Raw genomic sequence first — 57,671 nt, forward strand, 5'->3', positions numbered from 1 at the left:
TTGTACGCACGCGCGCCGGGTGCGACCGGCGTTCCCCGGAACGACGTTACTTCTTCTTCGGACCGGAGTTCGATCGGGATCTCGCCGCCGGTGGAGACCGATCGGTCGAACGTCGAGCGCGGCGCGGCGACGTAGAACGGCACCCCGTGATACGCCGCGGCGACGGCCAGTCCGTAAGTGCCGATCTTATTCGCGGTGTCACCGTTGCGCGCGATCCGGTCGGCGCCGACGATCGCGAGATCGATCCGTTCGCGCTGCATAACGAACGCGGCCGCACCGTCGACGATCACGCGGACGTCGACGCCGGCCGTTTTCAACTCCAAATAGTTGAGACGAACGCCTTGCAGCAGCGGACGCGTTTCATCGACGTACACGCGCGGGCGCTTTCCGGCGCGGTGAGCGGCAAGAATTACTTCCAGCGCGGTACCGCGGCCGCCGGTTGCAAGTGCTCCGGTATTGCAATGCGTGATGATGCCGGCGCCGTCGGGAACGAGCGGCAACCCGCTCAGACCGATGCGTTCGTCGGTACGCGCCTGATCTTCGGCGATCGCAGTCGCCTCGGCCAGCGCGTCGGGAGCGGCCATCACGCGGTCGACGGCCCACGCAAGGTTGATCGCCGTCGGTCGAGCCGCGCGAACGCGCGCCGCAGCCTCGACGAAGCGGTCGTGCGACAGGGACGCTTTGAGCATCGCGATACCGTAACCGGCAAAGACTCCGATGCAGGGAGCCCCCCGAACCGACAGCGTTGCAATTGCTTCGACCACATCGTCGACCGAACGCGCTTGGCGGTAGACGATCTCGCCGGGTAGGGCGCGCTGGTCGAGGTATTCGACCGCATCGCCCAACCAGCGGACTGGTACGAGTTCGCTCACGAACGACCTCATGCGACCCGGCGCGCGCCGTTCCTTTGGAGGTGGGCGGCGGCAGAATTGGGTAGGCCTTGCTCATGGAACGACAGAGCGACCGGTTTGCGCGCGACCGTGACGGCGAAATCTTTCAGAGCGACTTAACCGAAGAGGATCTGCCCGATCCGGCCGAGCGCGAAGAAGCCGATCACGACCTCAAGAGCGATCCCGACACCGACTCCCAAGCGGGTGATGAATTTATGCACGAGCGACTGTTTCCGCCGAAAGCGTAGCCGCCAAAGCGACGAGCGTCGCCGCGGCGATGGCCGCGTGATAGCCCTTATCACCACGTGAAGGGTCGGCGCGCTCCTCGGCTTGCAGATACGAGTCGGTCGTAAGGATTCCAAAGCCGATCGGCAAGCCGTGCGCGAGCGAGACGTCCATCACCCCACGCGAACATTCGCCGGCAACGAAGTCGAAGTGCGGCGTCTCGCCGCGGACCACGGCCCCCAGCGCGACCGCGCCGGCATATTCGCCGGTTGCCAGTATCGTGTCGCACGCGAGCGGAATCTCGAAGCATCCCGGGACGTCGAACGTGCGAATGTCCTCAGACGAAACACCACAGTCGACAAGTGCACGACGCGCACCGTCGACCATCGACGTTGCGAGCTCGTCGTAAAATCGCGCGACCACCAGCGCAAAGCGTTTGCCGCGACAGTCGGGAAGCGTTTCGACAGCGGCGTCGCGCTTCACGAAGCCGCCTGCGGGGCGTCGAACATGTGACCGAGCTTGTCGCGCTTGGTATCGATGTAGCGCTCGTTAAACGGCGTCGGTTCCGTTTGCATCGGCGCGCGACCGACAATTTTCAAGCCGTAACCTTCGAGCCCGAAGATTTTTTTGGGGTTGTTCGTGATCAAGCGCATCTCTTTCACGCCCAAGTCCACTAAGATCTGCGAGCCGATTCCGTAGTCGCGCTTGTCGACCGGCAATCCCAACGCTTCGTTCGCTTCGACCGTATCGGCGCCTCGGTCTTGTAATTCGTATGCGCGCAGCTTGTTAGCGAGGCCGATGCCACGCCCTTCCTGTCGCAAGTAGAGAAACACGCCGCGCCCTTCGCGCGCGATTAGCTCCATCGCACCGTCACGCTGCGCGGCGCAATCGCAACGGATCGAGTGCAACGCGTCACCGGTCAGACATTCAGAGTGAACGCGAACCAGCAGATCCTTGCCGTCGCCGACGTCGCCCATCACCAGCGCAACGTGCGTACCGCCATCGATGGTCGTTTCGTACGCGACGCCGTTCCATTGGCCGGCCGCGGTCGGAAGCTTGAACTGCGCGATGCGCTTCACGAGCTTTTCGTTGCGCATTCGATACGCGATCAAATCTTTGACGCTTACCAGCTTGAGGCCGTGGCGGTCTGCGAAGGCACGCAAACCGTCGAAGCGTTCCATCGTGCCGTCTTCGGCCATGATTTCGCAGATGACGCCGGCCGGATAAAGTCCGGCCAACCGCGCGAGATCGACCGACGCTTCGGTCTGGCCGGCACGCACGAGCACGCCGCCCTCCCGCGAACGCAACGGAAACGTATGTCCGGGGCGCAAGAAATCTGAGGCTCGCGCGTCGGGATCCAAGAGCTTCTTGATCGTCGCAGCCCGGTCGTGCGCCGAAATCCCCGTAGTTGTAAGGCCTCGCGCCTCGACCGACACGGTGAACGCCGTTTCGTGGACCGCCGTGTTATCGCTCACCATCTGCGGAATTTGCAGTTCGTCGAGCCGGCGGCCAGGCAACGGGACGCAAATCAAACCGCCCGCCTCGCGACGCATGAAGTTGATGGCTTCGGGTGTCACCATCTGGGCGGCCATCACCAGGTCGCCTTCGTTTTCGCGGTCCTCGTCGTCGAGGACGATGACCATCCGTCCCGCACGGATATCCGCGACGGCTTCGTCGACCCGGTCGAAGGGCGTTTCGCGAGCGTCGCCGCCGGACAGACTGGGCAAAACTCCGCTCAACCGCTGCAGCGTGCGATAGGACGGTTCGCGCCGGCCCGACCGAAGCAACGAGATCGCCGCCTCTGTTAATCCCGAGCGTCCAGCCAGTTCGGCGGCAGAAAAGCCGGCTCGGTCCATGGCGGCATTCAGCCGCTCCGCAAAAAGGTCCACATCCTCAGGCTAGGGCACGACTTAACAGTTGTCAACCGCTTCGGTGTCGCACGGCCTTGCCCAAGAAATCGGTTTTGGGGCTGTTTTATGGGCGGCTAGCCTTTTGTGGGCAGCACGCTGATGGGTAGCTGGCGCGGGCTCGGTTTGGCTGGACTCGAAGGACGCTTGCATGGCAGTTCACACTCCACCTAGACCGAGCGGGCCCAGCGTAATTGTCCAGCAGACAGCAGCGCACTCAGCACCTCCTCATTCTGCGGCCGTGCCACTATATGGGGGGATCGTGGGGCTGTTTCTCTTGGCTCTCGTGGCGTACTTGCTGCGGCGTCTCCCGTCGGCGCTTCCCCAAACGGTGACGGCCGTATTATTAGCCGCCTGGGTTTTGGGCGGCTCAATAATCGCATGGCGAATAATTTTTGCTATCGCGCTTGTCATTCTAATATGTTGGATTCTGGCTGCAGAGTACGAGCGCAAAAAAGCCGACAAAACGGAGACTGCGGAACGCTCCTCAGAGGGTGAACGGCGACTAAATGCAGAGGCTGATGCCCGAACCATCGCGAGCGAGCGACGGATAAAGGAGCAACTTGTTTTGATTACGGGGGAGGCCGCTAAGGGTAAGCCCGATCTGGTGGTAGCGGTCATCCGTTTTACGGATGAGTTATGGAATCTGATTTATAAGCGCCACGCCACTGTCGACGGAGCGATAAGGGAAATTGGGAAGATTCCCACTCTTGATAATCTGACTCCAGACGAGGACCGCATTGTTAGAAGAATTGAGCGCGATGCCGATTTGGAGACGCTCTACAAGTTCTCCCAATCTTTCGTGCCTGCGGCGCAGAACTTGGCCGCAAAAATGCGGGACTTTGGTGTCGTTGATGCTCGCTTGGAGCCGCTATTAACAGCAAGTCCGCAAGAGTGGGTTAACATCGAAGATGTCAGCGTTGTTTTTGAGGACATGGCAAAGCGCTTGATTCAGCCGATGGGAGCGATTGATTGACTTTACGCGCTCTTGCTCTGCCAGAACCTCGCTTCGATACCAAGTTCGTAGAACGATTGGACCAGCACACACAGGTTGTGGCAGAGGACTTTGCAGAGCATCTCGTTCACCACGGCGACCGGAATCTTGGAGCGGATACGGCTTCCAAACTTGGATTTAATAATGTGGAACGTCGTTTCGACGTCGCTTCGGTGCTGGTAGTGGCGCAAGAAATCCTCGCGGCGGTACATGTACTAGTAGGGGCATATCAGGATACGCGCCTAGCTTTGGATTATACGCCCAAAAGTCTCTTTACCAGGCAGAGTCTTGATCGCGACGGACTGCCTACTTTCGCGGTTGAAGGAGCTTTTACCAGGGAGGCTTCTCGATATGCTTGAGGCTTGGGCGGCGGCCTATTACCGAATCGGGGATTCGTTTGAGTTTGTAGCGGATGGCTGCAGGGCCCACATGGCTCAGTTTGGCGAGAGCCATCCGTTGCCGGACGATCTGCGAAGAAAGCTAGTCGACGATCTGGCGTATGCCTGCCACTGGGTTGGCGGGATGGAGATGATGACTCCGTACGGATTGATGGAAAATCTGAAGTGGAGGGCCGAGCGTGTGGGGGACCTTGCCTTGGATTGTGGCGAGACTTATCACACGCTGAATTCTATTGGCAACGTACTACGGATGGAGCTAAATGAGCGGTGGCTTCTTTATGTGCCCACCAACTTGGTGGATTTGCACCTTTCGCCGTTAGATAACTGGGGCGAAGTACCGGATAAATTTCCTTCAGCTGCCCCTGAGGTAATTGCGGCATCCGAGTGTTGCGCCCTTCATCAGCCGACGGCGGCGGTCTTTCACTTGATGCGAACACTTGAACGCGGCTTGCGAGCTCTCGCCTCCGATCTCGGGGTTTCAACCGTTAAGCAAGACCTCGGAACCTGGGGCAATCTCCTCGGTGAAATACAGGCGCAGTCAAATACGCGAATTGCGGCGACTCCCAAGGGGCCCGCGCGGAAACTTGAAGAGGAATACTACGCGGAGATTCTTGCCGAGTTCAAGCATTTCAAAGATGCTTGGCGCGATCGCGTTTCCCACTCTAACCGCACCTACGATATTGACGAAGCCAAGAGCGTCCTGTCTCATGTTCGGGCCTTCATGGTTCGACTCGCTTCGAGGCTTACGGAGTGACGGACACGCCATATTTTATGGGCAGAACGAAAATTTATTGGGCAAACGGATGATTCTTAGCAAAGCCGTGTCGCACGATTGATTCAACTGGCGTACTGTTGCGGTACCTACAATACCCACCGCATAGGAGACGCACCATGGCTTTCGATCGAGATATCCCAAATGACGCTCTTGGGTATGTCGAGCCCGACGAAGAGGACGAAATGCCCGGCGACGACGATTCCGATCGACCGCGTAATACTGGCGACGGAGCGGCGGTCGACCCGGCCGATGAGGCCGCGATCTAGTCGACCGCCGGAAAGATCACGACCGGCTTGACGATTCGGGAAGCAGCGAGCGCCCGGTACGCCTCAGGCACGTCCTCGAGCCCGATTTCGGTGACCCCGAGTTTCTTTGCCGTTACGATGCCGTCGGCGATCAGTTCGAGCGAACGGCGTGTGTCTCTAGGCCCGCATGAGTAACTTCCGGTTAGCGTGAGGTCGCGAAAGTACAACTTTTCGGAGTCGACCGTCACGGGCGTGCCGGGTTCGAACGGCGTGAACATGACCACCGTTCCGCCCGGAGCCGCCGCAGCGACGGCCGCGTCGAGTGCGGCCGGTACGCCCGGCCCGCAGATGACGACACGCGCGCCGTTGGGAAGTGCGCTCGACGCGTCGTCCGGATGAAACGCGGTCGCGCCGAGTTGCGTGGCGCGGTCTCGGCGCCCGGCAATGAAGTCGCTGCCGAATACGCGAGCGCCGAGATCTTGCGCGGCTAACACGTGCATCAAGCCCATCACGCCGAGACCGATGACGTACACATCATCACCGGCGGTCACGCCGCCACGTCGCAGCGATTTGACGACGCAGGCCAACGGCTCGACCAGCGAACCGTCGGCAAAACCGACGTGCGGCGGTAACGCCAGAGTATCGCGCAAGTTTGCGACCGGAACCCGGAAATATTCGGCCATCGCGCCCGGGTCGATTCGCGACGCGCGCCAGCCCGCGCACTGTACGTAATCGCCACGCTCGCAAGCACCGCATTCGAAGCACGGAGCGTGGTGGTGTACGAACACCCGATCACCAACGTGAAATGCGTGCGCGTTACCGCCGTCATCGGCAATGGCGGCGACGATACCCGACGGCTCGTGCCCCAGCACGCACGGAGCCTTGCGCCGGATATACCACGGCAGGATGTCGCCGGTGCAAATGCCCGCAGCCATCGTGCGCACCAACATTTCGCCCGGCTGCAACTGCGGAACCGGACGGTGCTCGATGCGGATGTCGTCGACATCGTAGAGCACCACCGCACGCATGGTGTCGGGAAGACTCATGGTTCGATGACCGCTTTCATGCCGTTTCCGGCGTCGAGTGCGGCAAAGACGCTTGCGATATCGTCCAAACCGGCAGTTTGCGAAGTCAACCGCAACAGCGGCAGCGTGCGACTCGCGATCAGATCGTACGCGCGGCGCACGTCCTGGGGCGAAAAGTGAAACGGAGCTACCAGCCGCACCTCGTCATAATGTAAGCGCCCGGCTTCGAACGATACATGCGTGCCGCTTGGGAGTCCGCCAAAAAACGATACCGTCCCACCGCGCCGCACGAGCGAGGGTGCAAGTTCCCAAATTTCTGGGTTCCCGGTGCATTCGACGAGAGCGTCGGCGCCGCGTCCTTCGGTTCGAGCACGGATCGCGTCGAACGCGGGTCCTTGCCGAACGTCGATCGCGTCGACGCCGAGCTCGCGCGCCAAAGCTAAACGTTCGGTGCGCCGCCCGCAGAGTACGACCCGATGGCCATCGCGCGCGAGCAGCAGAGCGTGCAAAATGCCAAAAGCGCCGTCGCCGTACACCGCGACGAACGAATCGGACTCGAGCCCGAGGAATGCGGCCGAATGCACGACGCACGCGAGCGGCTCGAGAAAGGCGGCCTCGACGTACGAAACGCCGTCCGGCTTGCGATAGCAGTTGCGTGCGACGATGCGCGCCGGAATTTCTATGTAGTCGGCGTAGGCGCCGAACACCATCGTCCTCGTCAACGATTCGCACAATTCTTCTTCGTCGCGCAGACACCAGAAGCACTGCCCGCACGGCGCGGAGTGCACGCACGCAACGGCATCGCCGGCGGTCCACTCCGTCACGCCCCTGCCGACGGCGACCACGTCGCCGGAAAATTCGTGTCCAAAACGCGTCGGCATCGGCATCAACGGGTGACCGCGACGATACGTTTTGAGATCGGTTCCGTCGGTGAGCGCCGCCCGTACGCGTAGCAGAAGCGCGCCGTCGGACGGCGTGCGTACCGGTTCTTCACGTAACTCGACCGTGCGCGGTGCTACCAGCATCGCCACACGCCCCGTACGTTCGCTCACGATTCCAGCGCGACGCATGGCAGCAACGCGGCGCGCACCGCGTCGGGAAGCGGACGGCTGCGCAGCGTTTCGGCGTCGATGCAGGCGACCGTGAGCACGAAAGCCGCTCCCGGTTCACCGGTGCGCCGATTGAAGACGACCGTTTTCCAGCGCACGCTCGATCCGCCGACTTTTTCGACGTGCGTGCGTAGCAATAAGTCGTCGTTCATCAGCGCGGGAGCGTGGTACTCGACTTCGCAACGCACCCGCGGAAGCCAAAAACCATACGTTTGAAAGACCGACTCGTACGGAAAACCGAGGTCGCCGAACATGTCCATCTCGGCGCGTTCGGCAAAGCGCCAATACGCTGCGAAATACACGATTCCGGCTGCGTCGACGTCGCCCCATTGGGTGCGCACGTTCGATTCGAACACGCGCGCGCCGGACGGCAGCGTTTCACGATATTTCATGGTCGCGCCGCGTACCGTGCGACGGGGTCGATTTCCAGGTTAACACGACTACCGGGCGCCCGTTCCCCCAACGTCGTTGCGGCCAGCGTCTCGGGTATAAGCGCGATTTCAAACCAGTCCGACGCGGCAGCGGCGATCGTCAGGCTCACGCCGTCGACCGCGACGAACGCTTTATCGACCAACGCAAATGTGAGTTGCTGAGGGCGTTCGATCCGAATAACTTCGCCCTGTCCTTCCCGGCGTCGCTCGAGCACCGCTGCGACCGCGTCGACGTGGCCGTAGACGAAATGTCCGCCCATCCGCTCGCCGAGACGCAACGCGTACTCGACGTTGACTCGATCGCCCAGATGCCGCTCGCCGAGCGTCGTTCGACGTAACGTTTCCGGCACGACGTCGAAATCGATCTCGCTCCCGACGACACGCGTCGCGGTTAGACAGGCGCCGTCGATCGCGATCGATTCCTTTGCCGCGGGAAGTTCGACGCTTACACCGTCGCAGCGCACGCGCAAGGTGAGCGCACCGTCTTCTGCGGGAACGCTCGCAACGATCTCTCCGCGATACCAAATCAGTCCGCTAAACATCCTCGAACGTTCCCGACATCAGCGCATCGCGGCCCAGCAGGCGCGGTCGATCGAATCGCAACGCACGTGGCGCGTCGGAAAGATCGACACCACGTACGGCCGGTACCGACCGGTCGTTGCTCAATAAGCGCGGAGCAACAGACCAATAAAAGCGATCCACAACGCCGGCCCGCAGCATCGCTCCCGCCAACGCCGGCCCACCTTCGCACAGCACGCTGGTCACGCCGGCCGCGCGCAGCGCGCCCATCGCAGACGCGATGTCGAGGTCGTGTGAATCGGTCTTGCCTACCGCAACCACGTCGACGACGCGATCGAGATTGTCGAAGCGCTCGCGACGTCCGGCCGGCACGAGAACGACCGTACGATCGTAATTGTCCACCGGTTCGAAGACGCGGCTCGACTCGTCCAGGGTTTCGGTCCGGCAAGCGACGACGCGAACGAATGGACGCAATCGAAGGTGTGGCGGACGCACTGTCAGCAGCGGATCGTCGACACGTATGGTGTTGCTTCCGACCAGCACGGCATCGTAGGCGACGCGCAAATCGCGCACGAAATGCAGTTCTTCCGCACCGCTCAACGACTCGCGGACGCCGGGCCGTGACGCGACCATTCCGTCGAGCGAGACGGCTAGTTTCAATGCCACGTACGGACGATCGGTACGAAGCGAGCCGGCAAAAATTTGAACCAAATCGTTGGCCACCGGATCGTTCGCTAGTACCACCTCGACGCCGGCCTCGCGTAGCATCGTCGCGCCGAGTCCCGAGTTTGTTGGATTGGGGTCGGTCGTACCGATCACGACTCGAGCGATCCCGGCGTCGCGGACGCGCGGCGCACACGCCGGCACCCGGCCGGGCACGGCGCACGGCTCGAGCGTGACGTAGAGCGTGGCGCCGGTAGCCGCCTCGCCCGCTTGCTCGATAGCGAGGGTTTCGGCATGCTCCTCACCCGCGCGGTGATGGAAACCTTCCCCGGCCGTCCGTCCATCGCGCACGACGACCGCACCGACCGGCGGGTTTGGAGCGGTGTTACCGATACCGCGCGCCGCCAGTTCGCAGGCGCGTGCGAGGTACACCCGATCGATCGGACTTAACAACTGTTCTGATGTTGAAGGCACGCGGCGCCGGTTTTCGCCGCTGCCACGACGACCGCCCCCGAAACGTGCGCTCCGGCGTTCTCGAGCGCCGCGCGACAGTCGCGGAGCGTGGCCCCGGTCGTGCAGACATCATCGATCAAGACGACCGACGGCGGGATATGGACGCCGGAACGGCATGCGAACCGTTCGCGCGTTGCCAGACGCTCTCGCCGGCTCCGGCCGCGCTGCGCGTCCCCGGCCTGTTGGAGCAAGACCGGGTACGATTCGCCGCCGGTCAACTTGGCCGCGATGGTTGCGATCTCGGCGACGCCGTCGAGACCACGCACTCGCCCTCGGGCCGCGGTCGTCGGAACCGGCACCAGAGCGGCGTTCGGTTCGAGCAGCGTCGCGAGCCTTCGAGCCAACGCTTCGGCGACGTCGCGGCGACCGTCTTTGAGTGCCAGGATCGCTCGACGCAAGGCACCGTCGTACGCGCCGAATGCGCATACCGGTATACCGGCGTCCGCGTCGGCGTTCAACGCGTGGCAGATCTCGGGAACGCATGCCGCGCATAAGCCGGCGCCTATGGCATCGCAACCCGCGCATTGCGCGGGAAATAGGAGATCGATCGCAGCTCGTATCCACACATGCGACGCTCACGACGAGCGCGCGCGGCAACAAGCTTATGCGGTTGCGGGTTCGGCTTCGTTTGCGACGATCGCCCCGTCGAGCGAAACGCCCGGATCGACTCGATATCCCTTGCCGACGATCGCGTCGCGTAGCGTCGCGCCGTCGCCGACTGTGGCGCCTTCCCACAGAATACTCCCGTCGACTCGCGCACCGGCGCCGATCGTAACGTGGTCGCCGATGACCGATGGTCCGGTTACCGTCGCGCCCGCCTCGATACGAGCGCTCGAACCAATCCAAATGGGTCCTTCGATACGCGCTTCCGATGCAATCGACGCACTCGGGTCGGCGCCCGAAGCGCGCGATCCGGGAATTAAAACGTTTCCGAGAACGACGTCGCGACTGGCGCGCCGGTACTCGGCCGGCGTTCCGATATCGCTCCAATACGCTCCGCGCGCATGATAGCCGTAAAACGCCGCTCGCGCTAATTGCAGATCGGGGAATACTTGTTTGCCGAAATCGTAAAACGTTTCGGCCGGAATTTTGTTGAAGATTTCCGGCGAGAACACGTAAATGCCGGTGTTGGCCAAGCGACTGCGTTCCGTTCCCTTCGCAGGTTTTTCTTGAAAACCGACGATCTTGCCGCGATCGTCAAGCACTACGACGCCGTATTGATCCACTTCGTCGCACTCGACCAAACCGATCGTAGCGATCGCATCGCGCTCGTGATGGAAATCCACCAAACGGTCGAGCGGCAGATCCGTCAAGTCATCACACCCGACGACGACGAACGTCCCGTCGCTGAAAAATGATTCGAGCTTTTTCACTCCGCCCGCGCTGCCGAGCAGTTCGTGTTCGTGCGAATACTCCAGTCGAACGCCGAAGCGCGAACCGTCACCCAATCGATCGACGATCGCATCGGCCAAATAGTGAACGTTGATCGCAATTTCGTCGAAACCGTGCGCCGCAAGATAGTGGATCACGTGTTCTGCGTTGGGAATTCCCGCGACCGGTACGAGCGGCTTGGGCACTTGTTTGGTAAGCGGATAGAGCCGCGTCGATAAGCCGCCGGCGAGAATCATTGCTTTCACGAGCGCACCAGTCCGTTCTTCTGCAGTAAGCCGAGGCGTTCGAGCGTGACGAGCCCGACGAATTTCGGCAAGGCGAGTTGGCGGCGCCAGCGCCGCGGTTCACGAATAAGGCGATACAACCACTCGAGGCCCAAACGCTGAAACGCCTGCGGTGCGCGCTCGACGCGACCGGCAAAGACATCGAACGAACCGCCGACACCAATCGCGGCTCCGCAACCGGTCGCAGGCAGATAACTGGCCAGCCACAGCTCCTGTCGAGGCGATCCAAGACCGGCGAACAGCAAGCGCGCGCCGCTCGAACGAATCGCCTCGACCACTTCGTCGTTGCGATCTTCGGTGAAATAGCCGTCGTGCGTTCCGGCGACGCGCAATCCAGGAAAACGCGCTTCAAGCACGGCGGCCGCATCGGCTGCCACGCCGGCCGCACCGCCAAGGAAAAATACCGGCACGCCGGTGCGAGCCGCAAGATCGCATAACCGTTCGATCAGTCCGATACCGGTGACGCGTTCTCGCAGCGTCGAACCGCGCCGTCGCGCAACGTACAGCAAACCCACGGTATCGCATAACGACAACGCCGAAGCGTTGACGACGGCTCGGAACGCTTCGTCACGTCGCGCGTGTACGACCATTTCCGTGCCAAGGGTAACGATCTGCGCGCCCTCGCCGTTCGCAACGAGATGCATAATTTGGGTTGCGGCTTGGTCGGCGTCGATCAGATCGAGCCGGCAACCGAGGATATATTGCGCGTCCAACAGAGGCCTTACGCGAGGACCGCCGTCATGTCGGGGTCCGCAAAATCGGCAACGACCGGACGCAGCACAGATTCGAGGTTTGCGGGCAGTTCGTCGAGCGGCGAGCGGCAGACGCCGGCTCGGAAGCCCAGTTGATTCATCGCCCACTTCACCGGGATCGGATTGGTGACGCGATACAGCACGTCCAGCAGCGGTAGCAACGAGGCGTGGATCGTTGCCGCCTCGGCAACGCGTCCTTCGGTAAAGGCCTCGTACATCTGGCGAAACTCGCGAGAGCAAAGATGCGAAGCGACGCCGATCAATCCATCGGCTCCCAGCGCTAGACACGGCAAGAACAGATGGTCGTCTCCGCACCATACGCGAAAACCGCGGGCGCGTTCGCGCAGAATCGTGGCGATCTGCTTGAGATCGCCGCTCGACTCTTTGACGCCGACGACGTTGCGATGTTCGCGAGCGAGTTGTAACAGCGTCTCGGGCAACATGTTCGCTACGGTGCGCGACGGAATGTTATAGACGATTTGCGGAAGCGGCACCGCATCGGCAATCGCACCGAAATGGCGCAGCATGCCGGTTTGCGTCGGTTTGATGTAATACGGCACGACGATTAATAATGCGTCGGCACCGGCATCCTGCGCCCGACGCCCAGATTCGATCGACTCGCGGGTCGCACTCATGCCGGCATTGGCGATGACGGTCGCGCCGTCTCCAACGGCAGCCTTTACCGCTGTCACGAGCTCGTAACGCTCGGCGTCGTTTAGGGTTTGACCCTCGCCCGTGGAGCCGGCGACAACTAATGCGTCGTTGCCGCGTCCAACCAGCCAGCGCGCGATGCGAGCCGCTTCAGCGGTATCGACAGCCCCGCGCTCGTCGAACGGCGTTATCATCGCCGTCACGATCGTCCCGAGGTTCATGACGCAGCCTCTCCTTCATCCAATCCGAATTGCTTGTGAATCGCCGATTCGGCACTCGTCGCGTCGGCCGCCGGAATGAGCACCGAGATCGTGACGTTGCTGTCGGTGAAATGGATGATTTCGACGTTGGCGCGCGAGAGCGCTTCCACGACATCGCGCACGACTCCGGGCGTACCGCGCATGCCGTTTCCCACCACCGACAGCTTGGAACAGGCCTCCCGCACCCGGACGGCCAGATTGAGGTCGCCCAGCATACGTCGCAATTCCCCGCCCAAGTCGCCGTCGACCACGAAGGCGACCCCGGCTTGGTTGATCGACACCTGATCGATCGAAATGCCGGCGTCGGCCAGGCGGATAAACATTTCGAGTTCGGTTTGCATCCGGCGCGACGGCGTCTCAATATCGCCGCGGATGATCCGGACCCACGTCAGCCGCCCGGAACAGGTGACGCCCGTGACGGGGCGCTCGTGAAATGCGTTTTCATCGACGACGGTGCCACGGTCGGTATCGACGCCCTTGATCGCGTAGCGCGTACCGGTGCGGCGCGCAAAATCCGCTGCTTTATGATGCATCACTTTCGCACCGTGCGCGGCCAACTCAGTCATTTCGTCGAGCGATGCCCGCTCGATCGTCCGCGCGTCGGCCAGACGCCGGGGATCGGCCGTCATAGCGCCGCTGACGTCGGTATAGATATCGATTCGTTCGGCATTCAACGCGTGCCCCAACGCAATGGCGGAAAGATCCGTACCTCCCCGGCCAAGGGTGGTCGTCACTCCCGACGCAGTCGCGCCTTGATAGCCCGCGACGACCGGCACCGTTCCGCGATCGATCGCATCTAAGACGGGCTGCGGTTCGACAGCCAGAATGCGCGCGTCGCCAAACCGATCGTCGGTAAGAATTCCGGCTTGCGCGCCGGACAGCGCGACGGCAGGTATTCCCGCGACATTGAGTTCGTCGGCGAACACTCCGGCGCAGATCAACTCGCCGGCGGCCAGGACCATATCGCTCTGCGCCGTTCCGATGCGATGACCGACCAGATTCAGTAACGTATCTGTGGCATACGGATCGGGCGGACGTCCCATTGCCGAGACCACGGCGACCGTTGCGAAACCGGCGTCGCACGCATCGGCGATGCGCCGCGCAGCCACCTCCCGACGCTCGCGCGTGGCAACCGAGGTGCCGCCGAACTTCAGCACCGCGATACCGGCGCTCACTCGGAGAACCGTCCCGCCGCTACGAGCAGCTCCAGAATCTCGACCGCCGTCGTTGCGGCGCCTTTGCGCAGTTGGTCGCCCGCGCACCAAAATGCGAACTGGGTATTATCGCGTTCGTGCCGTAATCGAGCGACGTGCACGCGATCGGTACCCTCGACGTCGCGCGGCGTGACGATGCCGTCGTCATGATAGACCAGCGACGGAGTTGCGGCGAACGCGCGCGCTAACATTGCACGCTCGACCGGGCGTTCGGTCTCGACGAACACGGCTTCGGCGTGCGCGGTGCGCACCGGCACTCGGACCGCCGTAACGCTGACGAACAGGTCGGCCAATCCGAGTATCTTGCGCGCTTCGTCGCGCACTTTGCGTTCCTCACCGCTGTAACCCGAAGCGTCGAACGAGCCCACTTGTGGAACGACGTTCCGCGCCAACGAACGCGGAAAGACGCTGGGTGCCGGCTCGGCATCGCCGGTGACCGCTGCCCGTTCGCCCGCCAAAAGCTCGTTCAGACCGGCCCGGCCCGCGCCGCTCGCAGCTTGGTAGGTAGCAACCCGCACCGTTCGTAAACCGGCCGCATCGCGGATCGGCGCCAGTGCGCTACACAAAATAATCGCGGTGCAGTTGCCGACCGGAAATAATCCATCGCCTGGGGCGATCGCCTGAGGATTGACATCGGGAACGATCAGCGGAACGCCGTCGCGTAAACGGAACGCTGCGCTGTTGTCGATCACGACGCGTCCGCTTCGAACCAATGCGGGCGCGTACGTATCGCTGAGTTCGTCTCCGCCGGCAAAAAACACCACGTCGAACTCCGCCAGCGCGCCGGCATCGATAGCGCGGACGTCGAGCGCCCGCCCGTCGAAACGAACGGCACCTTCGCGCGAACGCGAAGCGAACGGACCGAGCGTATCGATCGGCAAGCGGCGTTCTTCGAGCACGCGCAGGATCGTCTCGCCAACGGCCCCCGTCGCACCGACGACCGCTACGTCGAAGCCAGTTCGTCCCATCGATCCAATACCGTATCGAGACCGATCGTCAGACCGGTCGAGCGCATGACCGCGCGAATTGCAGCGATCATTCCCGGAACGAACGATTGCCTTGACAGTGTGTCGTGCCGGATCGTAAGCAGCTCGCCGTCGGCGGCGAACAGCATTTCTTGATGTGCGACCAACCCAGGTAATCGCACGCTGTGAATTTGCGGATCGACGGCCCCGTTCTCGATCATTCTGCGCGCCGTTTCCAGCGCGGTACCCGACGGTTTGTCTTTCTTTTCCGCGCGGTGCATTTCTACGATTTCAGCGTTATGAAAGTATCGCGCTGCTTGCCCCGCTAACCGCATGGCGACGGTAGCACCGAGCGAGAAGTTCGGCACGATCATCGCCCCCAACGAGCACTGCGCGGCGAAGACCGAAAGCCGCTCGCGATCGGCATCGCTCCAGCCGCTGGCGCCAACCACCGGACGCACGCCGTGCTCCAACGCCGCCATCGCGACGTCGACCGATATCGGCTGGGTTGTGAAGTCGAGAACGACGTCGAGGGGCTTGGAAAAGAGTTCGTCGAGCGAGGCGACGATCGCGTTAGCGGGGTCGGCGTCGCGCGCGAACCCGCCGCCGTAGACGATGCCGGGCGTCGACGAACACGCCGACACCGCGATCGATCCCATCGTACCGCGCGCTCCCGCGACTGCCACACGAATCACTCAGGCGGCTCCTTAACCTCAAAACCGGATAAAGCGTGCGGCTAGATTTTTTCGAGGGGGGCGTATTTTAGCATGAGCATTTTCTGGCCCACGTTCGGAAAATCGATGGTGACCAAACCATCGCCGCCGGCACCGACGATGTTGCTGATCGCACCTTCGCCCCACTTCGGATGACGCACGTGGTCGCCGATGGCCAATCCGAGATGGATGCCCGCGCCGGCCGATTCGTGAATCGCGACTTCGCGCCAACGGCCACCAGCGGGACGCGCCAATGCCACGCTATCGGCTTCCAGAAACTCCAAGCCCGGGATCTCGTCGAGGAACCGCGATTTCGGGTAGGCATAGGTGTTGCCATACAGTGCGCGACGGAACGCGAACGTGAAGAACAACCGCTGCATCGCGCGCGTCACTCCGACGTACGCCAGGCGGCGCTCTTCTTCCAGTTCGTCAACATCGCTGAGCGCGCGAGTGTGCGGGAATACACCCTCCTCGAGACCCGTCATGAAGACGCTATCGAATTCGAGGCCCTTGGCCGAATGCAGCGTCATCAACGTCACGTAGGACGCGTCCTCGTCGAGGGTATCGAGGTCGCTAACGAGCGCGACGTTCGACAGAAAACCTGCCAGCGTCGGCTCGGCGTCGTTCGCTTCGTACTCGCGCGCGACCGTAACCAGCTCTTGCAAGTTTTCGAGGCGTGCTCGCGCGTCGTGCGTCTCCTCGGATTGCAGTTCGCGAACGTATCCAGATTCTTCCATAACGCCGGCGATGAGATCGACGACGCTCGACGATTCGGTGCGCTTACGAAACTCCGCGATGAGTTCTCCAAACCGCTCGAGTTCGCGTAGCTTCTTCGGGACGGCAAGGCGCAAAAGTTCGGGCGAGAGCACCGCTTCGCCGACCGAAACGTTGGCTTGATTTGCGTGGTGCACCAGAGCCGACAACGTCTGTTGCCCGATGCCGCGGCGCGGTACGTTGACGATCCGCTTGAACGCCAACGCATCGGATGGATTCAAAATATAGCGAAGATATGCGATGACATCCTTGATTTCGGTACGCTCGTAGAACCCGACGCCCCCGACGACGCGGTATGGAATGCCGTCGGCCAGGAAGGCCTCTTCGAACACGCGCGATTGTGCGTTCGTACGATACAAGACTAAGAAGTCGCGGTAGGCAGATCCGTCGCGAACCAGCTCCTTCACTTTTTCGACCACGTAACGCGCTTCGTCGCGCTCGGTCTGGGCCGGATACACGCTGATGGCGTCGCCACCCGTCCGGCGGGTGAACAGCTTTTTCGCCGCGCGCGTCTTGTTGTTATGTACTAGCGCGTTCGCGGCGTCCAGGATGCGTTGCGTGCTGCGGTAATTTTCCTCGAGCTTGAAAATCTTGGCGCCCGCAAAGTCGTCTTCGAATCGAAGGATCATCCGGTAATCGCTGCCACGCCAAGAATAGATCGACTGATCGTCGTCGCCGACGACGGTGATGTTGCCGTGGTGCGAGGCAATCAACGCTACGAATCGATACTGTGCGGCATTGATGTCTTGGTATTCGTCGACCAGTACGTACTGGAAGCGTCGCTGATACTTCTCACGCGTCGCGCGATCGTGCTCGAGGAGCTCGATCGTCCGCAAAATCAGATCGTCGAAGTCGAGCGCATTCGATGCCGCGAGGCGGCGACGATATTCGGTGTAGACGTTGGCAATGCGTTCGGCGGAAAACGACGTCGCACGTTCGGCGAACTGTTCCGGCGAGACGAGCGCATTTTTTGCCTTGTCGATTTCGGCTAAACACGCGCCAACGGTCAGCTGGCGGTCGTCGTAGCCGAGATCGTCGAGAATCTCCTTAATCTGCTGGCGGCGGTCGGTTTCGTCGATGATCGCAAAACGCGGACCGATACCGATCTTCGAACCGTCGGCGCGCAGAATGCGGACGCACATCGAGTGGAACGTTCCAACCCACAAGTCTCGCGCGTCGTCGGCGATCAGCTTTGCGAGGCGCGATTTCATCTCGCCGGCGGCTTTATTGGTGAACGTTACGGCGAGAATGCTCCATGGAGCGACACCAAGTTCACGTACGAGATGCGCGATACGATGCGTGAGAACGCGCGTCTTTCCGCTGCCGGCTCCCGCAAAAATAAGAACCGGGCCATCCGTATGTCGGATAGCAGCGGCTTGAACGTCGCTAAGGATTTCGGTTTCGAGGAGCATTATTAAACATTCGACGGCGACGCGAAGCAAGCCTGTAGGCGAAAACTACGTGATTCCAGCCGTTTTATTGCCGAATTAGCGGGTTACGGCTCGCAGCGTGCGCGTTTGACGCTCGGCCATCGCGTATGCCCCGGAAAGTAACGCCAGCGTCGATTCGGCGCCCATATTGCGGTTCACGGCACGTTCTTCCAGACCGTCGTAGCAGCCGCCGCCGTGCGCCATGATTTCGGAGCGCGAGTTTTTGCCGTAGAACCAAGCGAGTCCGAGTTCTGCGTGGGCGACGTGCGCGGGATCTGCGGTGGCGTCGTATGCGGCCAATTCTGCGTCGATCATCGAACACGCATCCAAGGGTTGCTGGCCATACATGGTGCGCGAACCGCCGCGCCGGTACCAGCCGTTGTTGCCGACTGGAACGAAGACCCCATCTAGGATAGTGACGCCTTCATAGAAGGCCAAGGTGTCGAGACCGGCTTGCAGGTAGCGCGCTTCACCCAGAACGTGACCGGCTCGGATCATCGCTTCCGGTAGCCGCGCATTGTCGTACGTCATCATGTCCGTATACCAGTTCCACCCCGGCGCGCGCTGCTTTTCGTACGCCGCCAGCAAGGTATCGGCTACATGCCGGATGGCTTTGACATACGACGGGTCCTGCAACGCGGTGTACGCGTGACACAAGCCGAGCATCGCGTACGCGCGAGGGTGGAGAAAGTCGAACGTGTCGATCGTAGCGATCGCCCGGTCGAACATATGGCGGCACAACCGGCGCCACGCCGGCGTTGGAGCGTAACCCATGCCGAAACCAAGCGCCCACATCGCGCGGCCGCAGCTGTCTTGCGTGCCGACATCGTCGAGCCAGTCGCGTTGGTAACTCATGAAATTATGAAACCGGCCGTCTTCTAACTGCGCGTCTTGCAAGAACGACAAGTAGGTGGAGGCCAGGCGCGTCGCGAGTTCGTCGCCCGGCAGAGATCGCAAGCGCGTCAGCGCTACGACGAACGCACGCGCGACGTCGTCCGTGCAGTAACCGGTCGAGCGGTTTGGGACGGACTCGATCGCATGTTGTACGACGCCCGTGTCGTCGGATAGCGTCGCCAGATGATCCAGCGACGGCAAAAGTGGTCGAGGGTTCATGCCGACGAAACCAACGTCATCGGCTCGGGCGGGGCCAGCTCGAGGAACACGTTGGCATATTCGCCGGCCACGTGCGGCCAGGTCATCTGCCGGCCGAATCGATACGCGCGCCGTTCTGTGGCGCGGCGCAATTCGGGATCGTCGAGCAACATGTTTAAGCGTTTTGCGATCGACGGCGAGTCGCGGAATTCGCACAGGAAGCCGCGATTATGCGCCAACAGTTCTTGCGCGTACAGGTACGGCGTGGAAACGATGGCTTTGCCGCAACCGACGGCGTAGGCTAAGGTTCCGCTAACGATCTGGTCCGGGTTCAAATACGGCGTAAGATAGATATCGGTCGCGGACAGATAACTCACCAACTCGTCGAACTCCATGTATTTGTCGACGAGCTGCACGTTGTATTGTAGTCCGTACTCGCGAATTTTCGCTTGCAGCGTTTCGCGATACGATTCGCCTTCTTGCCGGCGAACGACCGGATGTGTCGCGCCGAGGATCAAGTAGAGCGTCTCCGGATGGCGGCGAACGACGTCGCGCATGGCCTCGATGGCGTACTCTAAACCTTTGCCGCGACTGATCAGCCCGAACGTCGTGATCAACACGCGCTGACCGATACCGAACGACGCCTTGGCCGCGTCGGTATTCGTGAACGGCACGTCGGGCACGCCGTGATGAATGACGCGCAGTAGTTCGGGGTCGATACCGTACACGGTTTCGAGTAAGCCGCGGCCCGTTTCGGACAACGAAACAATTCGCGAAGCGCTAGCGCACAATTCGCGGGTAACGCGCAACATCGTTTCGTCGGGCTCGGGCAGCACGGTGTGCATCGTCACCGCGACCGGCTTCTCGAGCGCTCGCAACAGATCCATGAGCCATTCGCCGCGTTCTCCGCCGAACAACCCGTATTCGTGCTGGACATTCAAGAGATCCGCCGGATGGCGATTGATGAAGTCGGCTACTTGAGCGTAACTGAAGCGATCTTCTTCCGAAAGCCGGGCCACGACCTCGGGTCCGTAACGCCGCATCTCACCGCCGGGTTCGTCGATCGCGACGACGTCGCTGGTGATCCCGAACGCTCGATTGTACGAATCGACAACGTCCTTGGTAAACGTCGCGATGCCGCACTCACGCGGCGGAAACGAGCCTAGAAATAACGCGCGCGGCGGAAACATGTTTAGCGCAATCCTCCACTTCCGACCTATAATTACCCCTCGCTCGATACGCCATAAACCTGGCATCCGCGAGTTCGTGCGGCGCGCCGCCGCTCGGAAGCGCTATGTGGTCCGAGAGCTGTCGACGTTCGGCTCGCCTACTCGGCTGCCTTCCTGTAACACCAGGCCAGGCTCGACGGTTACGTCGTGCCCGATGACGCTGCCGCGCCCGATCCGGGCGCCCGGTCCGATCGTCACGCCACTCGCGATAATCGTTTCTTCAATGGTCGCCGAGGGCCCGACGCTGACCCGTTCCCACAAGACCGAGTCGCGGATGACGGCATGGGGACCGATACTGCAGCCATGGCCGAGTACGACGTTCGGACCGACTTGGGCGGTCGGGTCGACGACCACGTCGGCGCCGGCATACACCGGCGCGACGATGCCGGGCAGGCCTTCGAGCGAAGCGGCTCCGAAGCCGTGAATACCCGGCCCGACGCCCATGGCCAGCACGCCGGCAAGCACGTCGGTGTGCGCCGTGAGGTAGTGTTCGGGACGTCCTATATCGAGCCAGTAGTCATTGGTTGTGTAGCCATACAGCCGTTTGCCGGCAGCAATCGCTTGCGGAAAGGTTTCGCGCTCGATCGAAACGTTGCGATTCGGCGGTATCAGGTCGAGTATCTCGCGCTCGAGCAGATACGTGCCCGCGTTAATGTCATTGGTCGGCGCCTGATCGCGCGGCGGTTTCTCGACGAAGGCCGATACCAGACCGTCGGCGTCGTGGGCAACGCAACCGAATGCGGACGGATCGTCGACGCGGATCAGGTGCAGCGTTCCGATGCCGCCTTTCTGCTCGTGGTAACGCAACATCGCCGGCAAATCGAGACTGGTTAACACGTCGCCGTTGAGCATGAAGAACCGGCCTTTGATGTGCTGCTCCACATTTTTGATCGCGCCGGCGGTGCCCATCGGCGTTTCCTCGATCACGTACGTGATCTTCATGTCGAGGTGCGAACCGTCGCCGAAATAGTCGACGATCGACTGCGGCAAATATCCGGCCGGCAGAATGACGTCGCGAATGCCGGCCTCACATAAGCGCTGCATCGTTCGCGCCAAGAACGGCACGTTCATGATCGGAACCATCGGTTTGGGCGTGCCATACGTCAGCGGACGTAAACGCGTTCCCTCGCCACCCACCAGGACGATCGCCTGCACCAAGCACCTCCTTCGGCTGTTTCCGCCGTTCTTCTACCCAAAGGAGCGCAGCTACTTCGTTCGCTTACGATACCCGTAGGTCGGAGTGAGGCTGTGGCAGTTGGGGCACAGCATACGGAGATTCGCGAGACGGTTATCGTTTCGAACTCCGTTGATGTGGTCGATCTGCACGGAGAGCGGCTTGCCCCGCCACGTGTCGATTCCGCAACGGTAACATCTCGGCTCGAGCAATCCGGCGTGGAGTAGTCGAAGCTTGAGGTGCGTCCGGCCCTTCGCAGCCCGAATGACCTGTTCGATCGACCATTTGCGAACGCGCGTCGTAATCTCGCCGCGTGCTAGTGCCTTCTGCCAAGCAGCGCTCGAAAAGCCGAACACGCGAATGCAGTCGTAGTACGTGTGGCCTTGGTCGTAGTACGCTTGTATGGCTGCCCAGTCGTACTTCCGTCGCTTATCCATCTTCGCTCCTCATTTCTACCGGCGGACGTTTCGGTTTGGCTGTGTCGGGCAAAGCATCCGTACGTTTTAAATGCGATGATCGTTCGCCAGGCATTCCGCGATACCGCAGTCGTAACAGCTGTTCCTCAGCGCACCCGATTTCATCAGCACACGTCGCACTTGGCTACGATGACGAAATGCAACGATCTGCTCCGAACGGAACGAACGCGGTCGCTGCCGTAACGCTCCGCGCTCTTTTGCGTTCATCCACGTTGCTTCGGATAAGCCAAAGTGACGCATGCATTCATTCCGAGTGCGGTAATCGTCATGGTATTTTGCACTAGTTCGGTCGTATATCGGGATAAATGTATGGTATCGAACCAGCGTGCCAACTGGGTGGACAAGTGCTTCGAGACAATACGCTTTTTCTGTGCCAACCAGTTGGCGCACGCGTTTGCGATGATACAAGCATGAAACGCATTTACGATTGGAAAGCCGTTCAACAGCACTACGATCAGGGACACAAGTTCGTGGAGTGTCTTAAAAAATTTGGCATGACTCACACTGCCTGGCGCACGACAATTCTCCGCGGCGAACTGCGCGTGCCGTCAACCCCGTTCTCAGATCGACGCAGAAAGCACGATTGGGTTACGATTCAAGCATACTACGACACCGGAGCATCGGTTCGTGTCTGCGCGGCGGCATTCGGCTTCTGCGTTGAGGCCTGGTCGAAAGCCGTCGCTCGCGGTGAGATTCAACCGCGGCTTCCCGGAATGCCTATAGACGAGTTACTCGCAAGTACGAAACGGCGTCGCCAACATGTCAAAGCGAGATTGCTTAGAGCTGGCATTCTTAAGAATACATGTGACGGCTGCGGGTTGACTGATTGGAGAGGCGAACATTTGTCGATGCACTTGGACCACGTCAATGGTGTATCAAACGATCACCGGCTAGCTAATCTTCGGATGCTCTGCCCCAATTGTCACAGTCAAACGCCAACGTACGGAGGCCGCAATATGCGGCGCAATCGCTCGTTGCATGAACCCGGGCCGCCGTTGTAGTATAGTCCAGCGCTGGTCATTCCCGGGTAGTTCAGCGGTAGAACGGCGGCCTCTGAAGCCGCATGTCGGTGGTTCGAGACCATCCCCGGGAGCCATCGGCCCTATCGTCTAGAGGCCTAGGACGCCGCCCTCTCACGGCGGTAACGCGGGTTCGAATCCCGCTGGGGCTACCATTTTCGTATGCGAAAACTCCTTATTTTATAGGCGTTCTATGCTTGCACGTATTCCAGTCAAGACAGCCAACTGTGCAGCCAAATGTACCTTGCGTTGCATCTAAGAGACTGGGCACTGCCGTAAAGCGCACCTAGACGCAACATTCGGGGACCGACTCTTGACGATTGGAGCGGTCTGAGCTAGCCACCCTCGATCCGAGCCAGCATCGTCTCCGCCTGCGTTGGACTTGCGATTCGATAGCGTCGTTGCCGAAACGGCCGGCAGTCATCAAGACGCACGACCAAAAGCGTCTATACAACTATACGCCTATACGCCTATACGCCTATACCACTATACGCCTATGGTCGTATAGGCCTGTAAGCCATTGCCGGCGCGTGCAGCGTCCCGCAAGACAAAGTTCGAGCCGTCGATCGAAGCGGAGAGGCCCAAAAGGGCTAAGCCAAACGCTAAGAAGCCCGCTGCCTGACTGCATCTGCTAGGGCGCGAAGCTCTTCCCTAACGGCTTCGATATCCTCAACGTGACCACGCTGTATCATTGCATCGGTCACTGTCTCGCGTTTCTCACCTAGCGTTTCCAAGCGGCTGAACAAGAAATACACCTGGTTTTTTAGGCTCTTGTAGAATTCGCCCTCGGCTACCGTCCCAGCCTGAATTAGTGGCGCTCGACTAATTTTAGAAAGTGCGGGGGGGTCGTTCTCCTCTTTGGCTTTCTCCGTGAGCATCGTCACAATCGCTCGCTGACCGTAAACGGGTTGCAGCAAGTCAGAAAGCCGGTCGATCATTCGCCACGTGTCGGCCAGGAGAATGTCGCGACGTTCGGCCGCATCATTCTGTTGTGATGCGTCCTGGCGCTTTCCAAGTAAGTACTCGAGTCGCAAGTTCCAGCAGCCCCAGATAACGTACGCAAACCCGAACAGCGCGATCAGCAACGGCAGATACTTGGGCGCGTTTGACCCCAAGCTAGCAGCAGCGAGCCAATACGAACCTACCCAGGCGATCACGCCTAGCAAGAGATTGCCCACCCGTGACGGCCAGAGCATGGGCTCTGAGCTACGCCCGAGCTAAAGAATCACCCTGTCACGGCGTATCCGACCTACCAATGGCTAGCTCGTTGTGTCAAGTATATTGTGTCAAGTATAGACTGCCGAGACGAGACTAAAAGCGCGCCGGCGTCCACAACGTACGAAGCGTACGATAGTAGATTCGCGATGGTGATGGGGCTGATGGACCCGCCGCCCGTTTCCAGGCCGCTGCAGATCGCGTTGAGGATCGTAGCGCAACAAGGCGCCGGGGCGTTTGACGCCGTGGGCGACTGGACGAGAGCGCTGGCGTGAACCTCGGGGTTTAGCCTGGTCCCGGATCAACGGGAGACGTACGCGGAATAGAACAGTTTTGAAGATATCGGCAAAACGTTACGACGTTATGATGAAGGCGATTTCCTACTGCACGGGTCGGATTCAAGGTAACGCCTGCCTGCCACGGCCGAGTCGTGTTCGAAACTGTCTCACCAGACTTAGCAAGCATATATGGAGTCACACTAGGCCCCGATTTGTCTTTCATCACTACCGACGACGGAGCACCCTCGTGCCACTTGCACACGACAAAGCGAATCTTGCTCGAATGCGCTCCGTGGCTCACGCCTTTGGATTTTGATTATTGCCGCGAGTATTTAGCTCGAAGTTCGCGGAGCACGTCACGCGTCCGCTGGCCCGAAGACGGCGTTTAGCCTTCGCACGCTCGAATCATCGTAGCGTAGTCGCACTAGCGAAACGGCTTGACCATACATGGACTCAAATTCGCGTGCCGATGCTGACATATTTCGGGCCGACTGATATGCCGCGAGGGCCCCCTCAAAGTCGCCCAGGATGATTCTAGCCTCTCCAATCGTTGCCTCGCGCCACTTATCTCGGTAAGCGCTCTCTGCAGCTTGGAGCGCAAGCTCAGCATGCGCGGCCGCGGAATTTGGTACCGCGCTCGCCGCAGGCGCTTTCATTACCTCAAGAAAGGCAACATTAATGGCATGGTATAGTACTTGGTTCGGATCGCCAACCGTCTGAGCCTCAGCAAGTGCAGCATCATAAAGCGAATGCGCGCGTTCCCAATCCGACTCGGCGCCCTTCAGCAGCCACCGCCGCTTGTAGCGTCCGGCGAGTGTACCTTTCGCGTCGGTGGTATGTGCATATTGCTGTAAAATGCTTAGAGCCTCCGATGCTCGGCCCTGGGCGTCCAGGGCAAGGCTCAGCTCCACTAATGTACTGTTGTCAAGTGACTCAGCTACATGGAGGAAAGAGTCGATGACCTCTTGATATCGTCGGTGCTCAATGCTTACGGCGGCACTATCTAGGGTACTCCGCACCACGCTGCCGCCGCAAAGGGAGTCGACAATGATTCTTACACTGAGATCATCTTTTGATACGGGCTTAACCATCGTTCGGTGATCGCCTGGAATCACTTTGCCGGCGTCCGACGGAAACGGATCTAGAACCGATTCGAGTTCAATAAACGCATCCCGCTCTCCGGCGACTGCATGGACATGAAAGGGGAGTGCGCCCTCGAACTTTGTCGTCCACTCAGATCTCAAGTGCGTTAAGAATTCACTGCCCGGCTTCATGTCCCTGATCTGGTGCTTCGCGAAAGTTAAATACTGAGCTCTTTCCGTCCCCGTACTCGGCGTTCCAAAGAGGAACAAGTGCCCTATACGGCTTGACATACGATCATTTAGCGCGACCCGTTGAGATATGAGGCCGCCCATGCTATGTGTAATCAGCGCCAGGGACTTGTATTGTTGGAGTGGCGCATGGTCGACGCGGGTTTGCAATGCGAGAGAAGCCTTCTCTAAATCCGGGTCGTCAGCCCAGAATCCAAAATCGAACCTTTTCGACGTAGCATAGCTAACAGCGAAAACATCCCAGTTTGCGAGTCGCGGTTCATTCACAAGAAATTGCGGGAAGTCGCCCCAGTCGCCATTCGAACCTCCCATGCCATGCACAAATAAAATGGCTGCTTCCTTGGAAAGATTGCGAAATGATTCCAAACCGTTACGGGCTCGCCGCCGCTTCAAAAAGCACATCAGAGCGTGGGAATACTTAGAATCGGCAGGTGGAGCGAGGTTGCGCGGTCGACAAAATCAGCAGTTGCATCCTCGGAGTTGCGTCGTTTGCTATCCCAGATCGCGATCGCAATCAGAGAAGTCGCCCCATTAACCGATAGACACACTGCCTCATCGATAATGGTTTGGTTCGCCGATCTGTATCCGGCGGCATTTCGTTCTACGTTCAGAACAATCAGATCGCCTCTGATTTGAGCCCTCCCTATAGCCTCATCGTAAATGGCCTCCCATTTCCCGGGCCTGTCGACGACCGAGGACCTGCGGAAGTCGTCGATACCGTAGGGAAGGACTATGCGAAAACAAATGTCCAACTCCATAGATACGTGGATCGCGATCAGGTCCGCGCCGCAGGCAGCGGAGCTGACCAAACCGGTTACTTTTCGAGATCGAAACTGTTCAGCGATCACACCATGAACGGTTTGAATACGGTCTGACGGAAAGCGCGGCTCAGCGCCCAACGCATCTATTCGTCGTCCGGCAAGCGCCGCGATCAAGGTTGATAGGTGTTCTTTGCCGACTTGAGCGCCTCAACGACCCGATCGCGTTCAAAACTCGTCGCCCAGGATGTTCCGACAGCAAGAATCCCTATGGGCGCGGCGTTGTCTTTCTGCAATTTGACCGCGGCGAGCTTTAGTTTTATATCGTCTTTCATTGCGCGTTCAATCTCCCAGTTTACCCATTTGCTTGTAGAGGTTTTCTCGCCTACAAGCACGAGCAGATGAGTGGCTGTCATCATCATTTTCGTCAATGTAGACTTAACGACAACTGCGTCCGCGCTATCGATTTTAACATCCGGACCGCGACTGTCGAAATCGAAATCAAAGTCGTTATTGGCATCCCAAGCTTGGAGCAATCGCTTATAGTGCACGTCTTCGCTGTGGTCGTACGAAACAAAAACCTTAGTCCTGGGCATGGTACGCTCTCCTTTTGTAAAACACTTAATCAAATCTGGGACACGTGTGAGAATCCCTGCAATGCAAGAGCCCTCCGTTTCCGCGGGGCGAGGTTCGATGACGTACTTGCTTGACCTTGGGGACCCTTTGGCTCGGGCCGAGTCGTCCACGCCGGTAATTTTAGTCAGAATCACCATGCCTCTTCGCCACCATGGCCAAGGCTTTGCTTCAGCACGCATTGGTCCATCCCTTAGCCTTCAGACGGCTTCGCAACCATCGACAACAGAATAGGGCAGGAGCGCAGCCCGTCAGCGCGTTGGCGGGCATTCCATGACCTGCGCTGGAGCCTCCTGCACCTGAAGTCGTGACACATCCTTCAACGAATCGGTATAGCCCACTCATCGTCCGCTCTTCCGATCGAAAAGCGTGCGTCAATTACCAACAATCCCCCGGGACGTTCGCGTCGCTCGATACGCTTAGCGAACCGCGGGCGGGAGCACGGTGGGGTCACAGACCCGCCGTTAGACGCATCAGCCGGTGTTTCTGAACCTGCGCATCTGCTCGCAGTGCGGGGTGCGATTTGTTAGCTCTCCTCGCAGCAGGGCGACGTTCTGCTCGACCCGTTCGGAACCGAGCATGTGGGCCAACACAGAGCCGATTTTAATACCGGCAGAGCGCTCACGTCGCAACGTCAGTTGCCGACCTCCTCGGCGATCGTCGCGAGGCAATTCCGACGATACTTAGCGCGTCGCAAAGGTTAAAGAATCGCTAGCGCCGGAATGTCGAGAGCCGCCCAGCAGTGCTACACGGAACTCCTGACAGAACGGGCTAAGTAACCACGCAAGGCCCCCACGTCCTGAGCGTCCCTGGTCTTTGGCGGCCTGAAGTTTCGCAAAGCTTCTCATCGCGTCTTCGTTCGCGAAGTCTTTGACGCGTCGCGTTCCATTGGGATCCGTTTTCACGATCGCGTGACCCACAAGCCAGCGCCGGAGCGCTAAACAGCGAACGGATGAAGTAACCAGATTCGCGACGGCGCGGCCGGTGGCCGCTGACGGTAGCCAATCCGTGGCGGATCTCCGCGCGTAGCCAAAAGCCCTTGCCACTATAACGCAATGCCACTATAGGCGTATGTCGCCATGTCGCCATGTCGCCATGTCGCCATGTCGCTATGTCGCTATGTCGCTATACGCCTATACACCTATACGCCTATACGCCTGTAAGCGTATAGGCCTGTAAGCCGTTGCCGGGCCGGCGCCCCAGCACCGATGGTCTAACACGGAGGTCTTAGATATTCTGCAAATTGTGCTTAAACGCGAGCTGAAAGCGCGTGCGGATTCGCAACGACGCCGGCCCGACCGCGGTCCACCTTACCCCCTCCGCACTCGGCAGTTTCCGAGATGACCAAGGGGGTAAGCGCTACGAGCGTTCGCCGACAAGGCGTGCATAGCGGCGCGCTGCCGGGCCTGTACTGGAGCTTCTGCGCGCGAGCCGACCAAAGACTCGCCGACCGATTTCCCTACGCTACAAACGCTTCTAAGCCCGTTTTACCGGAAGTCCGCGACGCACTTGAGGCTCGCAAGCTCGGCATCCGCGTTCTCATCGGCATGCAACGCGGTTTGCGTTGCCTCAGCCAATCGCATTTTTCGCTTCGATTCCGCATTGACAGCAGCAGTCGATTTAATGCTCGATAACTCTTAATCGAGCTGTCGCTAGAACTTCGCACCTTCCCTAAGCTCGCCGTTCTGACGTGCAGCTTCGCAAGCGCCTCGTCGCGCGTCCGGGCGGTGAACTCGACGCGTCGCGTTCCATCCGGAGCCGTGTTCACGATCCGCGTGACCCACAAGCCATCGCTGGAGCACCTAGACAGCGAACCCGTTCCTTTGCTACGGCGCTTGCGCTTTGGCGCGGGCTAGCGCTTCGCCGCCGAGAGCGCTCATACCCCACGCCCGGCGCTGGCGCCGATTCGGCCGCGAGAGCGATAGCCACCAAGGCGCTTGCAGGGCACTGCAGTCGTCGTGCGGTTCGATCTCCAAGCCTTCCTGGAAGCCCTGCGCAGTCTCGAGCAAGACGCGGGCGCGTTCGACGCTGTGGGCGACTGGACGCAGGCGCCGGCGGCGAGATGGCTCGTTCGATTGAACTGACAAGGCCGACGCCACTACGGTGTTACAGGCTTATAGTGCTACAGCCTTACGGGCCTGTTTGCATATAGGCGTATGGGCGTATCGGCGTACAGGCCTGTTGGGCTCTTCAACTGTCCACCTGCGCCGGTTGCCGGCGGTCGCGTGGCCTAATACCGAGGTCTTAGATATTCTGCAATCGTGTTCAAACGCGCCGAAGACGCGTGCCGGTTCGCAACGCGCCGAACCTTGATACTCACTGTGCTAAACACGCGCTAACGATCTAATAGCGGGAGCGGCCCTTCGAGAGACTGAAAGTACACACACAATGGATTGTATGCGGATAGAGCGCGTTCTCGGGCCGTTTGCGTTGTCGCTTGTTCTTCTCTTGTCTGGATGTTCGGGCGCGACACCAGCGGTCAGCCTCCCGAACGCTCGAGTGCAAACGGGCGCGCGTCCCCTGGCGAACCAGGCGGCGCTCGTAATTTCATTCAAGAGCAGTCCCGCCTACGTTGGCGTCTATTCGACGGGATTACATCCGTCGCTGGTAAGAACGATTACCGATCAGGTTACCGCCCCGTCCGCTTTCTTTTTTGATCAGCAAGGCGTTCTCTATTCTGACGATCGCGGACTGAAAGAGTATGAGCTAGCCACGGGAAAGTACTTACGGACCGCCGGCGCCACCGATCCAATCGCTGTTGCTCCGAACGGAACAATCTATTACGGATATGACTACGTCCCCACCGGCGAGGTCTATTTGATACCGCCAGGCAAGACCCAACCGACGGTATCGGTCAGTTCGTACGGACCCGCCGGGATCGTTGTATCTCCAACACATACGGTTTTGGTTGACACGCATTCCGCGACCAGAGAGTATTCCGTAAACCTAAAGTTGATTCGTGGCGTCCCCGTGGACGCCATGGCGTTCGATGATGGCTTCCTGTTCGGTATGGCAACCGTTACAACCGTCGGCGTCTACGACGAGAAGACGTTTAAACTTACGCGCTCTATCACCAATGTACCCAAGTACATAACCGGGATACAGTTCGACGGAACGCACAATGTGTACGTCTTCAGTGAGTTTTTTAAAGGTTCCAACATTTCTGGCGGTCGGATCACAGAATATGCAGCGGGCTCATCGAAAGTGATTCGTAAAATCAGCTTAGGGACAGACATTCCGTACAAAGCCGCCGTAGACTCGCCCGGAAATGTGTACGTCGCAAACACGACCGCCAGTATAGTCGACATTTATTCGCCGGGAAGTTCAAAGGTAACGGGCCATATTTCCAACGGTTCGACTCCCTCCGCTATAGCCATAGCGCCATGAAACGCGGGAATTGCCATCCGTGGTCAGCAAGGGCTTTTGATGGCCATTCAATCGCGCAGAGCCTTTCTGGACTAGTTGGGCGCCGAGCTCAAGATAGAATCATTGTTTGGCGCTGAGCCACTTGGAACCGCGTCGAAGGGGTGCGTCTGTGACATAGCGAGCTCTGTGTCTTGGGAGGCGTCTGCACTCTAGCTCAAAAACCAACGCCAATGGTCCCAAAGCTCATTTCGCGGAAGACCTTGAACGAGTTCCGAGAATGGATGGTTGGATGTGTGTTGCGTAAGATCGACGACGAATTTTCAGCCGCCGGCATCACCCTCGCGCCGACATCTTCGGTAGTGGTTCATGGTCAGCGGCGCAGCCAAATCGAACTTTATTATGCGTCACTCGATCTGACGAAGCCAACCGACGCGGAAAAACTCTTAGCAGTTTTCGAGAATATTATATTGTCGGCAACAACTGCAACTCAGTCAGGTTCGGCCGATTTGATAGCATGGATCGAGAAGGATGGTTACGTATACGAAGGCGGTCGACTTCGACGACGGAGTCCGACCGGAATGCGCGCGACGGCCGATAAGGTTGCGGCAGCCACTTCCGGGAGCATCCACACCGACATCCGGCGGATCGAAGATTCGATCGATCGCGATCCAGCGCTCGCAATCGGTTCCGCCAAAGAGTTGATCGAAACCGTCTGCAAAACAATTCTCGAAGCAAAAGGTATATCATACTCTAAGGCCAGCGATTTAAGTGAACTTGTCAAAGCGGCAACCAAGGCGTTACAGTTGGCTCCAGAGGACATACCGAGCGCCGCGAAGGGTGCCGACTTGATTAAACGTACGCTGCACAGTCTTGCCGCCGTCGCTGGAAGTATTGGCGAGTTGCGATCTTTATACGGCACCGGTCACGGCAAAAGCGCAAGCACGAGGGGCCTTCAGCCACGGCATGCGCGCTTCGTAGTTGGTTGCGCTTCGACGCTGGTGACATTCCTATGGGACACGTTTGAAGCTCGGCCGAACGCATAAAAGCGGTGCATGCGAGTTGACGATTTCGCCGCTGGCGGCCAGGGGAAATTATGGAAGACCCAACCGTAGCCCACAGTGATTGCTGGGGCTCGCAAGGCCGCAGACGGCTGTTCTCGCGGCGGCGAGGCGTACAACATCGCGAATGGCTTCGCCGATGCCGATTCAGGCGGCCCGATGCCGACTACGGAAAAGCGAGGCCGTCGTACCACGCACTTTCGGGCGCACCGGCAAGCCTGAACGCCTGCAGAGTCGCGACGACGGAACCGCCAGCTCGCTGATGGTAGCCGATCCGTGGAAGGATTGATCTCCGCATCCGCCGGGCATTCCGTGAGTCGCACGGGCGTATACGCCTGTACGCTTATGCGCCCATACGCCCATACGCCCATAGGCGTACAGGCCTGTACGCCGTTCGCCTGGCATGTACGCTGTTTGCGGCGACCTCCTCGGCGTTGCCCTGACGCCGAGGTCTTAGATATTCTGCAAATCGTGCTCAAACGCGAGCCGAAAACGCGTGCCGGTTCGCAACGACGCAGGCCCGACCGCGATCCACCTTACCCCCTCCTCACTCGGCAGTTTCCGAGATGACCAAGGGGGTAGGCGTAGGAGCGTCGCCGTGCCAGATCGTGCAAGCTGGTGACGGCGTTACGCAAGTCGTTCTTCGTGAAGCGGGCGACAATATGTACGTTTCGAATTTCGCTACCGGCGGTATCTATATCAATCACTATTCCCCGGGCAAGTTTCAAGTAAAAATCGACAACGGTGGAGGCGGCGTTCAGGGCACGGCGCTTAGCAACGAAGAGCGCTAAGGTTAGCGGCGTTGCCATGGCCCGCGATCCGCGCGAACTTGCGGATTGCCCCACAAGAGCCGATCGAGGGCTTTCCTAACAAATCGTGGGTGCCACGAAACGCGCGCACCAGCTCGAATGAACAGAGTTGCGAACCTGACCGCGGCACTAGGCCCTAGCGTACAGAGAGCACTAGTGAACACGTTCTGAAGCCGTTGCGTAACGATGATGGACGGACGCCGTTCCCGTTCAAACGAACGCGCAACATCCTCCAACGACGCTCCATCTTTGATCGCCGGAAGGAGCCGGGCTGCCGCGACGACGGCGTCATAGATCGCTACGTTAATGCCCTGCCCACCGGCAGGTGACATCGGATGGGCCGCGTCGCCGAGAAGCAACATCCCTGGTTGCGACCACCGCTCTGCCATCTGACTCACCACCGGCAACAGAGAGAGGTCGTTCCAGCCCCGCAGAGCCCGTCGGACGGAATCGCTGAGCTGAACCGGCACATGCGAAACGATCCGATCTACAGTCTCCCCAAACGGTTGAGTACGAAGCCGGGCATATTCGCCTTTATGGATGAGCCATCCGACTTGCATTCGGTTGTTGCGACTGGCGAACGAACCGAAGAGTTGATTGCGCGTTATCCGAACGTACACGCGATTCGGGAGACCAGTCGGGATGGGCGTCGAAAACCACAACAGATCGAATGGGATGGATTTGGCGCGCATCTCGATTCCGGCCGCACGCCGGACCGCTGAAAAGCGTCCGTCGCAAGCGACGACGAGAGGAGCGCGGAGTGTGAGCGACTCGCCATTATACAATTGCGCGCGAACTCCGACTACCCCGTGTGCATCGAACAATAGATCGCGCACCGAGCAACCCATTACGATCTCGAAACCGGCTTGTCGGGATGCCTCCGTTGCGAGCGCCTCCAGGAACTGCTTCTGAGGAATGATTGCGACACCACCGCCCTTCGACAGCTCATCGGGGCGGGGGAAGTCGAAGCGCACAGTTTTTCGATCGTATTGAATATCGAGGCCGGCCGGAAAGCCGCTGCTCAGCGAAAGAATGCGCTCGCGCAACCCCAAGTCGTTCAAGATCCGCGTAGCTCCCGGCTGAAGTAATTCTCCGCGGAACTCGCGAGCGAACGTCGTCGCCTGCTCGAGAACCGTCACGCTAACACCGCTGCGGCTCAGGAGGAGCGCCAGCATCATCCCCGCCGGGCCGGCTCCGACGACGATGACCTGCGGGTTATCGCCGTTTATGGTGCCGTTGCGTCTCTCCGAGCGGAGCGCTACGAGATCGACCTCTTTCACAAGTTTAGCGCTGCCTACGGATAGTGTTCTGGGGCGCAGCGACTAGACATCCGGCAATGCGTCGTTGGTCTGGATTTCATCGACCAGTCGGCACGGCTCGGACCGGCGCCAGCCGGCGCTCCGGTAGTGCGACATCGCTGCGAAACAGCATATTTAGCCTTTGCGCCACTGCGGTTCACGAAAACATACATACCAGCCAATCCTCAAGTGGTCAGAACGGCGCAACTTGAGAGAGACAGCGCCAAGCTAGCGCGCTTCATGGAGAACCGCTTCAAGTCTATTCCCGTCCGGATCCCGCACGAAGGCCGCGAAGTATCCGGACCCATACTCTGGATGTAACCCTGGGGCACCTTCGTCGATTCCTCCGTGCAGCAGGGCGCTGGCGTGGAAGGCTTTCACGGTCTCGCGGTCTGATGCACGAAAAGCTACGTGAGTTGCATTGTTCGAGCCAATCTCAACTGAGTCTGGAATTTGTTTGACGGCGAACGGCTCGTCGGCGCCCTCGTATCCGTATCCCGCCGCGTCAGCGACAGTCCACAGCCGCCTGACACCAAGTGGCGCGAATGCGGCGTCGTAAAACGCTATCGCACGATCCAAGTTGTAGACGGCAATAGAGATATGGTCGAACATAGCGAGCAGCATTAAAAGACAATCACTAGCACACCTTGCGGCAAACTCGAACGGGCGTCGATTTACGAAGTGGTTTCAAACTCCGGTCCGCGCTCCAGGCCGCTTTATGTTACACGAGAACTCGCATCGGGCCGACCCTATTCGCTCTCGATAAATGGCCTTTGTATAGGGTGGTCCTCATCGGGTGCAGAGAATTGCAAGGCCTCAACGCGCTTGACGAGATCGTTGAGATCGTTGAGATCGTTGAATGCCTAGCACAACGTCATCTGTCCGAGTTGGAGGAGCAACGTCATCCGAGGTCCGTTGCGCACCTTAAATCTACGATCGCGTTCGGATCACTCCGAACCAGAAAATTGAACCGCCCTTCGATCGGAATCTTGCCCTAGAGCCATCGTACCGTCAATCTTTCCGCTGACGTATTCGGCGGAGAGCAACGCCTCACCGGAGCCTGCGGCGCACCGTGTGACGCCGTATTATTTGGGATCTCTCGCTTGCCGCGTGGATCGAAATTCTTCGGCACAGGCTGCTGGCCCGACGGAGCGGCGGTTGGTGAAGGCGACGGAGGGGTTTGTCCAAGAGCCGCGTTCGCAAGGGATAGGCATGCAGTGAATGTTGCTAAGAGCGCGGCTGCCACCAGCTAGATTGCGGCCTCCTCGACGTGGGCCTCTTGCATTGCAGTAGCAGATTCGCGACGGATCTCTGCGCCTGGCCAAAGGGGCGTATGCCCCTATGTCGCTATACCCCTATGTCGCTATGTCCCTATGTCGCTATGTCCCTGTGGGCTTACAGGCCCGTACGCCGTTGCCGGCCGACGCGCAGCATCGATGGCGTAACACCGAGGTCTTAGATATTCTGCAAATCGTGCTCAAACGCGAGCCGAAAACGCGTGCGGTTCGCAACGGCGCCGGTCCGATCTCGATCCAGCACCCCCCTCCTCACTCTACGTATTCAGAATCTCGGAGACGACTGAGGGGTAAGCGCTAGGAGCGTTCATCGACGAGGCGTGCATAGCGGCGCGTTGCGTGGCCCGTGCTGGAGCGTCTGCGTGTGCGCCGACCAAACACCCGCCGGCCCAGTTCCCGACGCCACAGGGCGTTTCTCGGCCCGTTTTCCCGGCAGTGTGCGACGCACCACTCGAGACGGTCTGGCGCATACACGTTGGGAGCCGAAAGGGTCGGGCTGGCCGCGCTGAAACCAGATGCGCATGACGCAACACCGCCGCCTCCCGCGCACCATTAACGACATCGTACAACAGCGTGGAACGCCGCCAAAGGGCTCGATGCTCGAAGCGCCATGAAAGATAACCCGTACTTAGGTCATGCTCCCGATCAGAAGCGTGAGCTGACGGATGCGCAGCAAAAGTTGTTCATCGAGATGATACGTATGCGACCGCATGCATCCGGTGAGTCTACACGCCGACGAGCCGTGCGACTCGGCGACAGACTCGATTGTCGCCTGGAGTATCTTTTCAAAGAATATCCGGGGCTCCGCCCATCGAGCGTCGTCTCGTTCGCGATTACACGATTCCTCGATGAACTCGGACAGTGACGTGACGTAACGCTTGGGATACCAAAAGGGCCTATAGGCCTCTTCGCCCTTTCTCCTGGACTTGTAAGCCGTTGTCGGCGGTCGCGTCGCGTCGATGGCGCGACACCGTCGTCTCAGATCTCCATGCAAATCGTGCTCAAAACGCGAGCTGAAAGCGCGCTGATCGAAACGAAATCGACGGGACTCTTCGCGTCAGCCGGGCGCTGCGAATCGGAACGCGCGACGTGTCTTATAAGACGCATGAGATACCGAAGGGGCCTCTTCGCACCTTCGCCCTTTCTCGCACGTTTGACGGCTAAAAGGGGCGTCTTCGCCCCTTTGCCTCTTCGCCGGGTGTTGCAGTGTTGAATTCAATAGTCGTAGGAGCGTCTTTCGTGGAGGCGTCTAACTTCAAGCCTATGCACGTGCCGCTCGCGCAGCGCTTCGAGAACTGGTGCAACAACGTTGCAAACGCAGTGGCCCAACAAGCAGACGTCCTCCGGGCAACACATAATCGAACGCGCGAAGGGCAGCCTGGCAGTTTTTCGTATGCCGGCCGCCTTGTCGTCTTATCGTTAGCTCGCGGCGGTCGCGTGCAAATCAGCGGGCTCGATCAATCGCTCGATCCGCTGCAACCGGGAGAAGCTGCCCGCGAAAGCCGCAAGATGTTCCCCGCTCAAGCAGTGACCGTCAGAATGACCGCTGAGGGTGAAGCTATCGCTACGCGCGCGATCATCGCGTGGCTGACACATGCGGATGAAGACGTAGAGCGGATTAGCGCCGACGCTGCCGCGGCTCGCTGACGGAGTCGGCACATGGCGGCGTCGCCTAGCATCGATGGCGCGATACAGTTGTCTCAGACCTCGTTGCAAATTGTACTCAAACGCGAGCTTTGTGGCCACCCGTGGGCACCCGTGGCCACCGCTAGTTCATGTGAGTGATAGCGTTCGCACACGTTCGGTGGCAAAGGGGCCTCTTCGCACCTTCGCCCTTTCTCGCACGTTCGACGGCGAAGGGGCCCATATGCATCATCGCCCTCTCCTGGACATGTAAGCCGTTGTCCACGGTCGCGTATTCGATGGCGCGACACCGTCGTCTCAGATTTCGATGCAAAACGTGCTCAAATGCAAGCGAACAGCGCCGATCGGAAGACGTGAATGGTTACAGTCGCGGATGTCGCCCGCCTGTTAGGCGGTAAAGCGGGAATAGGACGAACGGTTCATACGTTCGCGGACTTTGGCTCAGCTATTGCGGCGGGGTTCCCGAGCGCCGCATTACAGCACGTGCTGAGCAGCAGCGAAGTTACCGCAACGGAGATCTCCGATTGGCTTCGCATTCCCGTACGGACGCTCATGCGCCTCAAAGAGCGAGAACGGCTTCCAGCCGACGAAAGCGACAAACTCTACCGCTTCGTGTATATCGTTGCAGTCGCCCAAAAGGCACTGGGCAACCGCGATCGCGGTACAAGTGGCTTACGGCGTGAGAACGGGGCCTTGGGTGGGGCTATTCCAGTTCGGCTGATTTCGACAGAGCCGGGCTTTCGTGCAGTGGAGCAAGTTCTCGGCCGAATCGACTATGGCGCGGTAAGTTGATGCTTTGGCGCATCACTCGATCTGTCCATTCGAGTACGACCCTCGACGGTGAATGGTCGCGACTCTACTGGGGGCGCTGGAATCGCCCGGCTGTCCCTCTCGCTGCAACGTCCGAACACTATCGCTTGCGTTACTAGAGTATCTTGTTCATGTAGACGTCGATTATTTGCCAACCGACCTTGTTGTCGAGAAGGTTTCGGTTCGAAATGAAATCGTACGGTTGTCATACGGATGCTCGCTCCCGCTGAACTGACGCGAGTATCCTCGCCTTCCGAAAGTTTTAGACATCGGCGATGTAGGTCGCCACGCGCGAATACGAGCCTACTTCTGTGTGCCCATCGGCGATTATTCCTACGAGAACGTGCTCATCAACCGCAGCACTTAGACTTGTCGAAGTCAGTTTTAACGTGTACTCCTTCGCGCTCGATACGACGGTATTTCCCTGCTGATTGCAGTGAGCTTGACCGACCACACGCTTCCTCGGACCTGGCGCGCTTGGCCGGTGGGAGTCGTTTCGTTAAAACCTTGAGATAAGCCGATGGGGCTCGACATGGAACGTTCCGACACAATATTTAGGCTTCCAAGAGCCGCCTGATCCTCGAGTGTGAAGGAACAGGATCGTACGACGGATGTCTTTAAGCGCTACCTACAGTTCATCGGAGCCTGGCGAAGGAGCGAATATGGATGGCGGCGGCTATGCTATGGCGTACGGATTAAGTACGGCGGCTGGAATTCGACCTTGCCTTATGCTTGCGATTAGTGCTTGGCTAATGCACGACGGTACGCTTCACCCCGCAGCAGCATTCGCTTGGCTCGGCCAGGATGGTGTATGCATCTTGCTTTCTCTGCTGGCCTTTGTCGAATTTGCGGGTGACAAAATTCCGGTTCTAGATCATTTACTTCATTTGCTGCACTTCGGAGCTAAACCGATCGCTGCCGTGCTGGTCGCCGGCGGCACCGTCCATTTTCACGATGCGCGAAGCATGCACGAGGCCACCGAAGGGGCCTTGATGGTAGCGTCAGCTGCAAATGCTGTAGGGTTACATTTCATCTTGGCTACTGCACGAGGCTTTACGACAACCTTTACTTTTGGTGCGGTAAACCCCATCGTAAGCGTGGTTGAAGACATTTTATGCGTCGTTGCTATCGCCGCGGCCATACTGGTTCCTATTGCTGCAGCGGTCGTAGCGGTTATGCTAACATTAGTTTCGGTCAGGTTTATTCGTGCTTTTTTCCGTCTCGTACGAGAGCATCGAATGCGGGCGGCGGAAAACGCAGCTGGCATGGAAATAGGTCCTCTCATCTGAAGAGTGCTCCACATGGTAAATTAGGCAACGTTACCACCGCATATGAGGTATTATTGGAGCTTTCCGACTAGAAGAGTCTCGCCGGCAAGTCATACTCAACAGTTCGTTTCGGCGATCGCGCTAGGCGACCGTGGCTCGCGAGCTGAATCGCAAATATGTATCAGGCCCTAACTAGTCGAGTCACGACCACTCGGAATTTATTCTGCCCGTCGCCAATCCATAAACGAAAATGCACGCAAATGCTATCGATGGCGCGAGACCCATCCAAGATATTGAAAAAGTAGGCGCCGTAGCCGCATCTCCGATTGCCAAAGTTAGACCAATCAATGCAATGACGCCACACGCAATGTACGAACCACCGCCCACCGGGCTTTCGCCGTAGGGTGAATGCTTAGTCTTGTGCCCTATGGAGCGCACGCAGCGGCGCCCATCTTTCGGGCTCTCGGCCCCACAAAGCTCCGAGTTCCAGCCCGGGTGCGTATATGCGTCAGGACGGGTGTCATGGTCTCCATCGTGTCCGACGGGAAGTGTACAAAAGAGTCCACTACTCACGTCCCGTTGACCGCAACGCTTTACAAATTCAGTACTTGTCATGTCACGCAAATAGCCATGTCAGGGTGTCATCTGATGTACAGATTTGCTGCCTGTTATCCGAAAAATAGTCCCCGACCTCCTGAGCGTCGCTAATCTTACTCGCGGCGTTTTAGACGCGCTAACCGAGAGCGAGCGAGTAGCAGCGGCGCTAGACTCGACTGAATCTTTGCACCTGCGTCGCGGTCCATGCGCGCGCCGGTATGTGGACTGCAAGAGTCTTGTGACGGCCCAGCCATGCAGACAAGAGCAAGCTGCTCCGAATCGGAGATGGCCGTATCTAAAAGACCGGACGTAATGTGGTAACCAATCGACGGACGAAAGGGGTACTTAGTAAGGCATGAACCTCGGTTTGTGAGCCCTCCTCGAAGCCCTTCGGAGTCTCGAACAAAACCCGGGGGCGTTCGATCAATGGGCGACTGGAGGCTCGAGAGGCGACGAGGTGGCTGCTCAGAATCAAGCTGACCTGATATAAGCTGCGCCTGAGCGAAGACCCCCAGCAACGGCTTATGTGGGGCGTTCAGTCAGATTGGCCGCTAGTGTGTCCGAGCCCACTCTACTCAAGCGCTCCCTCAAAGCTTCGGCACGGCGAGCAGCGGTACCAAAATCGGTTCGACATGTTCGTATAAAGCGCGAACGTGTGCTTCCTTGGCCGTCCGAGCATGGTCAAATGCCTCGGCAGCGGCTGTCGGCGCAAATTGAGATTCCGCGAATACTTCCTCGCGCGCGAGGTTGGACCAAGCCATCGCCGCTATGCGCGTGTCCGCCTTAAGCGCGTGCGCGCGCTCAATCACCTCGAGATACAACGCTCGCCCCTGCTCAGGGCAGTGCTCCCTGAACGCTATTAAGCCCCGTGTAGCGGTGACAATCAGGCGCGAGTCTTCGTCGTCGTCCTGGCAAAAGAGCGAAGCTCGGTCGATGTAACGTCTTGCTAAGTCGGTTTCGTTAAGGCTAGCGCATGAAAACGCGATATTGTTAAGCAGTCCGGAGTCATGCGGATTCGGTCGCAAGGATCGGCGAAGGATATCGATTGCCCCCCGGTGGTCGTCTTTTAGGCAGGCGAGCATCCAAGAAAGTAGCTTCGCCGGCATCGCGGCGAACGGTTGATCTCTAAGCCACGCGCGAGTAAACGTTATGGCGTCGTCAAAGTTCCCCCGCGCAAAGCTGTCCCACGCCCGCGCTTCGTACGTATCCGCTAAAACGTCCAAACGCGGCTTCTCTGCCAAACCGTCATGTCGCCTCGCAGCCCACTCGGCTTGAGCAACACTATTTTCAGTTGGATCTTCAAGTGACGCAGCAAACATGGTGCGTATCTGACGTCGTGGACCCTCGAAAACTAACTCGGCTGTCCCGATCGCACTAGCAAGCTCACTCGTTTGGAAACGGCTAAAGTTCCCATCCTTAACGATTGTGCGCCCACTCTGCAGATGACGCGACCGGCGCTCCGCGCCCGTCGCTGCGGCAATCTCGGCCGCAAGGAGCCACGGGTCATGGGACGTTGCCGGAGACGCGTTGAGTACTGCCTGCGCTTTCGCAAAGCGTTCGTGGTGCATGTGGAAGCGTGCTGCAGCGCGCAGCACAAAACGGTTGTTTGGTGCAAGTTGGGTCGCAACGCGAAGGGCTCGGTCTGCGGCGTCGAAGCTGCCGGCAAGATTCAAATGGTAGCCGAGGTCGGCCCACGCTATACCATTCCGAGGAAAAGCGCGAATGCGCTGGCGCAAGCGCTTGATTTGTACGCGATAGTTCGCGGTCGAGTCGGGCTGCACTCCGTCCGCTTCCAAGTGCAGCGCGGCAATTTGGCGAAGTGGATCGGACGCGTTAGATTCGATGTTCAAAAGGAACGTGGCGATCTCTGCTGCCGCGGAAAAGTCATTTCGGGCAAGTGCATCGACGAAGACGTCTCCGGCGAACCACTTGTCGCGATGCGCGCGAAACGCTTCGAGCGATTGTTCATATTCGTAAGCATCGCCGTCGTCTTGGACGGGAGCGGTCGAGGACGATGATGTGGCCGAAAGATCATCCCGCCTAACTGCTTCGTCGAAAGGACGCCAGCGCGGGACTATTGTGCGCGCCTCTGAATCAAGGATACCTCGTTGCTTCCGGCGCTTCATGCGATTGCTCGACGGCGCACACGCGTCTTTTTCACGAGCAGATCGAACTTAGAAATGATCTTTGTCAGCGACAGCGAACGGCCGCCGCCCCGCTCAATTACGCCGCGTTCCTCCGGCCAGGGATGCGAAAGCTGGACGATTAGCTCCATTAGTTCTGGGCGGTAGTTGAAGGAACCACGCGGTTCGGGAAGTGCCGCTTCGATTTGCTGCAAGGTCTTACCGAAGGCGTCGACCAGATAAGGCCTCGCGTCCTGGAACGTACCTTTCCACAATCCGCCGTAGAAAGGTGGTCGATGAGCAACACTAAGGTTTGCGTGCATCTGAAGTTTGCAGATCGATAGGCCCGTGAACAGAAAACATGCGACGCTGCCGAGGGCATAGAGGTCGCCCGGGATGTGCCTTGACACCCAATCTGGGTGCTCATAACCGTAGACGACCTCGGGAGCCGCAAACCGCATGTCTCCCGGGAAGGAGCTATCGTGGACCTCTGGCCGACCGCGGCGCGTGCAGCTTCCGAGATCCCCAAGTTTGCGGCCAGCTTCGGTGTCGAGAATATTTGCCTGTTTAATGTCGCGGTGCGCGATATCTCTTCGATGCAGCTGCGCAATTGCGGTGGCGACATGATGGAGTGTTGAAAGCCGCCACTCGGTTTCTTTCGGATCAAGAAGCGGCAAAGTATTGCGGATGTCGCCGCCATCCGCGAGTTCGCAAACGATGTATGGAACGAAGCTACTAACGTCGGCCGGCTTGAGAAAGGTTTCTCCGTGGTCAATAAGGTCGATGATACGGTCCATCTTCCCGCAATCGTCCAAAAGATCGCGTTCGAACATATATACCGCCGTCAACTTATTTAGGCTCTCCATGGGACTGAACCCGGGCTCTTTCTGTGCTTTCTCTAGGACAGCCTGAAGATCATAGGCTTTTAGAAATCCACGCTTTCCGCTAGCTTCGTTACGAACGATGTAGCTCACCGAATTATATCCGCCGCTGTATTCGGTGTTCGAAATACGCTTTTCGACCAACCACCCACCGTTAAGTGTGCGTCCCTCCAAGGTTTCGGCGTGCGTTGGTACGTCGTCATCGTAGCTAGCACCGGGGCCGCTAATCATTGCTCCTCCCCCGCAGTCGGCTCCAGAAAAGCTCGCACGGCGCCCATCAGGCTTGCGCCTATGTCAGTAACGGTGTTGGTTGATAGAAGACTGGCTGGAGTCGCGTCCTTCAGACGCACGTTAACGCTAGTGAACCATGCCGAGATCGTCTGGTCCGACTCGCCGGCGGCACGCATCACGTAAACGATCTGCAGTGCGAAACGCAAGTTTTGTAACTTCTCGGGCTGACGCTCGCCGCTCAGCCACTGGTAGATAGAACGGGCGTTCCTTACGCCGCCAATGCCGGAAACAATCGCGGCACCAAGGACCTCAAGCAGCTCGCGGACCACAGACCCCGGAGTGAGGCGCGCTGGCGCCTCGCCGGCTCGCAGCACTGCCTCGTCCGAACAAGCGGGCAGAGTTCGCATCTTAGTTCACGTCAGTGTTCATAGGTTGGCTCATAGTAACACACCGTGGCAACCCGTACCAGACTACGCTGTGCCAGGTCATATTTATCGCCTGAAGTTCTTGCTTTGGCATAGTTGCTAAAGAGGTTGTATATGGTTGAGGTCGCAGATGTCACCCGCCTGTTAGGCGGTAAAGCGGGAATCGGACGATCGGTTCGTACGTTAGCCGACTTCGGCTCAGCAATTGCGGCGGGGTTCCCGAGCGCCGCATTGCAGCACGTGCTGAGCGCCGGCGACGTTACCGCGACGGAGATCTCAGGTTGGCTCCGCATTCCCGGACGAACGCTTCAGGCTCCGACGAAGTGAAGCAGGCGGCACGCGAAGCCACGCAGGGCGACGAAAAGGTTTGTTAATGAGGTGCGGTGGCTTGCGCCCAGCATTATCTCGGTTCCGGCGCCCCACTGAGTCAAGCGGTTAGTGTCGTGTGCGCGCCGTTACGAATGCTCGACGCCGCGATTAAGCCGCACGGTATATTGCTCGGAAATAAGCAAAGGAAGATCTCGCCAAGGCGAGGTCTTCCTTTTCGTTGGACGGGAGCTCCGTTGCTAGTCCGAAAAAACGCCACGCACCTTATCGCGATTATCGGGACGTGCGTTCACACCAAGTAAAATGCCACCGCGATCAAGGCCCTCGCGGTACTCCTCTGCTTTCTCCTTTGGAATGCCGGCTCCGACGAGCGCCCCTACGATACCGCCCGCGGTCGCACCAGCACCTAAGCCCGCAAGCACAGCCACGAGCGGCCCGACTACCAAGGGCGCGGCTAGACCGCCCGTTCCCGCAACAGCTACGATGCTGCCCGTCGCTGTCAGGCCGGCGATTATCGCGCCAAGACCGCCGCCAATCGCGCCACCGGTGACAGCGCCTTCGGCAGCGTGGCCGCCTTTGTGCTCGGCAAAAGCTTTCGCCTTTTCTTTATCGCGCATCATGACGCTTATGTCTTTGTCGGAATAGCCTAACTCATAGAGCCTTTGAATCCGAGCTTCAGCAGCTTCGGGGTCGTAGTACATTCCCGATTCGAAATCGCTTGAAGTAGTCATACTCCACTACTACCACAGCGCGCTGGGCGCTAAACTGAAAGCTTCAGTGCTGCTAAGAAGGCACACGGCCGACTGCATTGGCTGCGCGATGAAGCTTTACTATCTCGATCACGATTCGATGCCGCCAGCCATGCCTTACCGCTTTGTGTTCCACCATTTGGAGCACTCTTGACTGGGTATATCGGTGACGCTTTTTTCCATTCCGCGAGAAGGCGCCCGCCGTCAACGGAGGATTTCCGACATTGAAACCGTTCTCATACTCAATCGCGGCCGTCGCGCGGCAGTACTCCTGCTAACCGCATGCAACAACAGCACGAATAACACTGGCTTTGGAACTAACTGTGGCGGCCCACCCGCCGGCTTCCAGGTCCTGCACCCGATCTCGGGCGCCACGCACGTAAATCCCGGTGTCCCTGGCGTGTTCCTTGCCGTAAACCCCGCTTTGCCGAGCGGCAATCAATATAATTTCTTGCCCGTTTCGAGTAGCGGCGCGCAACAGTACGCCGCACAATTCGCGCACTACACCGGAACGATACCCAACCCGCACGCCAGCCCGTCGCAGGGCACACCGTTTATCTAGCCTACTTCCCGCAGTCGATCGGTCCACTCCAAAGCGTCAACCTGTTTGGAACAACGGCGGAAGCGGCTGCACTCCCAACGTGATCGTCAGCTCATTCACCACGGCTCAGTGACGGGCAAGAGAGGCGCCGCGCGACTGGCGCCGCGCCTCTCTTCATCACGTCATTCTAACATTGGCAGGAAGGCCAAGCCGAATGTTCATGCTCTCGCGGCGGCGCCACTAAACGACAGTAGGGCGTTGGCAGCTCGACCGCGCTTCCACGTGGTGGGTGTGTTATGGCAGAAGGCCCTGCGGAGGCATTCGCAAGGCGGTCTGTCCCCGGCACTCTTGAGCAATAATACCGTGTGCGTTTCCCGGGCGGGGAGGATCGCTTAGTTCAGCGAGTGCGCGTCAAAGCGGTACCGATTTCTCCAGGTGCTTACGATGTCGATTGGCGCAACGATCGGTGAAGGCCGAACGGTTTCAAGGTTGTCGATCGACGCTGATTTTTCGCGGCTTCGCTTCGGATCGTCGCGGAAGGGCGAGTCGCAACATTCCCTCCTGAACCGACGCACTAATTGCTTCGACATCGACATCCTCCGGAATCTTGAATGAACGGGTGAAAGAGCGACGCTGTGACTTACTTACCACGCTCAAAAGCCGTCTTTGAGGGACACATCGACCTGTTCTGCGCTATAACCAGGAACCGGAACCTCGACTTCGTAGCCGCTTTCGTTTCGGCTGACGTCATAGTCGAAGCCGTAGGAGGGGCGAAGGTTTTGGAATGGATCGAATCCCATGAGATCGCGGCAACGGCGTTCACTGAACGGGCGGCCTGCGCGACGGCTCCATTTCCCGGAATGCGGGGAGTTGATTCGACATGCTTTCATCCTTTCTAAATATTACTGTCGTAAGGACTCTCGCAATCAGAAATCATCAATTTTCGTACGCCTCTGTCAACGGTTTTTCGCCTGTGAAAACCGGCAGCAGCCGGAGAACAATGGTTGCGATACCCCTGCCTGCTCCTTGCTTCGACACCTGGACTTCTAGTGCGTGTTGCGACCAATAAAAACCGCCTACCAGCCGAGCGTGCAATAGCCCACATGCCGTCGAAGCACTACGAATCCGCGCCAGTTCACCCGGATCGCACGCTTTCTACAAGGGGCCCTCGTCGAGTTTCAATAGACGCAGCGTAATGGCGAAGTTCGAGGAAATGTTCCGCAGTCGAAGATTGGTCTTGGGTTCGCGATCCCGCCAAACTCGGAGCTTCCGGATCAATATGCCGATGCATGAGAAATCCAAATGCTCGGTGCGAGCAAGCTCCAAGACGATGTCGCGATGCGGCTCAAGTCCAGAGAGTTCCCGTTTCAGATCATTCCGCCGAGGAGCATCATAGCAGCCGCCTTCGAGCGATATGGGCTCCGTCGATGGCCTGCGGATTCCCACGTTGTCTGGTACAAGCCTTGGGGTGCGCGTGAGCGGCGGGTACAAGGTCGAAAAGGGTTCTTGCTGGCCCTCTGCGTCGTCACGTTTGTTCTGCTTCGCCAATGTTACCCGTGTGTCAAACGGTTAAACTCCACTGGCATCGCGTCCAACCCCGGGCGAATGCGGCCAGGAATAGACTAGGTAAGGCCTGATGTGAGAGACCAAGTGGCGACGGGTAACATCTCCAGGCGACCAATTGCGGAGAGAACGAAAAAACCAACATGGCAGTTACCTACAAACCTGGCGACATCGTTCCGCAAGACGGGCAAGTGAAATGCACGCAACATCCCGAGATCGAGGACAACGTTACGGGCGGCACGCGCTTCGCGCCCTGTCACCATTTCGGCGAAGAGGCGTCCGCCAAGGGCTGCACCTGGCAATACGCATAGCGCAACATGATCGGGTCCTGAGCAAAGATACGAGAAATAATCCGTTCCGAGTCTAGCTCGGTGCTTAGTGCGCTGGGGGGTTCGCCCCCTCTAACGTAATTGCGATTCCGTGGTTCTTCAAGCAGGATCCCGATAAAAGGACCAGTTCGCCGCCTTCAGTCTCGCATATCGTCGTTCCGTCATCCGGTCTTCGGTGTGCTCAATCAAAAACTGTCGTCATCGACCGCAAAGGCGGATCCGGCGCAGGTAATGCCGATCGATTGAGCAGGTCGTGAATCCTTGATTGAGATGTCAGATCTCATTTATTCACGCAAAGTTCAGTTAAGCTCAGCGAAAGTCGTAAAATAGGTAGATCGCCGCCGACATTTAGGATACCCCAGTGCTTTGTTAACTACGCGCAGCTCGCACCCGAAAACTCTAAGATTTGAGGCCCGCCAAGCTGGCTGCGGCGCCAATGCAACCTCGCCCCATGCCGTAGTCATGTTGGAGGGATCGCCGATCCCGGTGGCCTCAAGCCCGTTGGAAAGCCGCTTGTCGATCCATCGTAGCGTTTCGCTTCGGTCGTGTTGAGATGACCGCTCCGGCGCGCCCCAGCGCACCGCGAACCCACAAAACGAGAGATGGGGATTCCGATTTCGAAATCCTTTGAGCGGTCCGTGGCCGGTCCTGCGCGGTGCGGCAGTCCCCAACCGATCACAATACGGAGACGTGCAGATTGCTTCGCGGTCGCGACGACGGGGTAGAACACCGCATGCATGCACCTCAGTTCACGGCCTAAGGCTTCGCGTACGTGGTACTGACTTCTCGATCGCGATTCTGAATGGCGCAGGCACTCGCTGTGCTCCTTGACCGAGACGGAACCATAATCGTCGACCTTCGCGGCAACGCGGACCCCTCGAAAGTTACGCCCATGCCGTATGCCCGTTCCGCGCTTCAACGACTGCGGCACGCGAATATTCTTACGGCGGTGATTTCGAACCAAAGCGGCGTAGCGCTCGGGCAGCTCACCTCCGAACAAGTGCGTGCTGTGAATGTCAGAGCCGAACAACTACTCGGACCGCTCGGCCCGATCTTCATTTGCGAGCATAGCGAGCGTGCCGGATGCGATTGTCGCAAACCGAACCCCGGTCTGGTTTTTCGCGCGGCTATGGAGTTGGGCGTCCATCCCGAAGATTGTGTGGTCATTGGCGACATCGGTACGGACATGGATGCTGCCCGGGCCGCCGGGGCCAGGGGCATTTTGATTCCAACGGCGAGTACTCGGCCCGAGGAAGTTTTGGCCGCGCCGGCCGTAGCGTTGCATCTCGATCAAGCGGTCGACTCTATTCTCGCAGGCAACATTTGAACATCCTCGCAGTACGGCAAGACAACAACGGAGACGTGCTCTTGACGGGGCCCGCCTTGCGTGCTCTGGCCGCGGGCTGCACGCGCCTTACTTTGCTCTGCGGTCCGTCGGGTCGTGCCGCCGCCGAAGCGACCGCCTGCGTCGACGCTGTGGTCTGCCATGAGGCGGGATGGATCGAAGCGGTTCCACATCCCGTCAGGCCCATGGATATAGCGAGCTTTGTAGCGGACATTCGTAAACGAGAATTCGCCCAAGCGGTCGTGTTCACATCATTTCATCAGAGTCCGTTACCGATCGCCTTACTCCTAAGACTGGCCGCCGTGCGCAAGATCGCTGCCATAAGCGAAGACTACGCCGGTAGTTTGCTCGATATTCGGTGCCGCGTCCCCGATGATATTCACGAGGTCGAGCGCGCGCTTTCGTTGGCTCGAGCTGCGGGCTTTTCGTTGCCGTCGAGAGACGATGCACGCCTTACGATGCGAATCGAGCCCACGAATCCACTGGGCGACATCCACGGATACATTGTCGTTCATCCAGGTTCGACCGTTCCGGCGCGCGCGTGGAAACCGGCTCTCAATCGGCAACTCGTCAAAGCGCTGAACGCTCGCGGAAGTCGCGTCGTCGTAACGGGAACGGCCGGCGAATCGGATCTGTGCGATTTCGTTGCCGGCGATTCTGCCCTCAACCTCGCAGGCAAAACCAGTCTGACCGAATTGGCACGAGTAATCGCCGATTCTAGTGCGATCGTCGTGGGCAATACCGGCGCTGCGCACGTCGCCGCCGCCGTCGGTACGCCGATCGTTTCCTTATTCGCACCGACGATACCGGCGGTGCGTTTTCGACCTTGGATGGTCGAGCACGTGCTATTGGGCGATCAGCAGATAGTCTGCAAAGGCTGTCGAGCCCGCACATGTCCGCGAGGCGATCACGCCTGTATCGACAGTGTGAGCGTCGACGAGGTGCTGTCCGCGCTGGATCGAGTCCGCGAAAAGACGGCGGCCGTAAATCGTCTCGGTGCGCATCGATGAACATCGCAATGGTTTCGGAACATGCCAGCCCGCTCGCCAGTCTCGGAAGCGTCGACGCGGGCGGCCAAAATGTACACGTTGCTGCCCTCGCGGCAGCGATGACGGCACTCGGACACTCCGTCACCGTGTTTACGCGCCGTGATGATGCCCGGCTGCCCAAAAGAGTCGTTATGGCCTCAGGTGTCGTCGTTCATCACATAGACGCCGGACCAGTTATGCGTATCGCGAAGGATGCGATCTACCCGCACGTCGCGGAGTTTTCAAGAGGGCTGCGGCTTGCATGGAACGTTAGCCGCCCGGATGTCGTGCATTCGCACTTTTGGATGAGCGGCATTGCAGCGATCGCTGCTGCGGATGCGTTTGGACTTCCCGCCGTGCACACGTATCATGCTCTCGGCGTCGAAAAGCTGCGACACCAGGGGACGGCCGATACATCGCCGTCGATTCGTCTGTTCGAGGAAGCAAGGATCGCGAGAGAAGTCGATTGTATTGTGGCAACGTCGAGAGCCGAACTCGTGGAATTACAAGATATGGGCACGCCCCTACACGCAGTTCGCATCATTCCCTGCGGCGTCGACGTCGAGCAGTTTTCTCCGGATGGCGTCTGCGAAATAAAAAACCCGGATATGCTACGGGTCGCCACGATTTCGCGACTCGTTCCACGAAAAGGTGTCGATACGATAATCGAAAGTATTGCATCGGTAGCAAACGCGGAATTAGTCATTGCTGGTGGTGGGGAAGCCGACCGGTTCGCGGACGATCACGAAACGAGGAGGTTAATAGCTCTCGCGTCACTTTACGGCGTTACCGAGCGCGTCTTTCTACGCGGCGCCGTCGAGCGTGAGCGAGTGGTCGAACTCCTGCGGTCCGCTGATGTCGTCGTCTGCGCGCCGTGGTATGAACCGTTCGGTATTGTGGCCCTGGAAGCAATGGCATGCGCCAAACCGGTCGTTGCGTCGAATGTGGGCGGCTTGAAAGACACGGTGATCGACGGCGTGACAGGCTTCCACGTATCGCCTCGCTCGCCACGTGAACTTGCCGATGCATTACGCCGGCTGCAGGCGGATGAGGATCTTCGGCGAGCCTTCGGTCGTGCGGCGCGCGAACGAGCGATATCGCACTATGCCTGGTCGAACGTCGCACTGGAGACGCTGGATGCATACCGTTCAGTGATCGACGGTGAAGCTCGGCAACGTTTCGCGATGGCGAGATAAAGCATGCACCGCATCGTTGCGCTTCGTGCCCTCAAAGTGGGCGACTTTCTTACCGGCGTGCCGGCGTATCGTGCCATTCGACGTGCCTATCCATCCAGTTTCATCCAGCTTGCTGCTCCGCGGGAGCTCGCTCCGCTAGCGAGCTTACTCGGTAATGCGATCGATGAAGTTTGTGACTCGCACGAATTGGAGCCGCTCAGTCCGCAACTGTATGACGCCGATATCGGAGTCGATCTGCATGGGAAAGGCCCGGCGTCGCATCGGCTGCTGGTTGAGGCGAGGGCCGCCCGGCTCGTCGCGTTTCGCACTCTCGAGATCCCGCAGAGCGCCGACGGAGCGAAGCACGACGCCGAGGAACACGAAGTCGCGCGATGGTGCCGATTGCTCCAGCACGCGGGCATCCCGGCCGACCCTAATGACTTGGATGTCGCCGCTCCAAATACGACGGCGCTCACGGAAACGGCGCGCGGAGCGACAGTGGTTCATCCCGGGGCGAGCAGTCGCGCGAGATGCTGGCCGTCCGAACGCTGGATTGACGTCGTGCGGTCTGAGCGGGACGCGGGCCGCCGAGTTGTTATTACCGGAGGCCCGGACGAGGTGCGCTGCGCGCTTGCGATCGCGAGAGCGGCGGCCGTTCCCGAGGAGTGCGTGTTTGCCGGGCGCACTAACGTGCTCGAGTTAGCAGAGCTGATTGGTGTAGCCGAGCGAATTGTTTGTGGAGATACCGGAATCGCGCATCTCGCTACGGCATTTAGACGCCCTTCCGTGGTGCTTTTCGGACCCACCCCACCGGCGCACTGGGGTCCGCCGGCGCGACCGATTCATCGCGTGCTCTGGGCGGGCGGACGCGGCGACCCGCACGCCGATCGAATCGATGCGGGACTGCTTTCGATTTCCGCAGCGGATGTGATCGATGCTCTGCGCTCGCTTCCCGCGGCCGCGCTTTGTTAAGGGCTGGCGACGCTGCGTTACGGCCCGCGCCCGCTTGGATAGGCACGGGCCGGCATGTGCTGGTGGTCGCGCCGCATCCGGATGACGACGTGATCGGTTGCGGTGGCACCTTGCATGGCCTTGCCCGCGCCGGGATACAGCCGACGGTACTGTACGTCACCGACGGTCGAGCCAGCCATCCGCATTCGCTTCGCTTCCCCCCTCCGCGGCTGACTCTGCTACGAGAGGACGAGGCACGCGCTGCGCTGATCGAACTCGGCGTTTCGACACGGCCCATTTTCTTACGCGTTCAGGATGGCGCGCTTGCCACGCTCGCGCCTGCGCGCCGGGAGTGGGTCGTCCAACAAATTCATGGCGCGATATGCAATTTGAAAATCGATACGATCCTCGGACCGTGGCCCCACGATCCGCACAGCGACCACATCGCCACCGCCCGCGCGATCCGGATGGCGCTTCGTTTGATCGAGCGGCCACCCCGTTCGGTCCATTACGCTGTATGGACCGCAATTCGCGGCGGCGAAAAGCGATTTCGGATGCTAAATTCGCAGAATGCTTTCGAGGTCGGGCTGGACGCGGACGCGGTCAACGCCAAACGGCGAGCACTGTTGCAGCATCGGAGTCAAACCAGCGCGCTCATCGACGACGATCCGCAGGGGTTCCGCATCGATGAGACGCTCATTGATGAGTGGCTTCGCCCGACAGAAGCCTTTTATGGGGAAAGTCGATGACGAAAGATACTGCCGGGCCGGTTCAAATAGCACAGGAGCTGCCCGAAGAAGTGTTACGGGCTGCGCGCTCAGATGCCCGTGGGATCCCCCTGGTCGGTCGTGCAGCGGAAATGCATGCTCTGCGTCAGGCGGGCAACAAGGACCCAAGCTCTGGGCGAATTTTCGAGGGACATGTGAACGGCGTGCAGCTCATCGCGCGCTGTGGAACCGACGAACAACGCGAACGGTTAGAACGCGATATCTCCGACGGCCACATCTTCGCTGTGTGGAATACCCAGGATGCCGACGGTTTGCGACTCGAGCCCGTCGTCGACAGCACATTTGTGTTGCGGGGAGCGAAAACGTGGGCCTCCGGGGCGGGCACGATCACAAGAGCCTTAGTTACCAGTGCGCTGCCCAATGGGTCGCTGCAAATGTGCGTCGTTCCCATGGATCGAGTGCAGGTCACGATCGATCGGTCCGCATGGCTGCCTATGGGCATGGAACGCTCGGACAGTTTCCGAGTTGTTTTCGACGGCGTGGAATTGACTTTAGATGACTTCATCGGCAAACCGGGTGACTACGAGGCCCAGCCATGGTTTGCCGGCGGTGCGCTGCGTTTCATAGGTGTACACGTCGGCATCCTCGAGCGTCTCGAATGCGAAGCACTCGCGTACTTGATCGACCGAAATCGGCACGGCGATAGCCTTCAACAAATGCGCGCGGCGCAAATTCGCGTCGCCATTCGAACGAGCCGGCTCTGGTTAGATGCGGGGATTGAATCCTGGATGCAATTTGATGCCGACCCTTCGCAAGTTAACGCAGACAATGTGATGGAAGTCGTTGACATGGCCCGGGTAGTAATCGAACATTACGCGCTCGACGTAAGCGAATTGGTGGTGCGAAGCGTCGGCGCGCGCGGCTTGATCGAGCCATTACCTTTCGGACGCCTCATCCGCGATTTGCAAATGTACTTGCGTCAACCCGCGCCGGATGCTGCCCTACTACGGGTTGGTGCCGCGGCTTTCGCCGCTGCCGCCAGAGCATGCAATCCTTCTATCGCCTCGCCCACCGGAACCAGCGGATAAGCGCGGTCGGCGGCGTTCGAACCTTTTTCGAGCGCCTCGTAGTTTTCGCCAAAAGGCCTTCCATCGTCGATCAATTGCTGCACTTGCTCGGGCGTTGTCTCGAACATCTTGCATACAATCGTCATATCAATATTCTCGCACGATCCGCGCCAAATGCGGCGTAACGCTGCTCGGCTCTGCGCCTCTTCGAATATCTGGCAAGGGTTCTCCACCAGCAATGTTCCACCATGCGCGCCTTGCGTATACAAATGCTTTACGAGCGTCCCAAAGCCGCCCTCGACGCGGCCGTCGGGACGCCCAGACGTAGCGGCCCGCACCTTCCGGCTAAAGCGAACTCTTGCGTCGACGCGCCGCAGCGCGTGCAAGAATATGCGGTCCTCCAAAGCCGGCACTTCAGGGAGTCCGCCCGCGCGGCGGTAGATCTCCGCCGTCACGGCAAAGCTGGCACCCACGAAGCTGCAATGACGTGGAAACGGGTCTTCTGGCACCGGATCGATGAGTGCTTCGAGTTTGGCCCACGCCCTTCTGAATGCATTTTCCTGAGCGTACAAGGCACGTACCGCTGGCGGTAAATTGCGCCTCTCAATAGCCCCGATCTCGACCAAGCCTGCGACTGCATCCGCATGCCTCATCTCGATTAGCGTTTCAGCCACCCAGTCCCGAGCCACGCATGTATCTGCATCGGTCGTCGCCATAATTCCGCGAGGTCTGCCGGCTTCGAAAAACCGCTCGGCTGCATAATCCATTAAGGCTTTGCGAGCCGTACCTACGTGATCGAAAGGCGGCGAAAGGTGGCCTTCGGCAATGTGAAGCCGGAGTTGCGGGCGGCTCTCGGCGAATTCTCGCGCCTTCCTCGCGGTCTCATCGTTACAGTTATTGGCAAAAACGATCACAAGAAAACAGTCCGTTGCGGTTTGCGTTGCGATCGAACCGAGCGCATCAACGATAGCGCGCTCTTCGTTTCTCGCAGGTATCGTCACGATTAAAGAACACGCTCGAGGGAGGGGTACCGATCCGAGTAAAGCGGTAAGGTTCAAACCGTCAATACATCCAGCCGATAGTTTTCGGTTCGATCGCTCCGAAGACGTCTGAAACGCCCGTCGGCCAAAAAGGCATCGTGTACCTCGTCCCCGCTCAGCGGATAGTCGTGCACCTTCGGCAAATAATGTACGAGTTCAACGGCCCCCTTTTTTTGTTGCACCGCCACAGCGATTTTACCGATGCTTCGTAGCAGGTCTGCTTTCGACCAATAGTATCCCACCTCTGAAAGGACGATAAGATCAAAGTTTCCGGGTGGAAAATCATTTGGCACTAGCATGCGGGCAAAGGTGACGCCTGCTTTCTTGTTGCAGCGAAGCTTAGCGGTTCGCAGAGCGTACCGATTCACGTCGATGGAAAGCAGCCTCGTACAGCGGTCGGCCAGTAGTGATGTAAGAACTCCGATCGAACAACCGATCTCGAGGGCGTTTCCAAAATGCCGTGATCCGAGAGCCTCGACGGTCGCACGGTATTTATCGGTTTCGTACGTACTTGTTTCGAAGTTCCAGGGATCTGGGCAGGCGGAGTAAAGTCGATCAAAATACTCGGCGCCAAGCGAGCGGTTTCGCGTCACAAGCACAACCTCGAAAGTAGAGCAGTTAGTCTTGCGGAGTTTCGGGTCCATGACGTCGGAAACCCACTATTCGGTCGTCTGCTCCAGCTTTGCGAAACTCAAGCAGTGTCACGCAGGGTTGAACGCACTTGGCATCTCCAAAAGAGGGGAGCGCCGTTCCTTATGGGTCAGGTCGGAGGCCCTCTGCGCCAGGCAAAAGCGCGTGGCCCTTGGCCGAGTGGACCGGGTGATCAACGCGAGCCATTGACGAATGCTGCGGAGGCGAAGCCACCACTCCGACTTCGGATCGCCGAGGTGGACATACTGTCGAGAATAACGCTTTAACGCGAGACTCCTATGAACAATGGCTTGTACATTCGCCTCGGCAATGAATCGCTCGTCTCATTTTCAGCGGCGACAGGGCCGCACTTAGCGCTGTCGTTGTCTGCGCCTGTTCGAACCGGTAATAAGTACACGAACGGTTGGTAGCTCCTTATCCACACAGAACAACGATCGTCACGTTCCGCGTGCTGTTCGTCCTGAACAACACCCCAAAGCCGATACGACGGCGTTGGAGCGCCTTTTGTGACCGCCTGCTCACTGGTCGATGACCAACCAGCGCAGACGTACAAAGCTCCTTACATTGACGGAATCGATCAGATATTCGCGCCTGAGATCAAACTTGAATCCTAACCCGACAGTTTTTCTGGTAATATAGCTATAGTAATCTTTCCGCCGCCGGAACGACCTTCGACTCGCAATGCACTCGCATATTGCGCAGCAATGAACAGTCCGCGACCGCCTTCGTCCAGCGCACTCGGCGGCAAACGAGGCTCGAGCGCAAAAAGGTTTCCGTCATCTTCCACATGCAGAGCGAGTTGATCGGCATTGCAATTGAGCGAAGCGCGTATTGGCCCTGGGGAATGTTTGATAACATTCGCCACCAGCTCTAGGAAGATCACTGCGGCCGCATCCTCGTCCACTTCCCACCCGGCGTGCTGCCGTATGGACTCTAAAAATGCCCCATGCCGTTCCAGCGCAGTTAGCGGGTTCTGGGATTCGCATTTCCATAAGAGGCCACTGTTACACATGCCGTGGATGTTCCCAGTGCTCATCAACGTCAACCCCGCTTGGTTTACGGCGACGCAATCGAATGATCGGGACCGAACATTCAGGAGCCGACTATCCTACTGGTGGCGGGGTGAAGCATTCGCTAGGTAGTCTGGCTACCGACGAACATCGCTTCTGCGCGTCTGTTGTTGTGTATCGCCGAACGTATAGGCACGGACGAGCGTCGAACCGTTCTGCGGTTAACCTTTAAAGGAAAAATAAGATTTACGCGACTGCGGCCCCGACGAGCACGGCATGTCCATGTCTACCATATTGGCATCCTCGGTACGTACGGCGGTGCGATCAAGTACGCTTCTACTAAAGGCCGCGGTCTCGCGATCCAATATGACGTCGTCCGCTCATCGGGAGTCTAACAGACGAACCACGACAGACCGGCATCGGGTCGGAACGCGTTACGGACGTGACGCCGGAAAGTGACTCACGACTGGCCCCGTTTCAAACAATACATTGCTCCAAGAGCCAAGACGGTCAAGGCGATGACGCGGATCCCTCGAGCAAAATCTCGACGAGCGCGCGAACGAACCGTGCGCACGTCCGGCATTGCGAATAATTCCGGTCGATCCCCGCAAATGCGGCCGGGCTGGAGAGCCAACCAAATGACGTCGGCCAAATGGAGCGCTTGCCGATTTGTCGTTTGCGCGGCTTGTTCACGGCAAGAAAAGCCGTCGCTAATAACGAGATCTTCGGGCGGCGTACTGCGAACGTGGGGCAAATATCCGAGCTCTCCGGCAGCAACCGAAACGTCGTAATGCTCGCCCTTTTCAAAGCCGAATGCGCCGGCCATTCCGCAGCAGCCATCGTCCAGCCAGGTCGCATCGACATCCATTCGCTTGAGAACGGTGGCATCGCCCTCGGTGCCGAGGGTCGCTTTGTGGTGACAATGACCGTGCACCGTGGCAGCGACTTTCAAGCGGGGAGGATGCCATGATTCGTCATTGGCAAGAAAGTCACCGAACATCACTACCTGCTTGCTCAATCGGTGCGCGTCCTTGTCGTTCGGATACAGATTAAGAAGTTCGTCCTTAAAGACGCTGACGCACGACGGCTCTAAGCCGATGACGGAAGTGCCGGCTTCGATTTCAGGTCGCAACGTATCGATGACTTCGCGCAACACGGCTTTTGCCAGTTCGAGCATCCCGTAATCGTAGAGCGGCCGGCCGCAGCACAGTGGTCGTGCTGGTATGAGAACGTCGTAACCGGCCTGCTCTAACACCTCCATCGCGTGCCGGGCCGTTTCGGCGTGGAAGTAGTTATTGAAAGTATCGACCCACAAAATCACGCGCTTCTTGCCGGCATTAGGCCGGTATTTTCTATGCGCGCGATACCAGCTCGTGAACGAACTGTAGGAAAACGGCGGAATGTTGCGTTCCGGAGCCATACGAACGGCACGCTTAAGAAGCGCATCGAAGGGAGGAGTCTGAGACAACGCGTTCGCGAGGCGAGCAAAACGCGATCCCAGCCGCGCCCACCAGGGAATCAAGCCAAACGCGTATGCCCATATCGGACGCAGACGGCCCTTGTAATAGTGCGATAAGAACTCAGCTTTGTAGGTCGCCATGTCGACGTTGACGGGGCACTCGCCTTTGCAACCCTTGCACGCCAAACAAAGATCGAGCGCCTCCTTTACTCCTTCGGACCTCCAACCGTCTTGCAACGGCGCGCCTTCGAGCATCTCGAACAGCAATCGCGCCCGGCCACGAGTAGCGTGCTTTTCGTCGCGCGTGACACGGTACGAGGGACACATCGTACCGCCCTCATGACGACGGCATTTTCCGACGCCAACGCAACGATTGACAGCGTACGAAAATGAGCCGTGGTCCTTAGCCTGAAAGCTAAAGATCGTCTCCGGCTCGTGCGGCCGGTAGTAAGGGCCCTCCCGAAGATTAGTGTCGATTGCGTAGGCGTCGACGGATTTCCCCGGGTTCATCTTCGAATCGGGATCCCATATTCGCTTGAATTCTCGAAATGCTTCGACGATCGTATCGC

At 59.0% G+C, this 57,671-nt stretch carries 56 protein-coding genes and 2 tRNA genes (2 of these 58 cut by a window edge); 22 read left to right on the forward strand and 36 right to left on the reverse strand.

Annotated elements, in window-relative coordinates:
- Positions 1-872, reverse strand: partial view of an S-methyl-5-thioribose-1-phosphate isomerase gene (gene mtnA, locus VGF98_01785; protein ID HEY1680354.1) — the 5' portion only. It extends 106 nt beyond the left edge of the window; only the first 872 of its 978 coding nucleotides appear in the window; its start codon is at positions 870-872; the stop codon falls past the left edge of the window.
- 74 nt (positions 873-946) lie between these two features.
- Between mtnA and VGF98_01790 the strand changes: the two genes are divergently transcribed.
- Complete coding sequence (locus VGF98_01790) at positions 947-1,138, forward strand: hypothetical protein (GenBank protein HEY1680355.1); 192 nt, start codon at positions 947-949, stop codon at positions 1,136-1,138.
- On the opposite strand, the gene ribH is transcribed toward VGF98_01790, so the two are convergent.
- Both ribH and VGF98_01800 read right to left on the reverse strand, forming a co-directional pair.
- Positions 1,104-1,598, reverse strand: coding sequence for a 6,7-dimethyl-8-ribityllumazine synthase (gene ribH / locus VGF98_01795; protein HEY1680356.1), 495 nt, complete (start codon positions 1,596-1,598; stop codon positions 1,104-1,106). The two genes, VGF98_01790 and ribH, sit on opposite strands and share 35 nt — an antisense overlap.
- The gene (locus VGF98_01800; protein ID HEY1680357.1) at positions 1,595-3,004 is read right to left on the reverse strand and encodes a bifunctional 3,4-dihydroxy-2-butanone-4-phosphate synthase/GTP cyclohydrolase II; all 1,410 of its coding nucleotides are present in this window, start codon (positions 3,002-3,004) and stop codon (positions 1,595-1,597) included. The genes ribH and VGF98_01800 overlap by 4 nt, the downstream gene beginning before the upstream one ends.
- 349 nt (positions 3,005-3,353) lie before the next feature.
- Here VGF98_01800 and VGF98_01805 point away from each other — a divergent pair, with 349 nt between their 5' ends.
- The 3 genes from VGF98_01805 to VGF98_01815 all read left to right on the forward strand — a co-directional run bounded on the left by VGF98_01805 (position 3,354) and on the right by VGF98_01815 (position 5,455).
- Complete coding sequence (locus tag VGF98_01805) at positions 3,354-3,998, forward strand: hypothetical protein (GenBank protein ID HEY1680358.1); 645 nt, start codon at positions 3,354-3,356, stop codon at positions 3,996-3,998.
- 369 nt (positions 3,999-4,367) lie between these two features.
- Entirely contained in the window at positions 4,368-5,168 is an 801-nt protein-coding gene (locus VGF98_01810) for a hypothetical protein (GenBank protein HEY1680359.1), read from the forward strand.
- A 137-nt stretch (positions 5,169-5,305) separates the two neighbouring features.
- A complete protein-coding gene (locus VGF98_01815; GenBank protein ID HEY1680360.1) occupies positions 5,306-5,455 on the forward strand; it encodes a hypothetical protein in 150 nt (49 codons plus the stop codon).
- Here the strand turns inward: VGF98_01815 and VGF98_01820 are convergent.
- The 17 genes from VGF98_01820 to VGF98_01900 all read right to left on the reverse strand — a co-directional run bounded on the left by VGF98_01820 (position 5,452) and on the right by VGF98_01900 (position 22,061).
- Entirely contained in the window at positions 5,452-6,480 is a 1,029-nt protein-coding gene (locus VGF98_01820) for an alcohol dehydrogenase catalytic domain-containing protein (GenBank protein ID HEY1680361.1), read from the reverse strand. The genes VGF98_01815 and VGF98_01820 overlap by 4 nt on opposite strands.
- Entirely contained in the window at positions 6,477-7,511 is a 1,035-nt protein-coding gene (locus tag VGF98_01825) for an alcohol dehydrogenase catalytic domain-containing protein (protein ID HEY1680362.1), read from the reverse strand. Before VGF98_01825 ends, VGF98_01820 begins: the two co-directional genes overlap by 4 nt.
- Entirely contained in the window at positions 7,508-7,960 is a 453-nt protein-coding gene (locus VGF98_01830) for a thioesterase family protein (GenBank protein ID HEY1680363.1), read from the reverse strand. Before VGF98_01830 ends, VGF98_01825 begins: the two co-directional genes overlap by 4 nt.
- The gene (locus tag VGF98_01835; protein ID HEY1680364.1) at positions 7,957-8,541 is read right to left on the reverse strand and encodes a riboflavin synthase; all 585 of its coding nucleotides are present in this window, start codon (positions 8,539-8,541) and stop codon (positions 7,957-7,959) included. The genes VGF98_01830 and VGF98_01835 overlap by 4 nt, the downstream gene beginning before the upstream one ends.
- Entirely contained in the window at positions 8,534-9,655 is a 1,122-nt protein-coding gene (gene ribD / locus VGF98_01840) for a bifunctional diaminohydroxyphosphoribosylaminopyrimidine deaminase/5-amino-6-(5-phosphoribosylamino)uracil reductase RibD (protein HEY1680365.1), read from the reverse strand. The genes VGF98_01835 and ribD overlap by 8 nt, the downstream gene beginning before the upstream one ends.
- The gene (locus VGF98_01845) at positions 9,628-10,260 is read right to left on the reverse strand and encodes a hypothetical protein (protein ID HEY1680366.1); all 633 of its coding nucleotides are present in this window, start codon (positions 10,258-10,260) and stop codon (positions 9,628-9,630) included. The genes ribD and VGF98_01845 overlap by 28 nt, the downstream gene beginning before the upstream one ends.
- 36 nt (positions 10,261-10,296) lie before the next feature.
- Complete coding sequence (locus VGF98_01850) at positions 10,297-11,322, reverse strand: NDP-sugar synthase (GenBank protein HEY1680367.1); 1,026 nt, start codon at positions 11,320-11,322, stop codon at positions 10,297-10,299.
- A gap of 5 nt (positions 11,323-11,327) precedes the next feature.
- Complete coding sequence (locus tag VGF98_01855; protein ID HEY1680368.1) at positions 11,328-12,083, reverse strand: WecB/TagA/CpsF family glycosyltransferase; 756 nt, start codon at positions 12,081-12,083, stop codon at positions 11,328-11,330.
- An 8-nt stretch (positions 12,084-12,091) separates the two neighbouring features.
- A complete protein-coding gene (gene dapA, locus VGF98_01860) occupies positions 12,092-12,994 on the reverse strand; it encodes a 4-hydroxy-tetrahydrodipicolinate synthase (GenBank protein ID HEY1680369.1) in 903 nt (300 codons plus the stop codon).
- Positions 12,991-14,208 (reverse strand): aspartate kinase, encoded by a 1,218-nt coding sequence (locus VGF98_01865; protein HEY1680370.1) that lies wholly within the window; start codon positions 14,206-14,208, stop codon positions 12,991-12,993. The genes dapA and VGF98_01865 overlap by 4 nt, the downstream gene beginning before the upstream one ends.
- Positions 14,205-15,215 carry an aspartate-semialdehyde dehydrogenase gene (locus tag VGF98_01870; protein HEY1680371.1) on the reverse strand — a complete coding sequence of 337 codons (1,011 nt, stop codon included), beginning with the start codon at positions 15,213-15,215 and terminating at the stop codon, positions 14,205-14,207. Before VGF98_01870 ends, VGF98_01865 begins: the two co-directional genes overlap by 4 nt.
- On the reverse strand, positions 15,191-15,907 hold the full coding sequence (locus VGF98_01875; protein HEY1680372.1) for a dihydrodipicolinate reductase C-terminal domain-containing protein: 717 nt from the start codon (positions 15,905-15,907) through the stop codon (positions 15,191-15,193). The genes VGF98_01870 and VGF98_01875 overlap by 25 nt, the downstream gene beginning before the upstream one ends.
- 41 nt (positions 15,908-15,948) lie before the next feature.
- Entirely contained in the window at positions 15,949-18,111 is a 2,163-nt protein-coding gene (locus VGF98_01880) for a DUF3553 domain-containing protein (GenBank protein HEY1680373.1), read from the reverse strand.
- A 75-nt stretch (positions 18,112-18,186) separates the two neighbouring features.
- A complete protein-coding gene (locus VGF98_01885; GenBank protein HEY1680374.1) occupies positions 18,187-19,242 on the reverse strand; it encodes a hypothetical protein in 1,056 nt (351 codons plus the stop codon).
- Complete coding sequence (locus VGF98_01890; GenBank protein HEY1680375.1) at positions 19,239-20,411, reverse strand: glycosyltransferase family 4 protein; 1,173 nt, start codon at positions 20,409-20,411, stop codon at positions 19,239-19,241. Before VGF98_01890 ends, VGF98_01885 begins: the two co-directional genes overlap by 4 nt.
- Positions 20,412-20,513: 102 nt before the next feature.
- Positions 20,514-21,605, reverse strand: coding sequence for an NDP-sugar synthase (locus VGF98_01895; protein ID HEY1680376.1), 1,092 nt, complete (start codon positions 21,603-21,605; stop codon positions 20,514-20,516).
- A 51-nt stretch (positions 21,606-21,656) separates the two neighbouring features.
- Positions 21,657-22,061 carry an HNH endonuclease signature motif containing protein gene (locus VGF98_01900; GenBank protein ID HEY1680377.1) on the reverse strand — a complete coding sequence of 135 codons (405 nt, stop codon included), beginning with the start codon at positions 22,059-22,061 and terminating at the stop codon, positions 21,657-21,659.
- A gap of 1,060 nt (positions 22,062-23,121) precedes the next feature.
- Here VGF98_01900 and VGF98_01905 point away from each other — a divergent pair.
- Together VGF98_01905 and VGF98_01910 are read left to right on the forward strand one after the other, a co-directional pair.
- Positions 23,122-23,196, forward strand: a tRNA-Gln gene (locus VGF98_01905).
- Between the two features lie 2 nt (positions 23,197-23,198).
- Positions 23,199-23,274, forward strand: a tRNA-Glu gene (locus VGF98_01910).
- A gap of 447 nt (positions 23,275-23,721) precedes the next feature.
- Here the strand turns inward: VGF98_01910 and VGF98_01915 are convergent.
- The 4 genes from VGF98_01915 to VGF98_01930 form a co-directional block, all read right to left on the reverse strand.
- The gene (locus VGF98_01915; GenBank protein HEY1680378.1) at positions 23,722-24,315 is read right to left on the reverse strand and encodes a hypothetical protein; all 594 of its coding nucleotides are present in this window, start codon (positions 24,313-24,315) and stop codon (positions 23,722-23,724) included.
- Between the two features lie 653 nt (positions 24,316-24,968).
- On the reverse strand, positions 24,969-26,309 hold the full coding sequence (locus VGF98_01920; GenBank protein HEY1680379.1) for an alpha/beta fold hydrolase: 1,341 nt from the start codon (positions 26,307-26,309) through the stop codon (positions 24,969-24,971).
- A 35-nt stretch (positions 26,310-26,344) separates the two neighbouring features.
- Positions 26,345-26,878 (reverse strand): hypothetical protein, encoded by a 534-nt coding sequence (locus tag VGF98_01925; GenBank protein HEY1680380.1) that lies wholly within the window; start codon positions 26,876-26,878, stop codon positions 26,345-26,347.
- Entirely contained in the window at positions 26,875-27,474 is a 600-nt protein-coding gene (locus VGF98_01930) for a TIR domain-containing protein (GenBank protein ID HEY1680381.1), read from the reverse strand. The genes VGF98_01925 and VGF98_01930 overlap by 4 nt, the downstream gene beginning before the upstream one ends.
- Positions 27,475-29,271: 1,797 nt before the next feature.
- On the opposite strand from VGF98_01930, the gene VGF98_01935 reads away from it, so the two are divergent.
- The 4 genes from VGF98_01935 (at position 29,272) to VGF98_01950 (ending at position 32,549) form a co-directional block, all read left to right on the forward strand.
- Positions 29,272-29,418, forward strand: a complete 147-nt coding sequence (locus tag VGF98_01935) for a hypothetical protein (GenBank protein HEY1680382.1) — start codon at positions 29,272-29,274, stop codon at positions 29,416-29,418.
- A 415-nt stretch (positions 29,419-29,833) separates the two neighbouring features.
- A complete protein-coding gene (locus VGF98_01940; protein ID HEY1680383.1) occupies positions 29,834-30,721 on the forward strand; it encodes a hypothetical protein in 888 nt (295 codons plus the stop codon).
- Positions 30,722-30,960: 239 nt separating this feature from the next.
- Positions 30,961-31,743, forward strand: coding sequence for an abortive infection family protein (locus VGF98_01945; GenBank protein ID HEY1680384.1), 783 nt, complete (start codon positions 30,961-30,963; stop codon positions 31,741-31,743).
- Between the two features lie 581 nt (positions 31,744-32,324).
- Positions 32,325-32,549 (forward strand): hypothetical protein, encoded by a 225-nt coding sequence (locus VGF98_01950; protein HEY1680385.1) that lies wholly within the window; start codon positions 32,325-32,327, stop codon positions 32,547-32,549.
- Between the two features lie 2 nt (positions 32,550-32,551).
- Here VGF98_01950 and VGF98_01955 read toward each other — a convergent pair whose 3' ends face one another.
- Both VGF98_01955 and VGF98_01960 read right to left on the reverse strand, forming a co-directional pair.
- Positions 32,552-33,847 (reverse strand): FAD-dependent monooxygenase, encoded by a 1,296-nt coding sequence (locus tag VGF98_01955; GenBank protein ID HEY1680386.1) that lies wholly within the window; start codon positions 33,845-33,847, stop codon positions 32,552-32,554.
- Between the two features lie 246 nt (positions 33,848-34,093).
- On the reverse strand, positions 34,094-34,489 hold the full coding sequence (locus VGF98_01960) for a VOC family protein (protein HEY1680387.1): 396 nt from the start codon (positions 34,487-34,489) through the stop codon (positions 34,094-34,096).
- A 1,910-nt stretch (positions 34,490-36,399) separates the two neighbouring features.
- On the opposite strand from VGF98_01960, the gene VGF98_01965 reads away from it, so the two are divergent.
- The 3 genes from VGF98_01965 to VGF98_01975 all read left to right on the forward strand — a co-directional run bounded on the left by VGF98_01965 (position 36,400) and on the right by VGF98_01975 (position 38,903).
- A complete protein-coding gene (locus tag VGF98_01965) occupies positions 36,400-36,807 on the forward strand; it encodes a hypothetical protein (protein ID HEY1680388.1) in 408 nt (135 codons plus the stop codon).
- Between the two features lie 354 nt (positions 36,808-37,161).
- A complete protein-coding gene (locus VGF98_01970; GenBank protein HEY1680389.1) occupies positions 37,162-37,596 on the forward strand; it encodes an antitoxin Xre-like helix-turn-helix domain-containing protein in 435 nt (144 codons plus the stop codon).
- A 680-nt stretch (positions 37,597-38,276) separates the two neighbouring features.
- A complete protein-coding gene (locus VGF98_01975) occupies positions 38,277-38,903 on the forward strand; it encodes a DUF4126 domain-containing protein (protein ID HEY1680390.1) in 627 nt (208 codons plus the stop codon).
- Positions 38,904-40,066: 1,163 nt separating this feature from the next.
- On the opposite strand, the gene VGF98_01980 is transcribed toward VGF98_01975, so the two are convergent.
- The 3 genes from VGF98_01980 to VGF98_01990 form a co-directional block, all read right to left on the reverse strand.
- Positions 40,067-41,605 carry a hypothetical protein gene (locus VGF98_01980; GenBank protein ID HEY1680391.1) on the reverse strand — a complete coding sequence of 513 codons (1,539 nt, stop codon included), beginning with the start codon at positions 41,603-41,605 and terminating at the stop codon, positions 40,067-40,069.
- Complete coding sequence (locus VGF98_01985; protein ID HEY1680392.1) at positions 41,602-42,576, reverse strand: protein kinase; 975 nt, start codon at positions 42,574-42,576, stop codon at positions 41,602-41,604. The genes VGF98_01980 and VGF98_01985 overlap by 4 nt, the downstream gene beginning before the upstream one ends.
- Before the next feature lie 134 nt (positions 42,577-42,710).
- On the reverse strand, positions 42,711-43,088 hold the full coding sequence (locus VGF98_01990; GenBank protein HEY1680393.1) for a hypothetical protein: 378 nt from the start codon (positions 43,086-43,088) through the stop codon (positions 42,711-42,713).
- Positions 43,089-43,253: 165 nt separating this feature from the next.
- Here VGF98_01990 and VGF98_01995 point away from each other — a divergent pair, with 165 nt between their 5' ends.
- On the forward strand, positions 43,254-43,466 hold the full coding sequence (locus VGF98_01995; GenBank protein HEY1680394.1) for a hypothetical protein: 213 nt from the start codon (positions 43,254-43,256) through the stop codon (positions 43,464-43,466).
- 239 nt (positions 43,467-43,705) lie between these two features.
- Here VGF98_01995 and VGF98_02000 read toward each other — a convergent pair whose 3' ends face one another.
- Positions 43,706-44,197, reverse strand: coding sequence for a hypothetical protein (locus VGF98_02000; GenBank protein ID HEY1680395.1), 492 nt, complete (start codon positions 44,195-44,197; stop codon positions 43,706-43,708).
- Between the two features lie 418 nt (positions 44,198-44,615).
- Here VGF98_02000 and VGF98_02005 point away from each other — a divergent pair, with 418 nt between their 5' ends.
- From VGF98_02005 to VGF98_02030, 6 genes are all read left to right on the forward strand, one after another.
- Complete coding sequence (locus VGF98_02005) at positions 44,616-44,777, forward strand: hypothetical protein (GenBank protein ID HEY1680396.1); 162 nt, start codon at positions 44,616-44,618, stop codon at positions 44,775-44,777.
- 1,685 nt (positions 44,778-46,462) lie between these two features.
- Positions 46,463-46,630: a hypothetical protein gene (locus VGF98_02010; GenBank protein HEY1680397.1), complete on the forward strand. Its 168-nt coding sequence runs from the start codon at positions 46,463-46,465 to the stop codon at positions 46,628-46,630.
- Between the two features lie 820 nt (positions 46,631-47,450).
- Positions 47,451-47,975: an HAD-IIIA family hydrolase gene (locus VGF98_02015; protein HEY1680398.1), complete on the forward strand. Its 525-nt coding sequence runs from the start codon at positions 47,451-47,453 to the stop codon at positions 47,973-47,975.
- Positions 47,972-49,003, forward strand: coding sequence for a glycosyltransferase family 9 protein (locus VGF98_02020; protein ID HEY1680399.1), 1,032 nt, complete (start codon positions 47,972-47,974; stop codon positions 49,001-49,003). The genes VGF98_02015 and VGF98_02020 overlap by 4 nt, the downstream gene beginning before the upstream one ends.
- Before the next feature lie 8 nt (positions 49,004-49,011).
- Complete coding sequence (locus VGF98_02025) at positions 49,012-50,217, forward strand: glycosyltransferase (GenBank protein ID HEY1680400.1); 1,206 nt, start codon at positions 49,012-49,014, stop codon at positions 50,215-50,217.
- Positions 50,218-50,220: 3 nt separating this feature from the next.
- Positions 50,221-51,168, forward strand: a complete 948-nt coding sequence (locus tag VGF98_02030; GenBank protein HEY1680401.1) for a glycosyltransferase family 9 protein — start codon at positions 50,221-50,223, stop codon at positions 51,166-51,168.
- Positions 51,169-51,185: 17 nt separating this feature from the next.
- On the opposite strand, the gene VGF98_02035 is transcribed toward VGF98_02030, so the two are convergent.
- On the reverse strand, positions 51,186-51,347 hold the full coding sequence (locus VGF98_02035; protein HEY1680402.1) for a hypothetical protein: 162 nt from the start codon (positions 51,345-51,347) through the stop codon (positions 51,186-51,188).
- A 102-nt stretch (positions 51,348-51,449) separates the two neighbouring features.
- Positions 51,450-51,656, reverse strand: a complete 207-nt coding sequence (locus VGF98_02040; GenBank protein HEY1680403.1) for a hypothetical protein — start codon at positions 51,654-51,656, stop codon at positions 51,450-51,452.
- 45 nt (positions 51,657-51,701) lie between these two features.
- Here VGF98_02040 and VGF98_02045 point away from each other — a divergent pair, with 45 nt between their 5' ends.
- Together VGF98_02045 and VGF98_02050 are read left to right on the forward strand one after the other, a co-directional pair.
- A complete protein-coding gene (locus VGF98_02045) occupies positions 51,702-51,896 on the forward strand; it encodes a hypothetical protein (protein HEY1680404.1) in 195 nt (64 codons plus the stop codon).
- 173 nt (positions 51,897-52,069) lie between these two features.
- On the forward strand, positions 52,070-52,963 hold the full coding sequence (locus VGF98_02050) for a hypothetical protein (protein ID HEY1680405.1): 894 nt from the start codon (positions 52,070-52,072) through the stop codon (positions 52,961-52,963).
- On the opposite strand, the gene VGF98_02055 is transcribed toward VGF98_02050, so the two are convergent.
- The 4 genes from VGF98_02055 to VGF98_02070 form a co-directional block, all read right to left on the reverse strand.
- Complete coding sequence (locus VGF98_02055) at positions 52,855-53,943, reverse strand: glycosyltransferase (GenBank protein HEY1680406.1); 1,089 nt, start codon at positions 53,941-53,943, stop codon at positions 52,855-52,857. The genes VGF98_02050 and VGF98_02055 overlap by 109 nt on opposite strands.
- A 53-nt stretch (positions 53,944-53,996) precedes the next feature.
- Positions 53,997-54,626: an SAM-dependent methyltransferase gene (locus VGF98_02060; GenBank protein ID HEY1680407.1), complete on the reverse strand. Its 630-nt coding sequence runs from the start codon at positions 54,624-54,626 to the stop codon at positions 53,997-53,999.
- Positions 54,627-55,243: 617 nt separating this feature from the next.
- Positions 55,244-55,669 carry an ATP-binding protein gene (locus VGF98_02065; GenBank protein ID HEY1680408.1) on the reverse strand — a complete coding sequence of 142 codons (426 nt, stop codon included), beginning with the start codon at positions 55,667-55,669 and terminating at the stop codon, positions 55,244-55,246.
- Between the two features lie 434 nt (positions 55,670-56,103).
- Positions 56,104-57,671: the 3' portion of an FAD-linked oxidase C-terminal domain-containing protein gene (locus tag VGF98_02070; protein HEY1680409.1), read on the reverse strand. The gene runs 1,540 nt beyond the window's last position; only the last 1,568 of its 3,108 coding nucleotides appear in the window; the start codon falls outside the window, past its right edge; it ends in the stop codon at positions 56,104-56,106.

It is taken from the genome of Candidatus Tumulicola sp. (assembly GCA_036490475.1).
In the GTDB taxonomy this organism is placed as follows: Bacteria; Vulcanimicrobiota; Vulcanimicrobiia; order Vulcanimicrobiales; family Vulcanimicrobiaceae; genus Tumulicola.

What these genes read in the sequence shown, in the direction of transcription:
- VGF98_01790 (HEY1680355.1), top strand. Translation starts at nt 947, where the DNA reads ATGGAACGACAGAGCGACCGGTTTGCGCGCGACCGTGACGGCGAAATC.
- VGF98_01810 (HEY1680359.1), top strand. Translation starts at nt 4,368, where the DNA reads ATGCTTGAGGCTTGGGCGGCGGCCTATTACCGAATCGGGGATTCGTTT.
- VGF98_01815 (HEY1680360.1), top strand. Translation starts at nt 5,306, where the DNA reads ATGGCTTTCGATCGAGATATCCCAAATGACGCTCTTGGGTATGTCGAG.
- VGF98_01820 (HEY1680361.1), bottom strand. Translation starts at nt 6,480, where the DNA reads ATGAGTCTTCCCGACACCATGCGTGCGGTGGTGCTCTACGATGTCGAC.
- VGF98_01830 (HEY1680363.1), bottom strand. Translation starts at nt 7,960, where the DNA reads ATGAAATATCGTGAAACGCTGCCGTCCGGCGCGCGCGTGTTCGAATCG.
- VGF98_01835 (HEY1680364.1), bottom strand. Translation starts at nt 8,541, where the DNA reads ATGTTTAGCGGACTGATTTGGTATCGCGGAGAGATCGTTGCGAGCGTT.
- VGF98_01850 (HEY1680367.1), bottom strand. Translation starts at nt 11,322, where the DNA reads ATGATTCTCGCCGGCGGCTTATCGACGCGGCTCTATCCGCTTACCAAA.
- dapA (HEY1680369.1), bottom strand. Translation starts at nt 12,994, where the DNA reads ATGAACCTCGGGACGATCGTGACGGCGATGATAACGCCGTTCGACGAG.
- VGF98_01870 (HEY1680371.1), bottom strand. Translation starts at nt 15,215, where the DNA reads ATGGGACGAACTGGCTTCGACGTAGCGGTCGTCGGTGCGACGGGGGCC.
- VGF98_01880 (HEY1680373.1), bottom strand. Translation starts at nt 18,111, where the DNA reads ATGCTCCTCGAAACCGAAATCCTTAGCGACGTTCAAGCCGCTGCTATC.
- VGF98_01885 (HEY1680374.1), bottom strand. Translation starts at nt 19,242, where the DNA reads ATGAACCCTCGACCACTTTTGCCGTCGCTGGATCATCTGGCGACGCTA.
- VGF98_01890 (HEY1680375.1), bottom strand. Translation starts at nt 20,411, where the DNA reads ATGTTTCCGCCGCGCGCGTTATTTCTAGGCTCGTTTCCGCCGCGTGAG.
- VGF98_01900 (HEY1680377.1), bottom strand. Translation starts at nt 22,061, where the DNA reads ATGGATAAGCGACGGAAGTACGACTGGGCAGCCATACAAGCGTACTAC.
- VGF98_01915 (HEY1680378.1), bottom strand. Translation starts at nt 24,315, where the DNA reads ATGCTCTGGCCGTCACGGGTGGGCAATCTCTTGCTAGGCGTGATCGCC.
- VGF98_01930 (HEY1680381.1), bottom strand. Translation starts at nt 27,474, where the DNA reads ATGGTGATTCTGACTAAAATTACCGGCGTGGACGACTCGGCCCGAGCC.
- VGF98_01950 (HEY1680385.1), top strand. Translation starts at nt 32,325, where the DNA reads ATGACCAAGGGGGTAGGCGTAGGAGCGTCGCCGTGCCAGATCGTGCAA.
- VGF98_01960 (HEY1680387.1), bottom strand. Translation starts at nt 34,489, where the DNA reads ATGCTGCTCGCTATGTTCGACCATATCTCTATTGCCGTCTACAACTTG.
- VGF98_01970 (HEY1680389.1), top strand. Translation starts at nt 37,162, where the DNA reads ATGGTTACAGTCGCGGATGTCGCCCGCCTGTTAGGCGGTAAAGCGGGA.
- VGF98_01975 (HEY1680390.1), top strand. Translation starts at nt 38,277, where the DNA reads ATGGATGGCGGCGGCTATGCTATGGCGTACGGATTAAGTACGGCGGCT.
- VGF98_01980 (HEY1680391.1), bottom strand. Translation starts at nt 41,605, where the DNA reads ATGAAGCGCCGGAAGCAACGAGGTATCCTTGATTCAGAGGCGCGCACA.
- VGF98_01995 (HEY1680394.1), top strand. Translation starts at nt 43,254, where the DNA reads ATGGTTGAGGTCGCAGATGTCACCCGCCTGTTAGGCGGTAAAGCGGGA.
- VGF98_02000 (HEY1680395.1), bottom strand. Translation starts at nt 44,197, where the DNA reads ATGACTACTTCAAGCGATTTCGAATCGGGAATGTACTACGACCCCGAA.
- VGF98_02010 (HEY1680397.1), top strand. Translation starts at nt 46,463, where the DNA reads ATGGCAGTTACCTACAAACCTGGCGACATCGTTCCGCAAGACGGGCAA.
- VGF98_02015 (HEY1680398.1), top strand. Translation starts at nt 47,451, where the DNA reads ATGGCGCAGGCACTCGCTGTGCTCCTTGACCGAGACGGAACCATAATC.
- VGF98_02025 (HEY1680400.1), top strand. Translation starts at nt 49,012, where the DNA reads ATGGTTTCGGAACATGCCAGCCCGCTCGCCAGTCTCGGAAGCGTCGAC.
- VGF98_02030 (HEY1680401.1), top strand. Translation starts at nt 50,221, where the DNA reads ATGCACCGCATCGTTGCGCTTCGTGCCCTCAAAGTGGGCGACTTTCTT.
- VGF98_02035 (HEY1680402.1), bottom strand. Translation starts at nt 51,347, where the DNA reads ATGGCTGGCTCGACCGTCGGTGACGTACAGTACCGTCGGCTGTATCCC.
- VGF98_02040 (HEY1680403.1), bottom strand. Translation starts at nt 51,656, where the DNA reads ATGGACCGAACGGGGTGGCCGCTCGATCAAACGAAGCGCCATCCGGAT.
- VGF98_02045 (HEY1680404.1), top strand. Translation starts at nt 51,702, where the DNA reads ATGCTAAATTCGCAGAATGCTTTCGAGGTCGGGCTGGACGCGGACGCG.
- VGF98_02060 (HEY1680407.1), bottom strand. Translation starts at nt 54,626, where the DNA reads ATGGACCCGAAACTCCGCAAGACTAACTGCTCTACTTTCGAGGTTGTG.
- VGF98_02065 (HEY1680408.1), bottom strand. Translation starts at nt 55,669, where the DNA reads ATGAGCACTGGGAACATCCACGGCATGTGTAACAGTGGCCTCTTATGG.